The sequence below is a fragment of the Marinomonas foliarum genome (genome assembly GCF_016906065.1).
Taxonomy (GTDB): domain Bacteria; phylum Pseudomonadota; class Gammaproteobacteria; order Pseudomonadales; family Marinomonadaceae; genus Marinomonas; species Marinomonas foliarum.
Window position 1 is genome coordinate 403,698 of the sequence record NZ_CP070273.1, and the last position, 57,671, is coordinate 461,368.

A 57,671-nucleotide genomic window follows, 5' to 3' on the forward strand; every position below is an offset into this window, starting at 1 on the left:
TACTTTTAGCCAAAGACCTACTTCCTTTACTGTTCAAAGATGGTGACATAACAATAGAAGATATTTTAGCCCGCTTACGTCCCGCGAATTTCATCCCTGAAAGTAAACGCCTCAACGTATTACTGAATGACTTTCGTACCAAACGCTACCACATGGCACTGGTTCTCGATGAATATGGCAGCGTGTCAGGCTTAGTTACGATTGAAGACGTTCTTGAGCAAATTGTTGGTGAAATCGAAGATGAAACCGACAAGCTTGACGATGAAGGCATTCAGGTTACAACAGAGTCTGGCGTTTACCTTGTTCCAGCCTTATGTACGGTAGAAGACTTCAACGAGTTCTTTAAAGTAGAACTTAACGAAGAAGAATTCGATACTATTGGCGGGATTCTGGTGCAACAATTCGGTCACGTTCCTTTACGCGACGAAGAGCTATTTTTTAGTGATTTCCACTTTAAAATCGTAAAATCCGATGGACGTAGAATAAAAACGATCCAAGTGTCCAAACCAGCGGCTAATACATTAGACTAATATGACTAGACCCCACCCTGACTTGACAACAACACAAGCGGGGTGGGTTCCTCGTTTAGTGTCAAACATTTCCAAACTTCATCCTATTTTACTTACTCTTATCGGAATTGTGGCTGGCGCCATTGGTGCAACCAGCTTCTCGCCATTTTATTTTTGGCCTAGCTATTTCATTACTCTTATCGTCTTTAGCATTCTGGTCATTACCAGTACTACGGCAAAATCTGCATGCTGGAGAGGCTCATCCGTTGGATTAGGCTTTTTTGGCGCTGGTGTATCTTGGGTATATGTCAGCATCGCAGAGTACGGACAAGTTGGCGTTATTATCGCCACACTGATCACCTTGCTATTTATCTCTGTTCTCTGCGCTTTTTGGTCATTCTCCGCATGGCTAGCATGGCGATTGATCCAACGCTTTACACAAATCCCCGCCAGTCTTTGGATTACCTTGAGCGTCTTATTGGGAGAGTTCTTACGCAGCACTCTATTCACTGGATTTCCTTGGCTACTTCCCGGTTACGCCATCGAAAACACATGGCTATTCGAGCTATTACCCATTGGTGGCATTTGGTTAACAAGCGCCTGTGTCGTACTTACCGCTAGCGTTATCGCTTGTCTCCTACTACAAGAGACCAATCAACTTGGGCCTATTTTTGGCTTATTAGCTGTTTGGTTAGGTGCTGCTTATTTAAACTACTCCCCTGTCTCATGGGTCCAGCAAACAGGCACCTTGAAAACAACACTAGTACAAGGAAATGTTAAGCAGGATGTAAAATGGCTAGGCGAGACAGCCGTAAAATCCTTAGCATATTACCAGCAAGAGACGATTAAACACTTAGACAGTGATCTCGTTGTTTGGCCTGAAACAGCCATCACCTACACTTATCCAAGAATCAAACCTTATTTTGAGTCTTTTGCAAAAGAACTAGCGGACAATAATACGACCCTAATAACAGGCATCCCGGATGTCAGTGAAAACAATCGCGATTACTTCAATGCCATTTGGGCAACTGGCAACGGCTTTGGTCTCTATTACAAACAGAGACTGGTTCCTTTTGGGGAATACATTCCGTTTGCTGAATATATAGGCCCAATCCTAGATGTATTTGGCATGCCCATGTCTAACTTTAAATCTGGCGATGATAACCAACCTGTTCTGCAAGTGGGTGAATGGGGTGTCGCTCCATTCATTTGCTACGAGATTGTTTACGCAGAACAAGTAAGACGCATGGTGAGAGACAGCGACTTCCTTATCACCATTAGCAACGACGGCTGGTTTGGCACTTCTATTGGTCCTTGGCAGCACTTACAAATAGCGCAGTTTAGAGCCAAAGAAGCAGGTCGTTACGTGATTCGCGCCACCAACACAGGCGTTACGGCATTCATCAATGAGAAAGGTAAAGTTGTTGCTCAGGCCCCTCAGTTTGAAAAGACCACGCTAACCGCTGAAGCAAAAGCGTTCAGCGGCATCACACCTTACGTTCAATGGGGCTATTGGCCAACCTTTCTGCTGCTGGGAATTTGTATAGTCTTTTCTTACTTGAATGGTTTAGTGCTCAATCGTAAAAACACTTAACCAATAGACTACCTTATCTAACAAAAATGCGGCTCAACAAATACATTGTTACGCCGCATTTTGATATAAACCAATGCATATTGTCCAAGCATCTATCAATCAAAAGCGAATGACCAATCACTCAGTCTTGTTAATCTGCTCATCATGAGTTGACATCAAACCATAATGACAAATTTCACAGGGCGCCAACGCTTGCTTGGTTTCGATCACATTATCATGACCGCATGACATGCAGCGGTAACTCCCCGGTTCGACCTCAGCACCAACCACATGACACTCTTCAAGCGGCACAGGGTTATTGTTGGCATGATTAATCAACCATAACAATGCGACATCTTCTTTTTCATCAAGCTCATCAACTAACTCATGGCCTTCATCAAGAACATAATGCCAATTTGCATCGACCCATGCTTCGGTATAGCCCATTTTGTCATGCCAATAAGCTGTCATTAAGGCCACATCTTCGAGAAACCAATCCTTTGCTCCAATCAATGTTTTACGAGCTTCTTCGACCAAATTGGAATCGTCAGCCTCTTTTGGTGAATCTTTTTTCATAGAATTCATAACTCCTCCTCTATGCACCTTCTAATTAGGGCTCCATCTCTATAAAATAGCGGATATTTTCAGACTCTGTTGGCTATTGCATCATTATCTTGAGCTATGCCGCTATAATGGCCTCTTTTCATTAAAGAGAATACAGGTCTACCAACCTTTCGTCGATCACGGGATAAGAATACATCATGCAAGAACAATACAATCCGCAGCAAATTGAACAAGCTGCTCAATCTTTTTGGGACGAAAACAAAGTCTTCAAAGCCGTCGCTGATTCCAACAAAGAGAAGTTCTACTGTCTTTCGATGTTTCCTTACCCAAGTGGCCGACTGCACATGGGCCACGTTCGTAACTACACAATCGGCGATGTTATTTCTCGCTACCAGCGCATGCAAGGCAAAAACGTACTACAGCCAATGGGTTGGGATGCTTTTGGTCTGCCTGCCGAAAACGCAGCAATCAAACACAAAACCGCTCCGGCAAAATGGACAACTGAAAACATTGCCTACATGAAAGGCCAACTTAAAGAACTTGGTTTCGGTTACGACTGGGATCGTGAAATCGCTACTTGTACGCCAGAGTACTACAAGTGGGAACAATGGTTCTTCACTCAATTGGTTGAAAAAGGCTTGGCCTACAAAAAAACCGCTGCGGTTAACTGGTGCCCAGAAGACCAAACTGTATTAGCCAATGAGCAAGTTGAAGAAGGCTGCTGCTGGCGCTGTGGTACAACCGTAGAGAAAAAAGAAATCTCACAATGGTTTATCCGCATCACAGATTACGCAGAAGAGTTATTAAACGATCTTGATCAATTGGATGGCTGGCCAGAGAAAGTAAAAGCCATGCAGCGTAACTGGATCGGTCGTTCAGAAGGTCTAGAGTTCAGCTTTGCTGTAGAAGGCAAAGACGAACGCCTATCGGTTTACACAACGCGTCCAGACACTATCATGGGTGTAACTTACGTTGCTGTGGCGACTCAGCACCCGCTTTCTTTGGAAGCCGCAGAGAAAAATGCTGATCTAGCTAACTTTATTGCTGAAAGTAAACTAATGTCGACAACTGAAGCCGATATGGCAACGGTTGAGAAAAAAGGCATGGACACTGGTTTCAAGGCTGTTCACCCAATCACAGGCGATATTGTTCCCGTCTTCGCGGCGAACTTTGTCTTAATGGAATACGGCTCAGGTGCGGTAATGTCAGTGCCTGCTCACGATCAACGCGATTTTGAATTCGCGAAAAAATATGACCTAGCCATCAAACAAGTTGTTCAGCCTGCTGGCGATGAAGTCGTTGATTTAGAAAAAGCCGCTTTCACTGAAAAAGGCGTACTTTGTAACTCTGGCGAATTCGACGGATTGGCATTCAAAGAAGCATTCGATGCGATTGCTGCGTGGATGGTAAAACACGAATTAGGCGAAGTAAAAGTTAACTACCGTCTACGTGATTGGGGCGTTAGCCGTCAACGCTACTGGGGCACACCGATCCCAACTATTAACCTAAAAGACGGTTCTGTTGCTCCAGTCCCAGCGGATCAACTTCCTGTTGAATTGCCAACAGACGTGATCATGGATGGTGTCAATTCACCAATCAAAAACAATCCTGATTTTTCTTCCATTATGTTTAATGGTGAAGAAGCGGAACGCGAAACAGATACCTTCGATACCTTCATGGAATCGTCTTGGTACTTTGCACGCTACTGCTGCCCAGATTCTACTGATGCCATGCTGACAGAAGAAGCGAACTACTGGCTTCCTGTTGACCAATACGTAGGCGGCGTAGAACACGCTATCCTTCACCTATTGTACTCACGCTTCTTCCATAAGTTGCTTCGCGATGCCGGTCTTGTGAACTCTGATGAACCATTCAAACGTCTTTTGACGCAAGGAATGGTAAACAAAGATGGCACTAAAATGTCTAAGTCCAAAGGCAATACAGTCGACCCTCAAGAAATGATTGAGAAATACGGTGCCGACACAGTTCGTTTGTTTATGATGTTCAGTGCGCCACCAGAGCAATCTCTAGAATGGAACGATGCTGGTGTCGATGGTGCATCTCGCTTCTTACGTCGTTTATGGGCGTTGTCCTACCGTCATACCAACGCTGGAAAAGTGGGCGAGCTTAAGATTGCTGAATTGAATGGCGCTCAAAAAGCCTTACGCCGTAAAGCTCATGAAACCATTCAGAAAGTATCGGATGACATCGAACGCCGTCAAACGTTCAACACCGCCATTGCGGCCGTAATGGAGCTTTGCAACGAGATAAGCAAATTCGAAGACACATCTGAATTAGGTCTTGCCGTCGTTCAGGAAGCACTAGAAGCGGCAACGCTATTGCTGTCTCCTATCGTGCCTCACATAGCTCATCAACTATGGGCTGAACTTGGCCATAATGACAACATCGTTAACACACCTTGGCCAACTTTGGACGAAGACGCTTTGGTAAAAGACGAGCTAACGATTGTTGTTCAAGTATTGGGGAAAAAGCGTGCTGAATTGACCGTTTCTGCTAGTGCAGATGCTAAAACAATTGAAGCAGAAGCGTTAGCACACCCAAGTGTTGCGAAATTCCTTGAAGGCAAAACAGTCCGTAAAGTTATTGTCGTTCCAGGCCGCTTGGTAAACATCGTCGCTAACTAATTGAGGCGTTCTAAGGGGTGGCTAAGCCATCCCTTTTCCTTAACCAAAAGACAGGAATCACGGATATGATAGCCGCATTTACACAAACAACTCGCCTACTTATATTGGCACTACTTACTATGAGTCTTGTCGCCTGTGGCTTCCATTTACGCGGACAAGTTGATATTCCAGCTAAATTAACAGTTTTAACGTTAACATCCGAGAGTGGTTCTGAAGACTTTGACCGATCACTACGCATTGCTTTAGCAAGAGCCGGAGTCACCATCATTAATGAAGCTGATGCGACTGAAGCAACATACAACTTAAAAGTAAGCGCAATCAGCTCATCAAATACTGAGTTGGCGCGCAATGCTTCCAACGATGTATCTCAAGTTCAGCGCCGTCTAACTAGTCACTACTTTATTCGTCATGCAGATGGTAAAGCCATCTATGGCCCAAGAACCATCAGCACAACAAGAACATTGACTAACCAAGACGCAGAAGAAAGCGCAAAGCTTACCTACAACCAAACCCAAATGAAAAATATGAGTGAAGATCTAGCGGATAAACTCGTTTACGACTTAGGCTATGCTCCTCTTTAGGCAAATAGAATGAAAGTTCGTGCGGATCAACTAGAACAGCAGCTTAAAAAAAACTTAGCTCCCCTTTATATTATTTCAGGTGACGATGTTTTACTGTGCCAAGAAGCGGCGGACAGCATTCGTAAAGCAGCCCAAAAACACCAAATTGATGAGCGCTTACGATATGTCGCCGATGCACAGTTTGATTGGCAAGATGTTATTAATGAAAATCAGAGTTTGTCACTCTTCTCAACGCGTCGACTGTTTGACATTCAAATAGACAAGATGGGCGAAAAACACAGCAAAGCCCTCGCTCAATTAAGCCAATCACTAAGTGAAGACAACACCATCTTACTCACGCTTCCTAAAATCGATGCGCGAACTCAAAAAGCCAAGTGGTTCACTCAATTGGAATCCCAAGGCGTGTTTGTCCAAATCTGGCCCATTGACGCAAACAGGTTGCCCGCATGGGTTCAACAAAGAGCACAATCGTTAGATCTGTCTCTCAGCCGTGACGCGGCTAGCATCATTTGTGAGCGCGGTGAGGGAAACCTTTTGGCTCTGTCCCAAGAACTGGAGAAGCTAGCATTGCTCCATGGACAAGGCGCTCAAATTGATGCTGAGAAAATTATAGAGTCGGTTGCAGACAGCAGCCGCTACTCTATTTATGACCTTAGCGATCGAATTCTAATGGGCAAAGCCAAAGAAGCCATGCATTGCCTCAATCAATTGCTTGGCGAAGGTGTTGAACCCAGCATTATTCTTTGGCTGTTTAATCGTGAAATCCAAACATTGACGAATTTACTGCAGTCCATGCAATCTTCAAGCTTTAGACAAGCCTGCCAAAGCGAAAAAATATGGGATAAGCGAGTTCCTTTTTACGAAAGCGCTATGTCACGCCACAATAAAGTGACTTTGCCTTACATGCAGAACTATTTGGCATTAATGGACAAAAGCATTAAAGGCCTCGAAGGGCCAGATAACGCTACTGGATTTCGTAACCTAGTCATGATGTTTTGCGGCTACAAGCCCGTCACTACTGAATTAGACATTCCAGCATAGAGATAACAAAAACATTCCAGCTCACCTTTTATGTAGGTATAGAATATGACGGACTCGTCAATCATCGAAGAAATTAATACTTGGACCACGCCGTTATTTGTTACTCAAATGCCAGATCATGACTTCTTAAAAGAAGCATTGTTAGCGGCTGTTTATCAACAGAAAGCCTCCCAAACAACAGCCATTGAAAGCCAAATAGCCCCTAAAGCAAAACACGCTTTACATGAAAGTACTTTGGATTTTTTAGATCTGGCAGATGCCAATGTGATGGAAGCAAAACGCACAATAGAAGAATTAGTCTTAGAGATTGCAGGCTCTGTGAACCAAGCATTCTGGCCAGAAGACATGGAAGCCGATGCTCACATCATTGAGTCTTGGTACCATGTGACCCAAAAGGGTGGCTACCATGATGCACACTCACACCCAAATTGCTCTTGGTGTGGCATTTACTATTTAGAACCAGGTGATGCCAATATTGAGGGCAACGGTGGCCTAAATCGATTTTATGATCCTAGGGTCAATGCAGAACATTACGCAGATCCAGGAACAGCTTATTTAGGCGGCCACGGAGTGTGGGATTTCACCCCAACAGATGGGCAAGTTATTATCTTTCCATCTTATTTAAAACATTCTGCTTTACCTTACTTTGGCGATAAAGACCGAGTAGTCATCGCTTTCAACTGCATTATTGAAGCGTATTAAAAAGAAATTTAATAAGTTTCCACTCAAACATTCACAATAGATCGGTATTTGTAGTAATTTAACAAGACATGTTTTATTAGTACGGGGAAGTCTATGCGTGTCCAGTTTGATCAACTCAGCGCTAACCAGCGCTACCACCTGATCACTCAAACTATTACTCCACGCCCTATTGCGTGGATCTTGACCAAAAATGAGAGTGCAAGTTATAACCTTGCACCATTTTCCTATTTTGCCCCCGTCTCCTCTGACCCTGCTATTTTGATGGTTTCCATAGGTAACAAATCAGCGAGTGTCGCCAAAGATACAAAATACAATCTGCTACGCGAAAAGGAATGTGTCTTGCATATTCCTAGCGAGGAGATCATGAATGCGGTTAACGAAAGCTCTGGAAGTTTTGCTTATGGTGAATCTGAAATCCCCGCCTCAGGTGTAACTTTAGCCGAATTCACTGCTACTCTACCTCGGATTTCTGAGGCAAAAGTCGCCATGCGCTGTAAGTTGTACGATGTACATTCATTAGAAAACGCATCATTTTCTGCCGTTTTTCTAGAAGTACTAGATATTTATATTGATGAGGACCTTGTCACTCAAGAGTCTTCTCGGATTATTGTAGATAACCAAAAGCTCAACCCTCTCGCTCGATTAGGTGGCGATGATTATGCCCTTGTAGGCAAGACAGTGACGATGAAACGTCCTAATTAGGGCATCACAGATTTGAGGTAAACAAATATGGACGTAAAAAAACACATAAAAACTTTCCCTTTTATGGCAGATGTTGAGAGCGACTTAATGTCATCCCTCACAGATTTGGCCAGTTTAAAATCACTAAAGGCGGGTGAAGTTTTAGCAAAACAATTTGAAATAGGTCAGCACATCTATTTTTTACTAGAAGGCGAAGTATCCATTTCGGTTCCATTGCAAGATACCGGAAAGTCTTACAATGTGGGAGTAATCAATAATTTTCTCTCTCCCATCGGTTGGTCGGCCTTCCGCCACCCGTCACGTTACGCGACAACCTTTACCGCCACAAAATCCACTAAATTAATTGTGTGGCCCCTTGTAGAACTGCAGAAAATACTCGATTCAAACTTAGTATTTGCATCGCGTTTTTTGCAATTTGTCTACCAAGAATCTTTACCTGTTCTGACCAATGTCCAAAACCAAACACGACCATTCTTTTCCAATGAAACATTAGCGTTTGAAGAAACACGTCCGCTGCTCGACTCTGAAACACAAGTTCATGCGTTAAAAGATGCTATTAGTCTGCTCAATTATGCGCCATTTTGTGAAACCTTCACTCAAGTAGAGATACACGCACTCGCTAAAAAATCCTCTATTTTATTAGCTCATCAAGGTGACATATTAAGCCAACAAGACCAACCTGCAGATGGCTTATACCTTCTAATAAAAGGCAAAGTCGTTGTGAGTTATCAAACTGAGTCGGGAGACATTATTACAACCCGTACCATTTCTCGTCCGGGTACCGTACTTGCGTGGTCAACACAAGATGCTGAAATGAAAAACCGAGCATCCATCATCTCATCCAGAGACAGTAGCGTTCTGTTTATCGCGAGGGACGATTTACTAGAAATATTCGAAGCCAATCCTAAATTTTCGGTGAAATATTTATACCGTTTAATATGGTTAATTGGAGCTCATTTGTTAGCGGCTCGAATGCGCTACTTATCTCAAATAGCAAACGACGAAGTGCTCGCGGTTAGCAACGTTATTGAGCAAAATGCCGCCTTACTGCCTGTCAGCTCTCCACTCTATAAAGTCAGTGAGCTTCTCAAAAGCGCCGTCACAACAGATGAAGCATTTGGTGTACTTTATAAATGCCTGCATTTTGGCTGCGTATTAGAGCGCACTATTTCTGGCATGTGCTTAGATATTTTAAAAGATCTACAACGAGAAAATGCGTTTTATCGCCATCTACAAAATGTTTATGACACCATTAATAGCTTACCCAAAGACACACCTGCGCTTGACGCAAGACGCCTAGGCACAGAACTATTCAAACAAGCCTTTCAGCAAGTCCCCTATGTCATCAAAGGCTTGGAAAATCTGCCTAAAAAAGCCGGTTCATTGTTTATTTATAATCACTTGTTAGGCTCCCCAACCAACCGCCTACCTAATGGCTTTCGATTCTCTATGGACGCGCAGTTTATTAGTGCCATGGTTATTGATAATGAGTATGGTATATCTGGGCAGCGAGTGGTTCGCCGTAGTAAAGAAAGTGAATTCTGGCGTGATGATTTTTACGGTCGATTTGGTAATGTGTTTATTAATAGTTGGGAAGATCTGTCTAAAGACACACCAGAATACGATGCTTTTATTAAACAATCCCAAGAAACGTTACGCCAAAATTTCCCATTAATGATTTCGCCAGAAGGGCAAAGTTTCAGCACTCATCAATCACCTGGCACCCTATTGCCCCATGCTTTTGAACTCGCTGGATCGATGGACAGTGATGAGCCATGGATTGTACCTATCGTAGTGGCAAACTTTGACAAACGTGCTGACCACAATCTATATACCGTTATCATTAAACCAGCATTTAAACTCTCGAGTAAAGTCGATTACAAAGACAAAAAAGCATTAAACAAATTTTTGTTATCGTACCAAGAAGAATACAAAGGTTACGTGGATGAAGCCGTAGAACTATCAAGAGAAATTCGACAATACCCCATTTTTAGTGGAAAAAACGGCTATCGCTCCAATGTCATGAGCCTAAACCAGATTGACGTCGAATTTGAGTCGGATGTCCGAGAACTTGAATTTCACTTGGCTTATCAGGTTTACAAAGATCGACCTGTTGCTTTTTACGGCTCTTCAACTATGCGCTTATGGAGTGATTTTGCGCATAATTTCCGTGAAAAAGATGGGATTAACCTAGGGTTTGGCGGCGCAACCCTAGAGGCTTGCGTTTATTACTTTGAACGCATTATTCTCCCTCATAACCCGCGCTCCATGGTGATCTATGCTGGCGACAATGACATAGGCAACCATTGCGACAGCAACAAAGTAGTTGAGCTATATATCGAACTATTGCAAAAAATTGACCGACACTTACCAGGTATTCCGGTGACCTTAGTTAGCATTAAGTGTAGCCCTGCGCGCTTGAAGATGCGTAACACCATCGAAAAAGCCAACCAACAGTTAGCGCGCTTGGCTAAAACTCGGCCCAATACACAATACATAGATTTATTCTCTACCCTGTTAGATAAAGACGGAGAAATAAAAGACACCTTTTTTGAAGGTGATAGACTTCATCTAAATGAAAAAGCATATGAGCTATGGACCAAGAAACTGCTTGAAAAAGAAAGCTTTATCTTTCAGAAATAGCTAAAAACATCCCCTAACATTTTCACTATGTTAGGGGATTGTATTTAAAACCAGACAGCCTAGCGCTCCAATCCATGCATTCTTTCTTTGTGAAAATGAATACCTGGAGGACGACACTAAAAAGCTGAGAAAATAAAAAATGCTTGCCTGTATTGACCTTTTTTAAAAAAAAGGCCAGCATACAACTACAAATTATGTAACAGAACAAAGAGTTCTATAACTTTATGAATAACCAGATCTTAAATAAACACAACGGCGATAAACGTAAGGCTAAGAAGCTTTGCGGCGCTGACGTGTGGAAGTAAGATTTATAACAACTCACCGGCAGCATTCTCGCTGACGGTTTAATACTCTTCTCAGCAGAATGTATACCGGCCTAACAGAGGCAAAAGTATGTTCTACGGCGCAATCACAGCACTAATCACTCCTTTTCGTAATGGCCAATTAGATGAAGACGCTCTACGTAAAATCGTTCGCTGGCAAATAGATCAAGGTGTTAATGGCTTGGTTCCTGTCGGAACAACAGGAGAGTCGCCAACCTTAAGCGAACATGAACATAAGCGTGTTATTGAGATTACCGTACAAGAAGCCAATAAAGCCGTCCCTGTACTTGCAGGTGCAGGTTCAAACAACCCCGTTGAAGCAGTAAACTATTCTGAATTCGCTTATCAAGCTGGTGCTGATGCGACCTTACATGTAGCAGGTTATTATAATCGTCCAAATCAAACAGGTTTGTATGAACACTTCAAATATGTACACGACAACAGCAAACTCCCTATCATTCTTTACAACATTCCACCACGCGCCGTTGTTGGTCTAGAAGTGGCCACCTTATCCCGTCTTGCTGAATTACCAAGAATCATTGGCGTAAAAGACGCAACAGGAGACCTAACTCGACCTGTGCGGGAACGAGCGCTAATAAACAAACCATTTAGTTTTCTGAGCGGTGACGACGTAACAACAGTTGCATATAACGTTGGCGGTGGTAATGGCTGTATTTCTGTTACATCAAACGTTGCACCAAAACACGTTGTCGAGTTACAGCGCTTATGTCGTGAAGGGAATTATGTTGAAGCAGCACAATTACAGGACAAGTTATTTGCCCTACATAGTGCTTTGTTTATCGAACCAAACCCAGCTGGCCCAAAATACGCAATGTCCTTACTTGGTCTATGCACTGAAGAATGTCGTTTGCCTATGGTGCCACTGCAAGACAGCACCAAAGCCACCATTCGCCGCATCATGGAAGAACTGGAACTTATCTAAGCTTGATCATCATACTATTGCTCATAAAAAAGCCCGCATCTAAAAGCGGGCTGATTTATGAGAAACCTTCATAAAACTAAGATTTGGCAAGCCGCACAACATAAAGCAGAATAATAGCACCCACTGTTGCAGTAACCAGTGACCCTAAAAAACTTCCTGAATATAGACCAAGGAGTTGGAATGTAAAACCACCGACAAAAGAACCCACAACACCAATAACGATATTACCAACTAAACCAAAGCCACCACCTTTCACTAGCTGACCAGCCAACCAACCGGCTAATGCCCCGATAAACAAAAAAGCTAATAGTTCCATACAAACGATCCTTATGATGTTTAGTGTGTAGCTTGGTAGACTAGCACCTATTCTTTAAAGCGCCTATAAAAGTCACCAAATCCCCGTTATTACTAACCCATTTATTCTTTTTCTGTTACTTTGTCATGAAAGTGCCAAGCTTTTTTAATAAATATTGATCCGTTCTGTTTTGCAAAAATGTATTTTCTAACAACCCCCTCAACAAGGCTAAGTTAGGCCTTATAAGGAAATCTAAATGGGTAAAGTTCATTTTGTCGGTGGAGAAAAAGGTGGCGTCGGAAAATCTATGACGGCACGTGTTTTAGCTCAATATTACATAGATAACAATCAGCCATTTTTAGGGTTTGATTGTGATGCCTCACACAGTACTTTTTCACGTTTTTACAGCGAGTTTTCATCGCCTGTTTTAATAGGTGAAGAAGACAGTCTAGATGGCATGCTCGCCGCTATTGAAGAATACCCAGATCGAGATTTAATTATCGACCTTGCCGCTCAAGCCGCTCAGCCGCTAGGAAAATGGATTGAAGAAACCGACGTCTTTGGCCTTTTAGATGAAATGGGTTACCAAGTTTGTCTTTGGCATGTGATGGATGATGGCGCTGATTCAGTCTCATTATTGGATACGCTACTAGAACGCTATCAGCAACCTTCAGTCGACTTCGTTATTGTTCAAAATTTAGGTCGTGGTAGCGACTTTACTCGATTCAAAAAATCGGACACCATGAAAAAAGCACTTGAGCGAGATGCTCTAATTATCGAGTTACCTAAACTACAAAGCAAACTGACACAAAAAATTGACTTCAACAACAGCAGTTTTTGGGCTGTGGCGAATGATAAGGGCATTATGAACATTGCTGAGCGCCAACGCATGAAAGTCTGGCTACGCAACACTTACGCACAACTTGCTCAGCTGGGATAAGAGTTCGTTCAAATGCAAAAATTAAAAAGGGCCAATATGATATTGGCCCTTTACGTTTTAATAATGCGATAGAAGAACAGGCACTTTACGATTTATACATTTAACTCAGAGGAAGAGTTGAACGAAAACATTCGCACTTCGTCTCTTGCAAACCACCCCATTGACTCATAAAAAGTTTGGGCTGCCTTATTGTCTGCATGAACAAACAAATGTGTTTTGGCGATACCTTGCTTCGCAAGTCCATCAATTACTGCGTTGACCAATTGTTTCCCTAGCCCTTCTCCACGAGAAGCTGCATTAACAGCCAAATGTTGCAAATAACCTCGACGACCATCAGTGCCCGCCAATACCGCTCCGACCAGCAAACCTTGCTTTTCTACTACAAAGCTTAGTCCTGGATTTTTCTTTAAATAAAGAGTGATGTTTTCTTCAGAATCGGCACCACGCAAGCTCATGGACTCAGTATTTCCCCACAAAGCCGTCACTTGATCATAATCGGAAATTAGCATCTTACGCAGCACTAACAACTCCTTCGCCTTAGCATTCTGTACATTGAACAGATTTCTGAATTATTCCTGAACATCCATATACTTGTTTGCCCAAACGCGGTTTTCTTCCAAAGTGGAATAACGCGTAGATAACTCAGAAGCGTTCAAAGTGCCTTCAGCAATACCTCGTTGCTCACGCAAACAATCGTATGTCGCTTTGATCGCAGCAAAGTAGGCTGCGTGCCCATTAACAACAATACGCACACCATTCGCAGCAAGGCGTTCACGATCACGCAATTCTGGATTATCGTAAGCCACAAGCATGATTGGAATAGTAATATGCTGACTTATCTCTTCTAGATGAGCAAAGTCACGAATACCAACCATGCAAATACCATCAACCCCAACAGCTTGGTAAGCCTTAACTCGGGAAATGGTTTCTTCGGTCGATAATTGACCCGCATTAGTACGAGCAATAATACTCATAATAGGGTCGATACGTGCTTCTAAAGCCGCTTTTAATTTACCTACAGCCTCTTCTACTGGAATCAAATCAGTAGATTTATGACCGTACTTTGCTGGCAATAAAGTATCTTCTATCGTTAACGCTGCAACACCAGCTCGTTCAAGCTCAACAATGGTACGCATCACATTCAATGCATTACCGTAACCGTGGTCGGCATCGGCAATTATAGGCAAACGCGCTACACGACCAATTCGAGTCGCTTGCTCAGTAAATTCACTTAACGTAATCAAAGCAAAATCTGGAGCTGCCAATACCTGCAAAGACGCAACAGAGCCTCCTAAAATCCCGACTTCAAAACCAAGATCTGCAGCAATACGAGCCGACATAGGATCGAATGTAGAAGCAGTGTAATAACATTTACCGCTTGCTAATAATGCTCGAAAATCATTACGCAAATCGTGCTGGGAAGGTGTTGCCATGAATATACTCCTAAAAGACGTCACTAAATTTCATATAGTGTAAATGCCGCGGATTATACTCCGCTTACGTCTTTGCTTCATCTAATTCAAACCAACTGGTTAAGTTTTGTAAGTAAATGACACTCAAAAAAGCTTGAGTCTTAGCGAAATGAAAGGGATTTACAAACTATGAAAAAATCGGGGATATTGTTCAGGTCAATTTAAAACGGCACATTAGCTATTAAAAATTGGAGGCAGTAAAAAGGCTTACTCACTTTCATAGGCAAGCCTCTCTATAGCAATCAAAACATTACATGCTTTGAGGAACCTCACAAGCAAAGCTCTTCGCACTTTCTACATCACCTTTGCCATCATAGGTTGCGACGCCAATTCGCTCATGCCTTACTAAACAATGCCCTTCAACCTCATTAACACCTAGTTTAAGCATTCCTTTAGCCACGGTTTCAACTGAGTCAATCACGGTATTGTTTGCCGTTAATAGAGATGAAAATCCCTTACAACTCTTGGCTAAGGCAGAAGGTTTTGCCTCACTCAATTGTGGAATTGACACTGCAGTAGCAGCATTCGCTAGACCACTATAAGCAACACAACTACCAATGGTGAAGGCAAGTAAACTAGGTTTGTATAAAAATTAGCGCATTATCGACTTCCTTGTTTTGTTTTTATTAATAACTGTTATCCATCACAACAGAATAAAAGAGATAAACAAAAAAGGTGAATAATTTTTTCGCTCAGCCTATTCGAAAAATGCACAGCAATACGCTAAATGGTTGTAATTTTCCTACATAAAAAACCAAAAGAGCGAAAAAAGACCCTCTTATGAAAGAAACTTTCTTGTTTTTTAAAAAAAACTGCACTTAAGGGCTGTTTTTTGTACAGTGAAGCAGTGACAGAGGCAAATTCTAGGGATAACATACTGTCCCAGCATCCCCCATGCACCCTTTTATAACTCTCACTCTTACTGATAAATGTTAAGGTTCTCGAATGAACGCTTGGTATCTCATCTGTTTTCTTTCGGCATTAGCGGTTTTCATCGCTTTTACCAATCAATACATACTAAAAATGCAAACTACGATCGCCATCACAACTGGATCTGTCGTAATTTCATTACTTCTGATTCTTGCTGTTAAAATGCTTGGCGACGAAACCGCACTTTTCATTACACAAGTTGTTTCCGGTATAGACTTTAATCAGCTTTTGTTAAAAGGCATGTTAGGTTTTTTATTATTTGCTGGCGCATTAGAAATTGACCTAAATGCATTAAAAAGGCAACGCTGGGAAATCACCATACTGGTGCTTTTTTCTACCTTAGTTTCTACCTTTATCGTTGGTTACTTAAGCTACTTTGCATTTTCACTATTCAGCTTCCCTATCCCTTTCATTTATTGCTTATTATTTGGCGCCTTAATCAGTCCTACTGACCCGATTGCAGTACTAGCAATCATAAAGCAAATGAGCGCACCACAAGGTATTTCGATCCAAGTCGAAGGTGAATCCTTGTTTAATGATGGTGTAGGCTTGGTTATTTTTACGACCATTTTTGCTGTCGCATTTTATGGTACAGAAGCAAATTTTGCCGAAGTAGCAGAGCTCTTTTTAGTCGACGCTATTGGTGGAATCGTATTTGGTCTTGTTATTGCTCTAGTTGGTCACTTTGTCATCATCAACTGTAAAGACATCAATACTCGCTTACTAGTGACGTTGACCATCCCTTCCGCTGGTTTTGCACTAGCAAATATCTGGGAAATCTCAGGTGCGCTCGCGATGGTTACCAGCGGTATACTTCTAGGTAACATTACGCGAGCAACGGCATCAAAAAGACGCGGGCCTGATGGAACACGTTATGTAAAAGATTTTTGGCATGCGACAGACAGCTTCTTAAACGCCTTACTCTTCCTAATTATCGGCATGCTGATTGTTACCATCCCTCTAACATGGCAGATCATCGGTCTTGGCTTAGTTATGGTACCTATTGTGTTGTTGGCGCGTTTTATTAGTGTTGGCAGCCCTTACTTATTATTCAAAAGATTCCGTGAGTACGATAAGCACTCGGTAAAAATCCTTACATGGGGTGGCTTACGCGGTGGGTTGGCGTTGGCTATGGCGGCAGCCATTCCTAAAAATCAAATGATGATTGAAGGTTTAGACCTACACGACATCATGGTTATTATCACCTATGTAGTGGTTATTTTTTCCATTATCATACAAGGTTTGACCATATCCCCGTTGATTCAGAAAAGCATTCAAGCTGCGAAAGAAAAATCGAAATAAATTCAACGCTAGATTTAGATCATAAAAAGGGCCAACAGCAAGTTGGCCTTTTTTGTGACAAGATTAATCAGCTTCATTTTTCACTCACTTCACAAAACTTGCCATAGATCAGTAAAATAATAACGCTAACATCATAAAATACTTTTATAGGAACAGACGCCCAGAATTCACTTAGCACGAGAGAGCGCAACCGTGACACAAACGCTGCAAAGCAAACCTAATCAATCAACAGATATCACCAAGCGCAATAATGTAAATATATCAGGCAAAGGCACTCAAACCATTCTGCTTGCTCACGGTTTCGGCTGTAACCAAAATATGTGGCGCTTTATGGTGCCACAGCTTGAAAAGCATTTTCAGGTTGTTATGTTTGACTATGTCGGCTGCGGAAACTCCGACTTCTCAGCCTATCAAGAAAGTCGCTATCAACATTTAGAAGGCTATGCCTTAGACATTATCGAAATTTGTGATGACTTAAATATGCAAGATATCGTCTTTGTTGGTCACTCAATCAGCAGCACTATTGGCTGGATTGTCGCAGATCAGCGCCCCGAACTATTCTCCCATATGATCTCCGTCTGCCCTTCGCCCTGCTTTATAAATTGTGATCAAGAATATCAAGGTGGCTTTGAGCGAAGTGATCTTGACGGTTTAATTCAGCTAATGGACAAAGATTATATTGGTTGGGGAAATTATTTAGCCCCCATGGTAGTCGGAAATAATTTATCGCAGATTGAAGCAAACGCAGATGAAAACGACAGTTTAATAAATGAGCTACTGACTAGTTTCTGCTCGACTGATGTCATCTACTCTAAGCCATTTGCCCAAGCGACATTTCTCTCTGACTACCGAGAGTTATTGCCTCAAATAACCCATCCCTGTTTATTATTACAAAGTTCAAATGATTCATTAGTTGACGTCTCTGTGGGAAAATACACACAACAAAAATTACAAAGTTCAGAGCTAAAAATAATCGAAGCAAATGGCCATTGCCTTCATATGACTCACCCTATGCATGTTTTTAATAACATTCAATCTTTTATAGCAAACGACTGAGCAATCTCTTTTGCCATAGGATCAATCACTTGATTAAACCAACTAGCGGATAAGGTTCGCACCATGGTCGAGTAGCCATCTGCTTTTAACTCTCTTTTTACATAAAAAGTATTAGATGCAGAGAGCTCACCTGTCGCCGAGATAATCTGCCAACGCCCAGAAATATGCACAATACCATCTAAATCCGCGTAAAAATCATCCACTTCGATATTCAGCAATGCAATAGCATAAGAAGGTAATCTCTGACCACCAAACCAAGTAATATCTGGCAACGTCTTTTCTAAACGCTGCTGTGTTAAACGAGTGAGCTGTGGTGATAACGTCTCTGCCCATAAATTGCTTTGAGAACGATGTACAGCCCCATTATTCGTCACTAGTACTATTTCGTTACTTGCTAAATAATTCGCCACAACCACCGGCATTAACTGTACCGAAGTACTGTTTGTCGAAAGGGCATGTACATCTTTCAACCCTGTGTCCATTAATAAATATTCACTGCTTTGCACTGCCGTTGTTGAGCAACCAACAGCAGCCCAACTCACTATCAACAACAAGATTACCCGAAAACCTACCTTTACCATTGTTCTTTCCTTGTACTATTTCGCGGCTTTAGGCTGCACATCACTACGTGGCTTACTGTCAAAAATTAGGGTACTTGGTTTTTCCCTCAGTTGACGAAGTAAAGGCTGTAATTCATTTAATGCACGCCCCAAAGACACCATATTTTCTCTTAACGGACGTCCTATTTGGCCATTCGCTTGATACGTTTCTAATGTCAAATTCAACTCATTTATCGTCGCTGCCAACTCGGCGGGTAGCTGCTGAGTATCTGGCGAATTGAGCAACTGCGTTACGCTTTTACTAACAAGTTGCAACTGACGTAAGGTTTCACTTGCCTCATTCATTGTTTCAGAAACCTGCTCCAACGTACTATTTAAAGGCACTTGAGACAAGTTATCTAAAATACTACCCACCTTGCTTTCTATATTAGCAAAGGCATCAGGAGCTGTTGGAAAGACTTTAAAACCAGCAAACTCTTTCCACTTCACAGGAGGAGGGTTACCAACATAATCGATATTAATCACTTTGGCAGCGTTTAAATAGTTGCCAATTTTCAGCGATGCTCGCAAACCATTATCAATCCTTTCTTCTATATAAGCATGCCATTCAGCTAAGGACATGCCATCTTCAGGATTCAAAGAATTTAAACGTTGTGGTTCAATACGAGCCCGAACAGGAATCAAAGGCGTATCTAGTCCTGTTAGAGTTTGCATTGGAATACCACTAAACGGCACCTCTAAAACAGTACCAATTCTTACTCCTCGAAATTCCACAGCAGCGCCTGGCGTAAGCCCACTCACGTTGCTATCAAACATAAACACGTAATTTATAAATTCGCTGTACATGTTGTTTGTGGCACTATCTCTCGACGAGTACAAGCGAAAAGAAGTCATATCCGATACAGGCAGACCTGCCGTACGCCCTGTAGGGAGACCAAACGAAATACCACCAGCAAAAAAGGTTTCTAGAGAATCAAGACGCACTTCAAAACCGCTCGCAGAACTTTTAAATGACAGGCCAGGAGTCAACCAAAACTGCGACTCACTATTCACCAAAGCATCATAAGGTGAGCGGATCACCACATGATAAGTTATAGCGCCTTTGTCAGTATCGAAGCCAACTTTCTCAACATAGCCAACTTCGTAGCCTCGAAAATGCACAGAGGCACCAACATCAAGTTTGGCACCATCCATACTGGACAAAACAAGACGAACCCCTTCATTTTCAGTTGAAAGAGGTGGCTGACTTAGCAGTGTAAAATCTGTCTGTAATCGGCCCTTGGCGCCTGGTGTCATGTCAATATAGGCACCTGATAATAACGTTCCTAAGCCACTCACTCCTTCTTTACCAATTCTAGGTTTAACCACCCAAAACCTAGCATCGTCGCGAAGCATCTGCTCTGTACCATGCTGCATTCGTACCTTAATAATTGCTTTTTCAAAATCATCACTAAGACGAATACCAATAACCCTTCCCACATCTACATTACGCGATTTAAGTTTGGTTTTACCCACCTCAAGTCCGTCTGCATTAGACGCTATCAAAGTAATAACAGGGCCTTTGCTAGCCCAATTTTCATACAACATCCAGCCAGCTACTATTAAGGCAATCAAAGGTACTAGCCATATTGAATTGAATCGGACTTGTCGCATATTTTCGACTTGCTTGTTCGGATCACTCACTCTTTACCCCTTTCCAAAGCAGAAACACTAGATCCACCCTCTTTGTCCCATAACAACCTTGGATCAAAGGTCATGGCTGCCAGCATGGTCAATACAATAACAGCGGTAAATGACAAGACTGCAGGCCCAGGTAAAATTGACATAAAATTTCCCATTTGTACCAAACTGGTCAAAATAGCCACAACAAACACATCAATCATCGACCAACGTCCAACAAACTCAGTAATACGATATAGTTTAATTTTTTGTCCTGTCTGCTGATTGCTCGGAAAATAAGCCTGCCAGCATAACCAAGTCAAAGCCAATACTTTTGCAAGCGGTATCACCACACTCGCGATCAAGATAATCAGCGCGACAGGATAGGAACCTAACGACCAAAGCAATAATACACCTCCCATAATGGTGGAAGGGTCCGTAGTACCCAAAAATGTAGTTTGCATGATAGGAAACACATTAGCAGGAATATACATAACCAAAGAAGCAACGAGTAACGCGGCCGTAGTGCTTATACTTCTTGGTCGTCGGCTATAAACAGAATGGCCACAACGATCACAGTGCTTGGTATGAATAGCTTGGGTTGCGCCACAAAAATGACAACCAAGCAATCCCTGCCGCTTAGCCGTTACCTCAAGCACAGTAAAATTGGCTGACTTGCTAGAAATTTGATTCCAAAGCCAACGCTTATCGACTAAAACGACTGTTTTAAGCAACAATACTACGTAGCCACAAAAAGCCCAAAACGACAGTTCAAAAGAAATATCGGCCAAGCTGCTCATTTTCACCAACGCCACTAACACACCAACAAGAAAGACATCGACCATCAACCAAGGCTGAATCACCGTCACCCAACGCAGGCTATGACGTTGAATAACTCGCAATTTATGCTCCTGCGGTTGACGAAAAGACCAAACTAAAAATAATACAGACAACAAATAAATAATTGGAAATACAAACAAGGTGAGACTGATAATTGCACCTAGCACTAAGTAACCCTGACTCAGCAACAAATGGAGAGTAGTAAATAAAGAAACACTTCGTTCGATGCCATTAGTAGAGAAACCTAAAAAGGGAAAGCTCATAGCTAACGCAAGCATCAATAAAGAAGATAAACCAGCCCCCATAATTCTTGCTGATACAAGTTTATGGGCACTGACTAAAACATGGTTACAATGCTGACAGCGGTAGCGTTCACCAGCTTGTAGTGGCGGGATACGATTAACAAAATCGCATTCATCACAAATCGTGATAGTTTCATCAAATAGCAAATTACTCATAATAAAACCACGATCTAAACACCTCTTTAACTGAAAGCCACAGACCTATCTAACACGAGGTCTATGACAATAATCAAGCTATCTAAGATATTTTTAGCAAATAGTAAACCGCTACACTTACCATTACTGCATATTGTGAATATGATCGGCTTAACTTCATAAGTTAACGTTCGTTATAAAGCAAAGTGCGAGTTCGCAACATTCCTTATTAGAAACAAAGCTAAAAAAACATATCTAGCTTTTTAGGCATCGATAGAGCACCGGAATAATCAACAGGTACATCAAAGTCCCCCAGCACAGGCAAATTGATCACCACAGCCCCTTTCACAACATATTTCAGGCCATTTTTATCAGGCAATCCCCCAACACTTTCGAGAATTTGATCAAACATCAATGTCACAGGAAGGCGCATACTATTGCTGCCTTCGGCAGGCAAAGATAAATTCACATCAGGCTGATTTATCTTCACGACTTTGTGTTCATTTAGCAATAAATCCAAATCGACACCCGCCGTTTTAAGGTCAAAAGAATTAGGGTTATTTACTTTAACCTCCACCAGCAATGTCATGGATTTTGTCGACACACTTTTCACCGAAACACCCGTTACCGATGCTGTTGGTTTACGAACATCCATCGTATCCTTTAAGGCGCTACAGCCAGACAACAATACAATCAGCGCAATACCTATAAAACGAAAAAACATATCTATGCCTTCTTAATCACTGGAAGGTAGACTTGTATACGTTCAGGCAGTCTTTGCACAAAAACAGATCGAGCAGTATGCCAATAAAAAGACAACAGCAGTAAAGATGCTCCTACCACAACTCCTGTCACTGCAAAGCTATAACCCACACCACCATAATGATCAAACAAGCTAACCAAAGCGTAAATCACATAGACCAGCGACGATACCATAAAAGCGCGACGGTCAATCGAGATAGACACCACCGTCATCAACAAGTACAAAAGAACAATCAGCAGCATATTGCTCAAACTTTCATTGCCATCTAAGATGCCCAAATTTGAAAAAATAGGATGAATAATTAATGGGGCCGCTAGTAAATGCAACCAAAAAGCCACATCCGACTTACGTGTAGTTCGGCTGGTATCTCCAGCATCCCAATACATAGCTAAAGCAAACGCCACACACCCACACAAAAACAAAGTTGCCAGCAGAAACCCTGCGCTTTGAGGGAAAAAGCTCATCACACTGGAACCCAATAACGCCAAGGCCGTTCCTGTACCAACAGCGACTGTAATAGGCACCTTAAAACGACGCCAATGAAGATAAGCTGCCAACGTAGACACTGCGGTCGAAAAAATCACCGCATAGCTAGACTGATCACCTAATAAAGACCCTGCAAAATTAAACGCTCCACCAACAAAAGTCAGTAGCAACACAATCGCAGGTAGCGCCATTTTTCGACGCTTCACAAAGACTTCAGCTAGCCCCCAAGACAAGGCAGCAAACACAAAATACGCCAAGCTTTCATTAATGGACATCAACACCCAAAGCGATGAAAACAACAGCAAAGCACAAGCAATCACGATAAAAATATCGTTAAATCCACCTACCAAGCGGAAGTTCTCTTCATCTACCGACGATGAGCCATGCGAAGACGATACAAGCTGACGGAACTCCTCTACTGAATGTGCTGAAAAGACGCCCTTCTTCACGGCTAAATTTAAATCTTCGTCTGTGTACATAACTATCCTTAATTCGTATTCACTATGACATTGAAATCAGGCCATCACGACTGGTTGGCTTTTAAACAACCTAATCCCATATAAAGGCACCATTATGAATCAAGATTCAAGCCCAGCACACTACTTTGCATCGATTAAGCAGCTTTAGACAACGCCTTCCACAAAGTTTACCTAAAAGCATAATCTTACTGACCTAATGAAAATAGCGCTTTACTTGCCCAACAATAGGAACATACTCAGCAAGCTACGTAATCTCTTTCACGGCGTCTATACCAACCGTGCGTGGCAACAGCCCTAACCTAGGCAAGAGCCTACGAAGGTTATACAGTTATGACTAATGGTGAATATCATGAGTAAGGGTCAAAACAGTAAGAAAGATTCAAAGAAGAAACCGCTTTTAACAGCAAAAGAAAAGAAAGCAGCGAAGGTGTCTAAAAAGTCGACCACCAACACTATATTAGGAAAATAACCTCGCCTGCTAGCCACTAAATCTCATGGTGGTACCACATTCGAGCCATCTAAGCCCTAACTCATCATTAGGGCTTTTTATTACCATTAACAACAAACCGCTATGGACGAGTGCCTCGACCTTTTACAGGACGTTTACCTTTAGGAACTGGCTTACCGTTACCTTTTGGTGCCCCACTTGGTTTACCTGTCGGACGTTTACCTCCACCAGCACCATTACCCGCGGGCTTCTTACCATCACCAAAAGGACGACGATCTTTTCCTTTCGAACCCGCCGGCTTTCTAGAATCATCTTTAGGGTGCTTAGTATTACCTTTCGTCGCCGCGCCTGGTTTTGTTGAAGCTTTCGGTTTTGACGCACCATCAGAACGCGTATTTTTACGCGGCGCATTGCGAGACTTCTTCGCTGGGGCACTGGCTTCGGAAGAAGAATCTTCAATCGACTTCAGCAACACAGACAGTTCTTTCTGTGTTAAATCTCGCCACTCACCAACTGGAACACCTTTTAGACTGACATTCATAATTCGCGTGCGTTCAAGCTTCATGACTTCGTAGCCAAAATGCTCACACATACGACGAATTTGACGGTTCAAGCCTTGTACTAGAGTGATGTTAAACACATTCGCAGTGACCTTTTTTACCGGACACTTCTTCGTCATCGTCCCTAATATCGGCACACCACCTGCCAACCCCGCAATAAAGTCATCTGTAATCGGCTTATTCACCGTCACTAGATATTCTTTCTCGTGGTTATTCCCGGCACGCAATACCTTGTTGACCAGATCGCCATTATTGGTCAAAAAGATCAACCCCTGAGAATCTTTATCCAAACGACCGATAGGGAAAATACGCACCCCATGGCTAACAAAATCGACAATGTTATTTTTCTCGGAGCTTTCCGTGGTACTCACAATGCCAACAGGCTTATTCAACACAATAAAAACAAAATCATCCGCATCTTGCGGCTCGATAATTTGCCCATTCACTCGCACCGTATCGCCAGCAACCACTTGATCGCCCACCGAAGCACGCTTGCCATTGATGAACACATTACCTTGTTCAATAAAGCGGTCAGCGTCCCTTCGAGAGCAGATACCACTTTCGCTGATGTATTTATTTAAACGAGTAGAAGAAGCATTAAACATAAAGTGCCGTTTTACCTAATAAAAAGCCTTCCTAACAATGAAAAGCCTAAACTGAATGAATCGTCAACAACGAGATGGCGCACATTATATAGGAAATACGACAGGCATTTTAGTGCTGCATACAAACGCCTTATATTATAAGGAATGAATTTTGGGCGATTACTAGAAACGGGATTTGTCACAGCGCTGAAACTCCAGGAGAAAACCAAAGTCACGCAACAGAGAGGACTACTGATGCGTTTCTAAATAATACTTTTCCTGCTCAAGAATACGATCTGTATTAAGAGACGCGATGCTCACTTCATGGGAATTAGGCAACATACCGATGGTCTGCAAATGCAGATAACGCATCGCACACACTCGGAGAAAAGACGTGAAATTATCCAAATTATGGCCTGCATCCAAGGCTTCATGATTCAGCTTGGCGATCATCTGCGCCAAAGACAACTTGTCGCGCTGCGCAATTTCTTCCAGCGTAAACCAAAAGAAACTTTCCAATCGAATACTGGTGACCATGCCATCAATACGCAAAGAACGAGTGACATTTTCCCATAGACTAGGATCTGAATTCACGAAGAGCTTACACATTGTATTTTTCCTATTGAATGACGTTTTTTATTATTGGAATGAAATAACTCAATGCAAACAGTCTAGCTGATGAAAAGGAAAAATAGTCGGACGAATTTAACTTTTACTGCCTCATGACAAAATCAAATCCGTCCCAATGTACTCATCAACTCTCAGCTTGTTATTTATCTAGCAAAACATAAAACTGAGCAAGCCAAGCAGGATGGGCAGGCCACGCTGGTGCTGTTACCAAATTACCATCGGTCACCGCTTGATCCACGGGAATATCCATAAACTCCCCTTTCGCAAGCTCCACCTCAGGCTGACACGCAGGATAAGCAGAACACTTCCTGCCTTCCAACACACCCGCCGCAGCCAACAACTGCGCACCATGACACACCGCCGCCACCGGCTTATTGCTATCAAAGAAATGCTTAACCATAGCAACCACAGCTTTATTCAAACGAAGATACTCAGGCGCTCGGCCACCAGGAATCACCAAAGCATCATAATCTTCTACCTTGATATCGGCAAAAGTCGCATTCAACGCAAATCGGTGCCCCGGTTTTTCCGTGTACGTTTGATCACCTTCAAAATCATGAATCGCCGTCGCCACCGTATCGCCAGACTTCTTATCTGGACACACAGCATGCACCGTATGACCGACACTCATCAACGCCTGAAACGGCACCATAGTTTCGTAATCTTCCGTGAAATCACCCGTGATCATTAAGATTTTTTTATTCGACATGACACCTTCTCCTGTTTTGTTTAAAACGTCCTATGTTGTAACAGCTAGAGAAAGAAAAAAGGTATTAAAGGGTTATTACATTAAGTTCCTTCCGCTTTTGGAACCAAAAAACCTAGGTCTGATGAGACGAGGAACGAGGCGTAATCTGACACTGAAAGCGAAGCTTTCATTTTGTAATTCGCGCCTTTAGGCCGACACAGAACGAAGCGAGACGCTCATTTTTTGTTGAGGTAAGGCTGGCTAATCTTCTTACGCTGAACCATAACTTGCTGCCAGAGCATGCATTGAAACAAACGATAAATACATAATTGCATGAGTGACAACTAGACCGACTGCCCAAACTTTGGATTGTGTTGCGCCACGAATAAATAGCACCAAAGAGACAACCACCGAAACAAGTGATAGCAGAATAAACACAGCGCCAAGCAAAAGCTCAATGATGTCTGATATCCCGTACGGTTCGCCTGGCGCGATATACATGTCTGCGTATATAAAAGCACGAAAATAAAGCATGTATAAAAACAACACTATAGAAAGTACTGCTAATACAACGACAGCTTTACTTCCTTTAGTAAGATTCAACATTAAAAACGCCTAATGCTAAGTTGAGTAGCCAGAACTGAGGCTATACTTAAAGGTTGAGCTATCTGGGTAATAGCTCTAATCAAGGCGATCCAATAGATATTCATTTCCATGAGCCGCTAACGATAATAATTGAACTATTGTTCTTAACATCAGCACTCAATGAGAGGGTCAACGCTTCAATCAAGCGCCGCTTTAGCGGTCGATTGCATTGACTTGTTCAAATTCGATCGCTCCAAAACTTTGCGGATTTGATTGATTATTTCAGGTGATGGAATATCTGGTGTATCTAAAACCATTAATGCAAAATTGTCTGCCAGTATTTCCTCGGGATGGATAATGTAATTTGTGTTCTTCCCGACTTGCTCGAAATACCCTTTGACCTCTAAAAGGCCTACAATCCTTGGATTGTTAGGGGAGTAGACATCGATGCCTTTATCATCTTTCAAAACTAGCAATTTCAATACGAGGTAGTTAAAGAATTCACCTCCCTTATCTGTCATGTATCGAGGTGTTGAAGAGAATAAAATTGGAGCAACCCACATTTGAGAATTGTGGATGGTAACCTTTATTGCGTAGTTATTTAATGGAGCATCAGGATTCGTAATCTTACGATCTTTTAAACCAAGAGGAAATTCAACCTCTGGTATTGAATAAAATCCAATCACCCTATAAAGAGCATCTTTTTGAGAGGGATTATTACGAGTATATATGTGAAATATCTCATGTGCCATGAGCCTTGTCAGCTCTATTTCTGACCACAGCTTTTCACGCTGTAATATTATTGCGTTTCCTCGAGTATAAGCAGCATTTCCTTCTTCCTTTCCAGAGGTAAGTATTACTTGAATTACAGCGGGCAATTCAACATTCAGCCTTTCAAGTTGATTAGTGATACCTCTGAATGCTTGTGTAACTCTTAGGGTTTCATTGTCGCGCCAATTAAGCGCGCTATCTGAGACAAATTTTAGGAATTCTTCCTTACTTACATCTTGATCCGTTTTCATTCTTGAAGACATATCAAAAATGCTAAGTCTAGATATAAAATCATCTTCAGCTGTCAGAATTTCCTTGGCTTCCTTTTGAGATAAAAACTGAAGATTAGTCTGACTGTGACTCAGGCCGGAATAGCTAATAATTGTGATTAGCCATAAATATTTTAAATTACACACGATAACCCTTAGAGTTTGAACGCCTCAAGAAGAGGCACCGGTAACGGTGTCCTTCTTGCTTGATTTGTTAGCACTTAACTCCCCATGTTCTTCAAGGTGAGCTCGTGCCTTTGCCAGTTTTTGGTCATGCTCAAAACTTTTACCAACACTTACCCTAAAAAACTCATATTGTTGCTCGAGAAGATATTGGGACATATTACTACCAACACCTCCGTACTCTGCCATGGCCGCTCTTAGTAAGCCAGCAGAATCAAATAGAGACTTAACGTTTTCAATTAAAGAGTTAATTTGCTTGGCATCAATAAGTTTGAAAAGCTTTTTATTAGCCAGCGCAACCTTGAACATCTTAAAGGAGGCGACTGTTGATTTAAGATAATGCTCGTAGCGCTGATAGTGCATTACAGTATTTTTGGGTAATTTTGCCTGATCTTCATTAGACAGATACGTGTTTGAAAAACCATCCATCATTTGATCAATTAGTTTTTCAATAGATTCGACATGCTCAAAAAACTCTTCGTCAATATTTTTGAGTGCATCCTCTAAATATACTGATGCAGCATGCTCGATTTCAAATTCACCCTCTGGCAGCGGCTCATCTAGTTGTTCCAGAGCTTTTTCTAAAAAGCTACGTATCCATATTTGAATTGCAGGGTACTGGCTAAGTTGAACCACATAAACGTAGGCCAGCTTCTGCTCCTGATCTTTCTTATCCTTTTCTATTAGCGACAACCTGATCCGATAATTAAAGTAAGCAGCTATTGATGCGCCTATAAGACCGCTTAAAATAGATATAAATAAAGTAGACATATATTCCATGCTCTATCCGAGTGCTAACGCCGCATTAAGCGGTTTTAAATTGTTGGCTATAATGTTGAACGAAGTGAAAACAGCCAACTGTTTAAAATCCGTTTAAAAAATAATTAGGGGCAGAGTTAAATTAATCTCAAACCACTTCAGTTGCAACAGCCATACACCGATACTCTACTTTGTTGTCGCCTCGTACGGTGACTTTGTCTATGCTCCAGTTGCCTTTCATTTCCGGTGGGAAGGTGTCGTTTAGGGTGAGGATGCCTTCTGCGACGAGTTTGGGGTTGCCTGGTAAGTCGAGTGTGACGCTGGAGCCTTGGCGTTGGCTTTTGATGAGGTCGTCTTGGCAGGCTTGTTGGGCGGTGGTTGGGTTGGCGTAGTTTTTTGGGATCAATAAAGATTAAGTGCCATTTTCATCTGCCCCCAAATTCTGTTGGTTTGTAACTGAAAACTTTGATGGTATATCGCTCCAAATCAAAGTTACCATCCTCATTAACAAATTCATCTGAATGATATATGTAGTCGGTGTATTCTGGGTCAGGAGATAGATAATCAAGTCTTTCCAAAATTTCCGTTTCTCTTACCTCATCTGGAACAGCCAACAACTCTGAAACAAGAAATTTAAATTCATCTTGAATGTTCATGAGATACTCTTTTTTTGCTATTTTTCATCTGACTCCAAACTCTGCTTAACGCCTCAATAACCGGCGCAGCTTTGCTGCGTCCGGCGCCGTAGGCGCGAAGTTGATTGACTTGTTAGGCAACGAGTTATAAGCACTGAGCAATGGCATTTATTCGCTTTTGGCTCATAAAATGAGCGCCGCCACTAACGATGACTGCTGACATTGCTTGATTAAAATCATCCCACGATTTTATAAATCCATGATCTCTCATTGCCTGAATAGCGTAGCAATCAGCGTTTCTTTCTTGAGACGGAGACATTAAACCGACACCCATGGGTAATGCCACATGAGCGCATTCGTGGTAAACGACAAATATTGCTCCCAAGAATGGCAAGCTATTCATTAACTGTGGATCAAGTGCAATTGTAAAACCATATTGTGGAGTAAAGTCTGCTCTTGCACCCCCCAACTGTTTCGCCGCTTGTGCAGCACCTGGGTGATCGTAGAAAAGTACGGTCTGGCCATTAGATGCCGTACAACTTAGAGGTACACCATGAACATATATTTGTGGATATTCAGCATAAACCTTGGAACTTATTAACACTGATAAAAATAGTGTTGCTACTTTCATGTTCATTATCATCTCCTTTTTGATTTTGCCTAACATTTTAATAGTGCGCATGCGCGTTTACACCTTTTTAATTTCACTCAAAAATCCTTTTAACTTTCTGAAGAATAATACTTTTTAATTGGTATCCACAAAAATCAAAAGAGGAAAAACGAGCATGCGCGTTATTCCATTTATCCACAGCGCGTTATTTCTGCTCTGTGAATCCTTATTCATTGATATTAGGAGACTTTCTTTATTCCTGCTAGTACAAAGCGCGCACTATTGATTTATTTAAAATGGCTAAACGCGCAAAGATGCTTTTATTTCAAAAATAGACTGTATATACAGTCATAATCAGCTGATTGTCGGCCTAAAGGCGCGACCTACATGTGAAAACTTCACTTTCACCGGCGCTCTTATATTACAGAAAGCGGTCGTACCTCCCTCATCCGCCCTACGATAATCGGCCTTTATGATGAAGTCAGTTCGACGCGACGAAGTTGCGCGCCCCTATGGCGTTTAAGCAACGGAAAAAAGTTACCCATTCAGCTTTTTGCTGAGCGAAAGAGTTTAGTCTTTCTTAAGGTACCGCCCTCGCGGTTCATCGCTTTCATGCAATACCATTTCAGAGTGCAGAAATTCGGCAGCAGCAGCGGAGTCTTTCACTTTTACGGCACTGCGCTCTAACATTTCGGCTTCGTATGCTGTTAGCACGCTTTCTCGTATGCCTTTCTCGCGCCAACCAGACAAAGCCCAGCATCCTTTGGTAATTTCTCTTGCCAAGACCAGTGCGTCTAATAAGGCTTGGTTCGCGCCTTGGCCTTTGAATGGGCTCATTGGGTGAGCGGCATCACCAATCAAGGTGGCTTTTCCGCCTTTGGCTAAATCCTCGGATGTTAGTAAGTCGCGATCATACACAGGATAACCGGACACCATAGAAGCTTTGGTGGCGGATAAAATCTGAGGAATGGGGTCGTGCCATTGAGTCCTTCGGCAGGCTTCTTCTTTAAGGGCTTGTGGCCCTTGGGCGTTTAATTCCTTGGCATCATCTTCTGACATAGGAAAGCTCAACTGCCACATCACAGAATCTGCGGCATAAGGCATAATGTAGATTCGTTCGTTACCGTTGGCGGTTTGAAAAACGGTCGCGGAATCCAATAAGTCGCTTTCAATACTATCAAGATCACTCAATGGGCAAATACCTAGAATCACGATACAACCAAGATAGCGCAGTGGACTAGCTTCATCGCCGATCAATTGCTTACGTACAGCGCTGCGAATACCGTCGGCACCAACAATCAGATCCGCTTTGCAGTGTTTCAGCTCATCACCCACTTGAAAGGTTAGGTCAACCACATCATCCGTCTCTGTAAATTCAATTAGCTGATGATTCCACTGCACTGCACTACTTTCACCGAGTTGATCGAGTAAGGCTAAACGCAGTGATTGGCGAGCGATATGGACATTGGTGCGTTTTACCGCACTTGACTGTTCAGACAATGCCAGCCATTTTCTCATGCCCCATTCAGCAACCACTTTACCTTGTGTAGTGTGAACAAGATGACGAGTGGAAATAACACCTTCTTTTAAGGCAAAAATCCCCAAGCCTTCAATTGCCTTACTCGCCTGTTGCAGGGTTAGACCATAACCTTGGGAGCGCTCATTAAAGCTACTGTCGCGTTCGTATAATGTGAAAGGAATTCCTCTATGCAAGCAGGCGACAGCCAAAGCAACGCCACCAATCCCACCGCCAATGATGGCGATATTAGGATAGTTTTCTGTGTCTACAGGTGGGAACTCATCAGACGGTATGACACCTGCACCAGAGCATGGTGAACAAGATTCAAGATGTCCTTTGGGACGAATAGGTTCTACGCCTTCACCATTGTTTTTAACAAAGGCATCCCATTCCTTCTGGTAAGTTAAACGCACTTTTTTTCGTAGTCTTCGGCTTTTCTTGCCACGCCCCTGACATTCTGGACATACCGTCCAACAACATCCATTGATTTCGTTTACCACAAGGTTATTAACCCCCCAACCCAATTCGACATTGTAAACTCTTTAATACAGCATTATGAATCAAAAATGTTGAAATGTAGACTTTCAATTTATTTTTTAGGCGGATTTATGCTTTGTTTAGGGAAGATTTTCGTACGTCTTTACACTATACTAATCTTACGTTGAAATTATCCATAGATTTTAGATAACACTATCCATTAGCAGCACTGAATGAAATATTATTTTATTACCTCAACAGAAGGCTTTAAAATACAAACTAGAGATTTATCTATCTAGCATTTCCTATCAATCTACAAAAAGGATCGGTAATGAAAAAAATAATTCTAAGCACTTCAATAATTTTATCTTTTAATGCTTTATCAGAAGTTTCTAACTATGAATACAATCATTTAATAGACGATTACAACTCTCTATCAAATGAATATAACTCTCTATTAAATGATTCCCAGTCTTTATCAAATGATTACGAATCACTATTAGATAAATACAATTCTTTATCTAATAGACACAACAAACTTGTTGATAGTTACAATGAACTTATTTTCAATAAAATCATGTCTAAAATTAAAAAAATCCAACTAGATGAAGAAATTAGTGATGTTATTGTTGTAGGCGAAAGGCCCTCACATGGGTATGGCAATCGATGCCTGCTAGGCTCCACTATATACACCGATAATGGGAAGGAGTATTCAATATCGTTTGATTTTGAAAAAGGAATAGGATGGTCAAAGCCATCTATATATCGTGACAGTATCAAAATTGACGGTAGCACTCCAGGCGTTACTGCCATAGCTCGTCCTGAAGATGAAATAAAAGAACTCCAAAGGTTGTTTATAGAAGAGAGTAATGTAAGAGAAGAACTCGCAAATATGTTTAGACAACTGCACAAAACATGTTATACCAATTAAAATAAACAGTGTCAGCTAGAGTACTAAAAGCGATCGTTTCTGGATTTTTTTAAAATGTATAGCACGGTTAAAAAGATTATGTTCAATCAAAAAACCATTATTTTTTTTATTTTACTGCCTTTCGTTAACGCTACACTTGCCACTGGGTTAGATCACCAACGTTTTGGTGATATTTATTTTGGCACGGAGCTGTCGTCGTCTCAGTTAACGTATAAGGCTATAAGTCAAAAAATTGAAGGGTGTCACTATATAGTGTTTGATCAATACCCTACCGTTTCAGTGATGATTATTGATGATGTTATTCAGCGAATTGAAACATCAGATTTTGGGTTTATTAACAGCAACAACCCTTTTTATGAAGTAATCACTAATGGGAAACCATTTAATAAGTTGAACATGGATCGCCAAGATATAGACATCGAAGAACACGAATATGAGTATGGTTTTTACTTTCGTTGGTACAACAATGCTAAAACACGAGCTATCATAATTGATTATGTGGATGGTAAGGTAGATATCATTAAAGCTGGATTATTACCTGCTGCAATGTGGATTGAAGGTTGTGCTTAAATAATACAGTCACTAAACACACGTTTTTCCATCAATCAATTGTTACTTTCATGCTTTCCAGCTCCTGTACAACTTGTAAATACAAATCTCTCAAGTGTTGGTTTGGTTTCTGATCATTGCATTGGTAGATAAAATGTTCCCACATCAGCTGAGTTTGACCAAGACTTTCTTTTAGGTAGCTCCGTTTTGACTCTAAACTTATTAGTGAGCCCGTTGTTTTAACTTGAGTAAGTTTACGGCTGATATTTAAAAGCTGCATTGCACTATAACCATTCTCTTTATCGCAGCCTGAAAACATACCGTCAAAAGCCCCTCCCCCTCTTAAAACCGCTAGATCAATGCCACCGGAAGAAAACGGGGTTGACCACTCATCAGAGTTATCATCCACTATAAGGCTACCAATATCCATTTGTGTATAAAAACCGTCTTGGAACCCGCTAACAACATAATTTGCCTGCATAGACAAACTCGAATACACATGAATTGTTGTTGTTTTTGCCATATTTGCAGGCATCAGAATTTCTGGCTTTAAATAGGTATTAGGCTGCAACACAAAGTATCCAGCCTTATTAGACAAAGCTACATTATTGTCTTCTGAAGGAGACTGAGTATCACCATAGGAAATTTTAGCATTGGCTACAGGCATTAAATCTGACAAACGAACAATACGGCCACTAACCTCAGGGCCATTGTAACGCTCACTAATTGTCGGGACGCAACCACCCAAGAATATTACCAACAGAATAGTCCCAAAAAAGAGAGTTTTCCGCGGCTTCACCAATTTACTTTTCGCTGTATGATGCAAGGTCAAAGCCGGAAGCCCTCTTTAACTATCATAAGGTCTCAAACTACTTATCACTATTGGCGTACAGCTACCATTCGTAATCCGGCGTAGTTTAAGCTGAAAATATTGCCCTACTTGTGCGGTGGGCACTAGCCGCGCTGGATCAATTTCGAACACCTCACCATTTTCGGTTTGCACCTCTGCAGGATTAGCAAGTTTTCTAAGTTGAACAATTTCTGCACTATCCAAGTATTGGCAGCTACCACCAACAGGAGTACACGCGCTTATTAATATAAATACCGCGATCAACGCACCGTATTTAATATATTTTGAAATGCGTTCATCCATCATCTTAATCACTCAATATAGCGCAAAAAAAGCTTAACCTAAAAATCAAATTTGGATCACGTTTTTAGTATAGATACCTACTCCCCGATATGCCAACCATTGGTAATCGGGTAACGACGATCTCGTCCAAAGCCGCGAGCGGTAATACGAACACCGGTTGGGGCTTGGCGACGCTTGTATTCGTTGACGTCAACAAGACGAAGTACGCGATACACTGTGTCGCGGTCGAATTTCTTGGTCGCTAGGATAGCGTCTGCACTTTGATCTTCTTCGATGTACATGCGTAAGATCTCATCGAGGATGTCGTAGCTTGGTAAGGAGTCTTCGTCTTTTTGGTCTGGCGCCAGTTCCGCGGAAGGTGGACGCGTGATGACGCGTTCAGGAATCACGTAGCCCAAGGTATTACGGTATCGGCAAAGTTTGAAAACGAGCGTTTTGAAGACGTCTTTTAAAACGGAATAACCACCAACCATGTCGCCATACAATGTGGCGTAGCCTACGGCCATTTCGCTCTTGTTGCCTGTGGTTAGCACCATGTAGCCTTTCTTGTTAGAAATCGCCATTAGGGTCACGCCACGAGTACGGGCTTGAAGGTTTTCTTCTGTGGTGTCTTTGCCATAGCCTTCGAATTCTGGCGCTAACACGTCGGTGAAGGCGGAAACCATGGATTCAATGGGTAAAACGCTGTATTTCACGCCTAACAAATTGGCTTCTTCTTCGGCGTCGTGCAAGCTGATAGACGAGGTGTAAGTGTAAGGCATCATGATGGCTTGAACACGGTCTGCGCCGATGGCATCAACAGCAACAGCGAGAGACAAGGCCGAGTCGATACCGCCACTCAAACCCAGCACAATGCCTTTAAAACGGTTCTTGGTGATGTAGTCACGCAAGCCAAGCACCATGGCTTGGTAAACGCTGGCTTCAACGTCCAATGTTGGCGCGATAACGCCAGCGACTGGCTCAACTTTGTTAGGTTGGCTTTCATCGACGATCATGTCGATACAGTACAGACCGGCTTCAAACCAAGGCGCTTGCATAATTTTCTCGCCTTTGGCGTTAACCACAAACGAGCCGCCTTCGTAGACCAATTCGTCCTGTGCACCCATGTAGTTCACATAGACAATGGGTAATGTCGATTCAGTGGCACGCTGGTGAAGCAATTCTTCGCGCTCGCCCATTTTTTCAATGTGGTAAGGCGAGGCGTTCAAGTTAAGAATCAGTTCTGCCCCGGCCGCTTTGGCTTGAGCAATAGGCTCAGGATGCCAAATATCTTCGCAGATACTTAAGCCAACAGTAACACCTTTGATATCCACAAGGCCCGCTTCGCGGCCTTCGCTGAAGTAACGCTTGTCATCAAATACGAGGAAGTTAGGCAGTTTCTGCTTGGCGTATTCCACTAACAAGTCACCTTGATAAATCACGCCAGCGCAGTTAAACAGTTCACCATCGATTCGACGAGGATAACCAATGACCACATAGATATCGCGAATCTCGGCTAATAACTTTGCCAAGGCAGATTCGATACGCTGATCCAAACTGGAACGTAGCAGTAAGTCTTCTGGTGGGTAACCAGTTAAAGTCAATTCTGGGAAAACCACCACATCTGCGCGCTCTTCATCACGGGCTTTGTTCGCCGCTTCGATGACAGATTGTGTGTTTTTTGTAATGTCGCCGACCAGCATATCCAGCTGGGCCATTGCAATTCGTAATGTCATACAGTTGCTATCTCGTGAACTCTGTTAGAATATGCCCGTTATTGTCTGGAATAACCTAAGCTAGGTAAAGTATATGATCGTACGTTTGATCGTTTTTGTTGCTATTTTCTTTATTGGTTGGTGGTTATATCGCCAATTTATCATTTTTAAACGCGGCCAATCGCCGCAGGAAACCAAAACAAAAGATTCATCTAAAAAAGACGAGTCTCAAGAAAGCATGGTTCGTTGTGAAGAATGCCAAACATTCACGCCTCGCTCTCATGCTATTCATGACCAAGAAGCACGTCCATTTTGCAGTGCGGAACATTTAAAAGCCTTCAATCAGAAGCACTAACCCAGCCACTTGAAACTTGCCTTTTCTCTCGCCACCACCAGCAGCGATATCGTTGCTGGTTTTGTGTGGCGCAGAGTCGATGAAAAACCTGACTATGATCAGATTCATCCGGTAAAGATTGGTAGCTCTCCCAGCGATAACCAAGAGACAAACCCTCTTTGTTATACCAAGTACTTTCCAAACTATTGTTTTTCAGCTCACAAAAACCGAAACAGCTACTTGCCTTTGCCGAAGTAAAATTTGGAGACACAATCCACGTCTGTTGGAAGTCTTTCCAGATTTGCTGATTAACTTCCACTTCATTCAACTGTCCACGCCACTGGTATGAAGCCTGCACCCTCTCTTGGTAATGCACAGACACTGTCGCAACCATTAATAGTAACGCTATAATGGGCAACGACACCCATCCTCGCTGGCTTCTTAACAAAGAAAAGTCCATTTTCTAAGCTCCCCGCACTCAAATCTCTAGCCGTATGTTTACCTACTCACCTTTTAGAGAGTAACTAAAAGCAAAAAAATTAAAGCACTATTATTTGATTACCCACTCCCTGACAAGGAGAAAAATAACGCCAGGTTTCGCCTCTCAAAGACTGATATGGCTGTTGAAATTCCATTTTACCTGCCTGCTTGCAATCACTTAATTGGTAAAGATATTCCACCCACAAACCTTTTATGCTTGTTAGCGAAAAGTTCCCATAGCGAGTTTCTAACGTATCCACAAAACCATTGCTGCTGTTATCCACTAGAGGATATATCGCAATCCGCTCAACCCCATTCCACAACTCTAACGAATTGCCACTTTCCTCTGGTGTACGCCATAGTGCGTTTAAGCCGTCCTTCCCTGTTGAAACATACCAATAAAAACCATCTTGGCTTTCGATGATGCCAGACTGACCTAGAGTGACATCCACGCCAAAATCGATAACACTTTTTCTCGTAGTCACATTTAAAACCTGACCATGATAATAAGATTCACAAGATGAAAATGTGACCCTGTCTCCCGCTTTCCAGTGACAGTCCATCGCCGTTTCTATGGGGTTTTCATCAAGTGTTATCGAACGTCGGCACAAGCCATAATCCACGCCTTTCAACCAATCTGAATCCTTACTCACCTCACGTGATGCTAAGCGAAGAGGAGGCAAAGCCCCCGATCCAATTGTTAAAAATAACGCCTCATCCATGCGGCAACTAGCAGACAACAGCCGCGACCATTGCGCTTTAATATTGGCATCAATGGCCGCTTTTATGATGTGCTGATCTTGATAGGTTTGCGCCAATAGTTGACGTTCTTGCATTCGAGCAATGGCGGTAACTAAGAGAGGTAAAAACAAGGCGATTAAAGCGCACACCACTAGCAACTCGACCAACAAACTGCCTTTCAAGTGACTTCGCAGATTCATTATTCACCCTCTTGTTTTGAAGTGATAACAGCCGATTCTGGCAAGTGGTGTAATGAAGCCTGAAACCAACGCTTTAAATCGCTTCCTGAACATCGCTGGCAATCTGGGTAAGTTTGATTGAGAGGTTTTTGTATATTTCCGAGCCAGTTAACCGAACCAGTCAACTGCGCCATGGACGCTTGTTTTTGTTCATTTTCGGTGTGTTTGAGCTGTTCATTAGCCTGCTGAGTAGATTGCCATTGTGCTGCGTTTTGGCGTTGTGCAACATACAGCACAACAGAAAATAGCGCCAAACAGAGAATCACTTCAAGCATGATCCAGCCTCTTTGCTTTTGTCTAAGATGTGTTTTATAAGTTATGCCAGATTGATTCATCCGCACTGCCCTGCAGTCATTTTTTGTGGATCAGATAGATAAAATCGTCCGCTTTGGTTTAACACCAAGTCTGCTTGCCAAGCTCCTAGGCAAAAAGAAAAAGTGCCGTTCTGATAGCCAGACAAGCCATTAGACTGGAACTCTATTTGTTGTTTTCTAATCGGAAAGCCATGCCAAAACACAGTGACGGAATGATCAAAAGTAATTTGCCTAAACTCATGCTTTTCGCCACTTCTGGATTCAATTTGATAGAGCAAAAAACCCATAGACCAGCCACCAACACATTTGACACCGCCACAGACATAGCTGGTTTGGCCACTTGAAACAGCCAATTGACGAGCTTGAATAAGTGCCTCAGCTAGACGTTTCATCTCTGTCTTGAGCGTGTTTTGATCTTGGGCTTGCTGACTAACACTGAGAAAATGCACTGAACCCACATGGGCCAAGATGCTTAAAATAACCAGAACGCAGAGCAGTTCTAGTAGAGAGAAACCGTTTTGTCGGCTCATTGAAAACCTCCTTGTTTTCAAGTCATTGCTTGTCATGAGATTAAATAGCTAACGGGCATCCTGCCCTTTTTCAATCATTATGAATGACTCACACGTACTTAATCTTAATTATCTATCCTTGATAGCAAACCATTTATTAATATGGTTCGCTAGCTGCCTTGGTTTTTGGAAAGGCAATGAATGGTCACAAGCGCTCATGGTTTTATGCTGCCAAGCCGCGTTCCTCTCACTTAACAGATCATAGTGTTGGCGCAAGGCTTCATGGCTTAATTCACCCGAGAACAAGAAGACTTGCTCAGAAGAATCTATCATAGCCTGACGAATATGCGGCTGATTCGCCATGATTTCTACCTGGTCTGTCACCGCATCCAAGGCATACGCAAAGCCAAACGGCCGATGAGCAAGGCGTGACTGCGTCGTGGCTTCAGCCACTGGGTGCTTACGCCGATTAGGCGATACGCCGTCCATAAAACTCGCTACACCCAACTCCACATCGCCCGTATCACGGATCAATTTCGACGCATGTCGATACTTTTGGCGAACATCCATCAGGGTAGATAAATCTTCCCTATCCAACGAGGCTGGCTCGAACAAGGCCATTTTGGCGTTCATTTTACCTTGTACGCTGCGTTGATAGTTCAGATTCAACGCCACCAAACCGCCTAGAGAATAAGCAACCACGTCAAAATCGTCCCATTCAACATGGGATAATAAGGCTTCAACTTCGTCGGTCAACTCAGCAATCGACACAGCTCCCTCTTCGCCATGATGATGAAAGGAGTCGCCCATGCCTTTTAGATCTGGTACCAGCATCCATCGCCACTGGGTGAAATATGGCATCATCGGCGAGAAGGTAATTTCACCTGCGACTCCTGCACCATGCAATAACAGGCACACACGGTCGCTTTCTGCTTGTGGATTCTCATAAAGGCGGTACGCGATACGCGCATTGGGTAAAGAAAGAAAAAAAATGTCAGACACTTGTAATTAACCTGTGAGGAGCCTTATTAAAAGAATACAATGCTGTGATTAGCAAAACGAATACATTGAGACCTTGCACACTATGTTGCGAGGTTGCGAGCGAAATCAAGACTAGTCTATTTTTAACTGAGTTTTGATAAGCGCAGTTCTCATATTACTAGGTATTAAAATAAATGTCAGAAATCAAACAGGTAAATCTCCCTTATCAAGCGTCGTTACTGTCTTTCTTTTCTGCTGTACGAGACTTACCTTACCCTGCTTTACTCGACAGTAACCACGAACATTTTCCTGATACAAATTACGATATTTTAGTCGCCAAGCCTATCGCACGGGTTCACCCTACACAAAAAAGCCAAGCTATCACTTGGTACGATAAACCACTTTACGAGCTAAGTCATACGGACAACCCGATGACTTTACTGAACGAATTGATGAGTTTAATTTGCCAAGAACCGTGGGCACAGTCTGCCCCAAAGGACCTACCCTTTATTGGCGGTTTATTGGGCTTTTATGGCTACGAAAGCGGCCACTTTGTTGAGCAACTACCCGATACTGTCAAACACGACATCCAGCTAGATACTCTAAGCATCGGGCTTTACGGCTGGGCTGTGGTTACCAATCATCAAGAAAAAACAACTCAGCTAATCACCTCACCTTGGTGCCATTCTGAAGATGTGGCCGATCTAATCAATCGCTTCACCAGCGCATGCGATGACGTATTGGTAAAACACGATCTAAACGAAGCGCGACCTTTTACACTACAAACGCCCTTTTCCTCTAATATGACCGAAGCGGAATATGCGCAAAAATTTTCAGCGGTGCAAGATTACATTCAGTCTGGGGATTGTTATCAGGTCAACTTAGCACAACGGTTTTCAGCACAATATCAAGGTGACACCTTCACCGCATACCACACATTAAGAGAGGTTTGCCCTACGCCTTTTTCGGCGTATATGGAGTTTTCGCCAGAGCAAAGTATCTTGAGCCATTCTCCAGAACGCTTCCTATTGTGTGATCAAGGTAGAGTCGAATCCAAGCCAATCAAAGGCACAATCGCTCGTGGTAAAACGCCTGAAGAAGACAAAGCAAATGCAGCCTGGCTATTAGCTTCCGAGAAAGACAGAGCCGAGAATCTGATGATTGTCGACTTGCTGCGCAACGACTTAGGTCGTACTTGTTTAACGGGTAGTATCAAGGTGCCTAAGCTTTTTGATTTAGAAAGTTACGCCAATGTGCATCACTTGGTTTCCACCGTAGAAGGTAGAATCGATCAAGCTGACCAAGCAATTCGTGTTTTCCATCAGAGTTTTCCCGGTGGTTCTATTACTGGGGCACCCAAAATTCGCTCTATGGAAATAATCGATGAACTAGAACCTGATGAGCGTTCCGCCTACTGCGGCTCTATCGCCTATTTCAGTGCAAACGGTCAAATGGATTCCAGTATAACCATTCGCACCTTGGTAGCAGACAATGGCAATTTACATTGTTGGGCAGGCGGCGGATTAGTTGCTGATTCAAAATGCCAAGAAGAATATCAAGAAACCTTTACCAAAGTAGGCAAATTAACCCATACTCTAGAACAAGACTTTTTGAAATAGGCCGTATCATGTCTGACATAGAGCAGTTTTTAAGTGCTCCTCCCATTGACCTGAGTTTGGATGATATTCGCGCAGCATTAGATAAAGAACCCTACGCGCAGCAAATCCATAACCCTGATGAGGAAATGTTCCCAAAGGGGTACGATTTGCAATATCGGTCTGCCGCTGTGCTTATTCCCATTTGGCGGGAACCTGAGAATGGAGAGCTTTATGTTCTCCTAACTCAACGTGCTCTTCATATGCGCAATCACCCAGGGCAGATTGCTTTCCCGGGTGGCAAACATGACCCAGACGATGCCAGCATTCAATACACGGCATTAAGAGAAACATTAGAAGAAGTCGGACTGTCGCCAGACTGTTTTGACCTACTAGGCGAACTAGGCGAGTACTGCACCATCTCAGGTTTTTGCATCAAACCGATCGTCGCTGAAATGACACGCCGAAGTGAATTAAGTCTCTGTGAAGACGAAGTAAAATCTGTCCACTGGGTGCCATTGCGTCACCTGCTTACTCCGCAGAATTATCGTTTTAGACACAAAAAACTTGATACCATAGAGCGTGGTTACTTTGAAATTGACTATGAAGAAATCCGTATATGGGGCGTTACCGCGGGTATTTTATACGGTTTATATCAAACGCTGGCCAAACACATTCGCTAACAACACTTTCAACTATTATAAGGTTAGTGTTCTTTCGTCTTTTGCTTCATCGACACAAATTGTTATGGTACCGATAACGTAACTTAGATCAGGGTAAATTATCCTATGTCAGCATTCGATTTAGCGTCTTTTATTGCCAACAATAAAGAAGACGAAGCACAAAAAATTATTCATAACGCGATGCAACAATTCGACAATATCGCCATTTCTTTTAGTGGTGCAGAAGACGTTGTTCTTATTGATATGGCTGTAAAGGCAAAAAAAGACATCCACGTATTTTCTCTAGATACAGGTCGTCTTCATGCCGAAACCTACCGTTTCATGGAGCAAGTACGCAAACACTATAATATTCAGATCGATATCCTTTCTCCTGATCGTGAAGCACTCGAAAACTTCACTCGAGAAAAAGGCTTGTTTAGCTTTTTTGAAGATGGACACAAAGAGTGCTGTGGCATCCGCAAAGTACAGCCTCTTAAACGTAAGCTGGCAACGTTAGATGCGTGGATAACCGGACAGCGTAAAGATCAAAGCCCAGGAACACGCAATGTTTTGGCGTTTGCTGAAAAAGATGCTGCGTTTAGCACGGATGAAAAAGACTTATTTAAATTCAATCCATTGGCTAATTGGTCTTCTGAAGACGTGTGGAACTACATCAAAATGTTTGACGTGCCATACAATGAATTGCACTTGAAAGGTTTTACCAGCATTGGTTGCGAGCCATGTACACGCCCTATTTTGCCGAATCAACACGAACGTGAAGGTCGTTGGTGGTGGGAAGAATCTGAACACAAAGAATGCGGCTTACACGTCGCGAACCTAATACCAACTGCTCAGCAGTAAGCATCTGCTGATCAATAACACAGTCAACCCAGAACATGCTTGATAACATCAGGCATGTTCAACTGTTTCAACATCTTCTGAAAAATGACGTGCGAGATGATTCTCCCAAGACGTTATAAAACCTTCATAGCACACTTCAAGCTCTTGTATATGCTCCAATAAGATCCTGCCTGCTGGTGTCATCTCCGTTGTTCGTCCATGTCGAATAAGCAGCGCCTCGCCTAAGTCTCGCTCTAATTTTTGAATATGCTGACTCACCGCAGGCTGAGTTAACCCTAACTGCTTTGCAGTATTCGTAAAACTCCCTGTTTGAACCAGCGCCTTAAAAGTAATGAGATGTTGTGTATTAAGCATAAAGATTCCTTATAGTTGGTTACATTATGCCCAATGCTTTTTTTACGAACATTGACCTATATCGTGTTTTCGTGAAAGACTGAATATTATTAACCCTATGGATTAACAAAATGACAACCACACAAGATGTGATGTTACCTTGGTACGAAAGACAATCCGGTCACCAAGAATCCCGCGACAATGATTACCGCACACCTTATCAGCGCGACCGAGCCAGAATCATACATAGCGCCGCATTTCGTCGGCTGCAATCAAAAACTCAGATCCTCGCCATTAGACAAAACGACTACAGCCGCACACGCCTAACTCATTCCTTAGAAGTGGCTCAAATTGGCAACGGCATCGTTCACCAACTCAAACACAGCTCTCCAGCAGACGCCGACTTTCAGCCTTGGCTTGCCGATGACGCGTTAATTGAAACTATTTGCCTCAGCCATGATATTGGTCACCCACCTTTTGGCCATGGAGGTGAAATTGCACTTAACTACATGATGCAAAATTATGGCGGTTTTGAAGGTAATGCGCAGTCTTTGAGAATTCTAGGAAAGCGCGGTTCATACTCACCCGTTTACGGCATGGATGTTACCCGTCGAACCTTGTTAGGCGTATTAAAGTACCCGGTTTTGTATTCGACGGTTGTTGCTAATTACCCAGAAAAAACCGCTAACTTCCGTCAATTTAAAGCCTCCAATTGGGCGCCACCAAAATGCGTCTATCAAGAAGAGCACGACCTGCTCAATTGGATTGTTGAACCCTTTAGCCAAGCTGACAGAACCTTATTACAAGAAGTGCAACAGACAGAGCCAGAAGGCCACGCTAAAGCCAAACACGCCAGTTTCGACACTAGTATCATGGACCTGGCTGACGACATTGCCTATGGCGTTCACGACCTAGAAGACGCTATCGTACTCGGCATGGTTACCAAAGACATGTGGTTAGAGCATTTAGAGCCAAAACTTGCCGCCTTAGCATCGCCCTTTTTAGCAGAAAACCTAAACGACATTCGTACCCAACTATTTAGCCGCCAAAGCCATCTTCGTAAAGAAGCAATTGGCAGCCTAGTAAGCTGGTTTATCACTTCCTGCCGAGTAATTGAAAAAGCACAATTTGAACACCCATTACTGCGCTTTCAAGTCGGCCTACCAGAAGGTCAACGCCAAGCCTTAAACTTATTAAAGCAATTTGAGATGCAACACATCATCCAACGTCCAGAAGTACAAATGCTCGTCTATAAAGGCCAGCAGATGCTATTGGAAATGTTTGAAGCTTATTCAGCCGACCCCAGTAGATTACTGCCACGAGAAATCGCCAGCGAATGGCAAAAAAGCCAAGATCGTGGGGAGAATGGACTTCGTATTATCTGCGATTACATGGCCTCTATGACCGACGATTACGCCAGCCGTATGTACAACAAGCTGTTTGTTCCAAGTTTAGGGTCAGTTTTTGAGCCAATGTAATAGATACAATAAGGCCTTGCTTCAAAACAAGGCCTTATTGTTGAAATTAGTCTAATTTTTACTGAGCATCGTTTTGAATTACTTCATAGTCCAGAAAGCTCAGTATTAAGCAAGGTGCAAAATCGAAATGAAACGCGAATTAAGACAAAATAAGAAGAACGTAAAAGGATATTTATAAGAAGGTAGTAAATTTAGAAATGGTTGCGGGAGCAGGATTCGAACCTACGACCTTCGGGTTATGAGCCCGACGAGCTACCAGACTGCTCCATCCCGCGACAGATTAAACTATTGATATAGTTTATATGCAGATATGAAAGATAAAAACATAGCCAAAACACTAAGTGTATTTGGTTGCGGGAGCAGGATTCGAACCTACGACCTTCGGGTTATGAGCCCGACGAGCTACCAGACTGCTCCATCCCGCGCCATGCTAAACGATAAATCTCGTTTAGGTTTTATCTTTTCTTAATTAAGAAATTGGTGACTAAGTTAATGGTTGCGGGAGCAGGATTCGAACCTACGACCTTCGGGTTATGAGCCCGACGAGCTACCAGACTGCTCCATCCCGCGACAAATTAACTTTCTTTACATCACTAACAACTTCATTTGATTAGCTTTTATTTTAAATCGATTTCAGGAGCACTTTACTGGAATTAAAAGTAAACCTAAGACCTATTATTTTAAAATGGTTGCGGGAGCCGGATTCGAACCAACGACCTTCGGGTTATGAGCCCGACGAGCTACCAGACTGCTCCATCCCGCGACTAATCATCGTTAACAACAAACATCCATCAATGCTTGTTGGTTAAGCTAATTCGCTCAACCCTTGCCAACGAGGTGCGTATTATAGGTAGATTAATCTAAGAGTCAAGCGCTACAAGAGAACTAGATAGGATTAGTTGAAAAAAACTCTTTCTGCCTCATTATCTACCTATACCAAACAGACTCAGCCTCTTATTAGATATAGAGAGGCTTAAATACTTGTATCCTACGCTACCACAAGGTAAAAGGTAGCCATCCAATATTTTCGACCAATAGGTTAGGAGCCAATCATGCCCAGCAATATTGAAGCCATTCTTAAAAAATCAGCAATCCCTACTGAAGCCGATGCCCTACCCGGTAGAAGCACGCCTTTAACAATTTCAGGTATACACGCTGTCAACAATGAACCGTTTGTCCGCGACGAAAATCCCAGTGAATCCGAAGTCATTCTAGGAATGGGTTGTTTCTGGGGGGCCGAACGCAAGCTATGGAATACTCCCGGCGTTATCGTCACTTCTGTTGGTTATGCTGGCGGCTTTACACCCAACCCAACTTATGAAGAAGTTTGCTCAGGACAAACAGGACATAGCGAAGTCGTACAGGTTGTGTTTGATACCTCTATTATCTCGCTAGAGGGCGTGCTTAAGGTTTTCTGGGAAAACCACGATCCAACTCAAGGCATGCGCCAAGGCAACGACATAGGCAGCCAATATCGCTCTGTTATCTATACAACCAGTGATAAAGATATGCCAATTATTGAAGCTAGTAAGGCTGCATTCCAAAAAGAATTACTTGATGCAGGTCACGGCATGATCACCACCGAGATTGAACCACTCGATACCTACTACTTTGCTGAAGAGTATCACCAGCAGTATCTTCACAAAAATCCGAATGGTTATTGCGGGATAGCCGGTACTGGCGTGAGCTGCCCTATCGGCTTAGGCATATAGTTTTTAAGTAATTGAAATAATCACTTTCTAAATTGAATAAGTGACAGAAACGAAAAGGCCGAATCGCAAAACGATTCGGCCTTTTTAGTAGCGTCTATTTCAAAGAAAAGTTAGCCATCAATGTTGATACTGTACTCTTCGTTGTTATAGATAACTTTAATAGAGTCGCTTGAACTAAAGTTAGATTCTTCACCAAAGTTGGCAACATCTTCACTATCTACTTTGACACTGCCATCCGTCACTTTTACATGTTCAGATAAGAATGCCGTAACTGCGTCAACATCTGCATCTTTATCAGGACTGCCCTCTATACCAACCAACAAATCAGTCAAATCAAGTGCATCTTCCGCCACATTAAAATCAGTTATCGTATCTATATTTGAACTATTTGTTACGTCACTCAATATAAAGATATCGTTACCTGCCCCACCTGTCAGGATATCAGAGGCTTCATCATCGCCACCAAACAATACATCATCACCCGAGCCGCCTAATAATGTATCTTCACCTGAAGCACCCTCTAGATAATCATCATTGATACCGCCAACAATAACATCCTCATCTGACGTCCCTACTAGCTTGTCATGCTGTCCATCGGTATTAATTGAAGCTGTTAACTCAAACTCTTCAATATCACTTTCTGATTTACTGACAACGGTTAGATCATCGATAGCAGTTGCTCCATTAGCTACTTGAACAGTATAACTACCGTCTTGATTCACCTGAATATCCTGACCTGACTGAAGTAATTTGGCACCTTCAGGAACACCAAAGATATCTACGGTAGATATCACTTCCGAATCAGAAAGATTCTCAACACTCACTTGAACTTTAAAGTATGGAGCAGAGCCATTATTGGTTGAATCAAATGCTGAACTATCACCTATTACTGAGCCGTCAGAAAATTTGATGTTCTCAAAGTTAACAAAACGCGATCTAATTCCATCTTTATTCCAATAGTAATCAGACATCGAATAGGATTGAAACCATACAGAGTCAGAACCCTGTCCGCCATCGACCCATGCTGAACTTGATACTGCTCCACCAACCACTAATAGGTCATTACCAGAACCAAGATTGATCGAAACGTTTGCAGCAATATCACCACCAATCTTTAGCGTATCATTACCACTACCTAACTGTATGTCTGCGTCATACCTAACATCATCACCAATCGAGACAAAATCATCGCCGGAGCCTGAATGCACAGTAGAGTATTTGTTGACATCATCTTCGATGATCAGCTTATTATCACCATCGCCTAGATTAATATGCGCACCTGCTGAATCATTGCCTAGATCGTTGCCGATCTGAACTCGATCGTTCCCTTCACCAGTTTGTATAGTGCTGTGTACATTATCTTTGACAAAGATATCATCATTACCACTACCTGTTTTGATACCTGCTTCACCATTTCTATTTACATCGTCTCCAACATAAATCGAGTTATTCCCATCTCCTGCATCCAGCCATTTTTCAACATCATTATCAATAACAATTTGGTCATTACCTGAACCAAACTGCTGCCATTGATCATAATTGTAATCGTGGTAAGTTGCAGAATCTATGACATCAGATTTAGACCCAAAACCCTCCCAGTTCGACTTAACCTCAGTAATATTTACCATAACATTTGCAGCGTCACTCGCTGCATTTACAGCAATTGTAGCAGTGGCAGTATCATAACCCCCCTGACCGTCCGTAATTGTGTAATCAAATGAAGCACTACCCATAAATCCAGCTTTTGGTGTGAATACGATATCACCGTTAGAGTTAATGTAAGCATAGCCATTCTGAGCATTACTTACGCTCGTTACAGTCAAAGTATCACCATCAGCGTCTGTATCGTTTGCAAGTAAACTATCCGTACTTATCACCAGACCTTGCTCTTCTGAAGTAGTTAATCCAGCCTCACCTGTAGAACTCAACATTGAAGAATCAAGAACAAAATACGTTGCTCCGCCGTCAGAGCTCAAGGTTGGCTGGAATACATAATCTCCACCTTGATCCCACCAAACCATATCAATAGCATGATAGCCAGACTCGCCAATAGTGAAAGCCTGATGAGTAGTAGTATTAGACGTTTGATTATTATCAATAGTCGCTACCGCTTCTCCGTCAATATTTATCTGATAACCATCATCAGCAATTACTTTAAAGTTATACGTTCCAGCGGCTAAATACACATATCCTTTGAGGTAAATACCACCATCCGTATTGTTACCAGGATCTGCACTTAATGTACTTGAATCTGATCCCAAGAAAGTTTGCAAATTAGAGCCTTTGGCGACATCACCTGAACCAGGACCGTAGTTGACATTTGAAGCTTTAAACGTAGCGTCTGGTTCTTTGCTATCAATAAGCGCTTTAAAATCACTGATATTATTAATCTGTGAATCAGTACCGTAATACTCACCAACAAGACCAGCAAACAGAGCACCAGAAGAACCATCGTCCTGAGCTTGAGGCGCTGTATTAGTGCCTACACTGATAGTTAAACTAGCAGAGGAGCTACTACCATCAGAGTCTTGTATCATGTATGAGAATGTCTCAGTAGCACCACTTGGAATACTAGAAACATCAGCTGTCACTTTGTAGACATAGCTGCCATCATCATTTAATACCAAGTCTCCATACTGCCCATGAATACTTTGACCCACATTAGTATCCGTTAAAGTAACCGTATCACCAGGAGCAACACCAACGACAGTTACCGAACCATCTTCACTAAGCTCATCAGCCCCTAATCCATTGTCATCAAGAACATTACCTGTTGTTTCTGGCAAACTATAACCAGCGCCTTCAACAACACGAACAACCAACTCATAGCTTGTTGCAGCATTTTCAGCCGTATGAATAGAGGTCACCACTGGACTATCAGGATCGCTCGCATCCTTAAAGCCAACAACTTGCAAGGTATAAACCTCGCCTTCCCACTCAAACGTCACAAAGGTATTTCGAACAGTTACAATGTCTTTTGAAGCTTCTGCATCATTGGTATTTGGCGTCTCATTATGATCAAAATTCACCGTTAAACTAACAGGCTCTGTGACACCTTTATTATCAGTCACAGAAAAATCGACAACCATTGATGCTTCACTGATCGCACCACCCTCATAAACTGGATAGTTGTAATGAGTAAAGGTACCAATGACAATGTCTTCGTTAAGATCAAACTGACCATTTAATCCAGCATCGTTATCAATAAAACCATAACCAGACTGAAGGTTTGAACTATCTGCCGAACTACCCCAACGAATTTGATCCTTACCTAAATCATTATCTAATCCTCCAAGCTGAGAAGTCCCATCAAAAGTCTTAACATCCGAACCGTTCTGATAGCTTACCCAGTTTGCTTCAATGTCAGTAACTTCAAACGTCTCACGTTGAACAATAATGCTATCTTCATCATTAATCGCAACAGGCGCAGAATCTTCAACATCAACCTTAATTGTAAATGTCCGGCCATCATCAAGTGTCACTGTCACACTATCTTGATCAGAAACATTATCACCATGATCACGAACAGGTGCTTCATATTCGTAATCACCATTTTCTTTCAGTGTTATAGTAGCGCCAAAATCCGTTGTGACTTGAGTAACACCATCAGGGAAGCGGAACCCTTCAGGAAGATCTGTCAGCACCACACTCTGACCTTCATCAGCAGACAAAGTCACCTCGGCTGACAAGTCAACAACATGAGTAGAAACACCAACACTCTCAACTGTATTACCAGCATCATCTCTTGATGTGACAACTACTTGGAACTCAGTATCAGCCGCCAAATCACTGCCAGCGACAGCAAGTACCCAAACACCACCAGTGGCAACTGTTGTTGAATATTCCTTATTATTGATGGTCATCTTAACCACATCACCAACAGAAATATCACCACCTGTTGCAGTACCGGAAACGGTAACTGTTTGACCTAACTCAACACCATCAATTTTATCATCAGAAGTAATTGGGTTAATGGCCACCGTACCCGCATTCGCTTCCAGATCGACCGAATGAGTTGAAGTCGCTTTGCTCTCGACTGTGTTTCCAGCCGCGTCTGAAGACATCACGACAACCTCGAACTCGGTGTCCGCCGCAAGGTCTGCACCCGCAACATTCACTGTCCAGTTACCATTCGCATCGACGGTGGTGTCGTACTCTGTACCGTTGATCGTCATGGTCACAACATCGCCTTCTGCGATATCGCCACCCAATGCTTTACCACTAATTGAAATCGTATCAGCAGCAGCCTCAGTAGCATTAATCACATCATCACTAGTAATTGGATCTATAGTTACAGAATTCACATTAACAGTAACGGTTGAAGTATCAGTGCCGCCTTTACCATCACTGATTGAGTAATTGATAGTCGCTGGCCCGCTAAAGCCTTCAGCAGGAGTGAATACCAATTTATTATCAACAATAGATACTGAACCATTTGAAGGAACAGTCACAGAAGCCCCAGTAATAGACAAAGAGTCACCATCAACATCGTTGTCATTAGCCAAAGCATCAATCGTAACCACATTACTAGAAGAAGTGCTAACGATATCCGCTGTAGCCACAGGGTCATCGTTTGTACCAGTCACAGAGATGGTGATCGTTTGTTTTGCTGACCCACCGTCTTCATCACTTACAAGAATATCGACTGTAATATCCTGTTTAACACCCAATGCCAAAGAGTCATAAGCCTCATTTTTAGGATCAAAAGACCATGCTCCATCTGTATTTAAAGTAAATCCTGCAGGGACTGAACCAATTACGCTGAAGGACAATACATCACTATCAACATCACTAGCATCAACCGAGCCAGTAAGTAGGTCTCCTCCTTCCACAACAGCCTTACTAATAGCCCCTTCTACTGTAGGAACATCATTGGAACCATTAATATTCACAACAAGCTCATAGTTTGTACCATCACTAGCAGTAACAGTAATTTTCTCCTGAACAGACTCACCGTCATTTAAATACTGTACTTTAGAGGTATCTAACTGGTACTCCCACGTACTACTCCCAGTTGTCGATGTGTCCGCAATAACAAAAACACCGAATGAGCCGCTGATAGATCCAGCTGGGAAAGAAGGATTTTCGCCATTATCAATGTCGCTAATTTCAAGTGGCAAAGGAAGAGTAAGGGTTTCATCTTCACTAATACTTAACGTATTTACAGTGTCGTCAGAAATTACTGAAACATCATCAACACCACCAACTCTAACAACAATTTCCTCACTGCTACCATCGGTTGCATACACAGTGAATCTTTCGACAAGTTCATCCCCTTGAGCCAAAGTCTGTAATTTGTCGTTATCGACCTTATAAGACCAAGTACCATCAGCAGCAATAGTTAGACTACCAATCGCGCCATCTGAAGATTCAACACGACTAGGATCAAATGTAGGGTTATCCTCCAAATCAACATCAGTAATTGTCAACTTACCACCAGTAGAAATAACACCATCCGATAAACTCGTTTCATCATCCTCGAGCAAGTTAGCAGTCGTATCACCACTGATAACCGCCGCATCGTTCGTGCCCGTCACTGTGATGGTGATCGTTTGGGTGTCTGTGCCACCGTTGCCATCGTCAACTAGGACTGTCACTTCAACGTCTGTCGTGTCGCCTACCGCTAGGGAGTCGTAAGCCGCATTCGTTGGATCGAACGTCCAAGCATTTCCTGTCAACGTGAAGCCTGCTGGCGTTTCACCAGACACGCTGTAAGTCAGAGCATCGCCATCCACATCGGTCGCCGTCACGGTGCCGCTGATCACATCGCCACCTTCGGTCGCGCCTGTCTCAACATCCGCCGCCGCAACTGGCGCATCGTTCGTGCCCGTCACTGTGATGGTGATCGTTTGGGTGTCTGTGCCACCGTTGCCATCGTCAACTAGGACTGTCACTTCAACGTCTGTCGTGTCGCCTACCGCTAGGGAGTCGTAAGCCGCATTCGTTGGATCGAACGTCCAAGCATTTCCTGTCAACGTGAAGCCTGCTGGCGTTTCACCAGACACGCTGTAAGTCAGAGCATCGCCATCCACATCGGTCGCCGTCACGGTGCCGCTGATCACATCGCCACCTTCGGTCGCGCCTGTCTCAACATCCGCCGCCGCAACTGGCGCATCGTTCGTGCCCGTCACTGTGATGGTGATCGTTTGGGTGTCTGTGCCACCGTTGCCATCGTCAACTAGGACTGTCACTTCAACGTCTGTCGTGTCGCCTACCGCTAGGGAGTCGTAAGCCGCATTCGTTGGATCGAACGTCCAAGCATTTCCTGTCAACGTGAAGCCTGCTGGCGTTTCACCAGACACGCTGTAAGTCAGAGCATCGCCATCCACATCGGTCGCCGTCACGGTGCCGCTGATCACATCGCCACCTTCGGTCGCGCCTGTCTCAACATCCGCCGCCGCAACTGGCGCATCGTTCGTGCCCGTCACTGTGATGGTGATCGTTTGGGTGTCTGTGCCACCGTTGCCATCGTCAACTAGGACTGTCACTTCAACGTCTGTCGTGTCGCCTACCGCTAGGGAGTCGTAAGCCGCATTCGTTGGATCGAACGTCCAAGCATTTCCTGTCAACGTGAAGCCTGCTGGCGTTTCACCAGACACGCTGTAAGTCAGAGCATCGCCATCCACATCGGTCGCCGTCACGGTGCCGCTGATCACATCGCCACCTTCGGTCGCGCCTGTCTCAACATCCGCCGCCGCAACTGGCGCATCGTTCGTGCCCGTCACTGTGATGGTGATCGTTTGGGTGTCTGTGCCACCGTTGCCATCGTCAACTAGGACTGTCACTTCAACGTCTGTCGTGTCGCCTACCGCTAGGGAGTCGTAAGCCGCATTCGTTGGATCGAACGTCCAAGCATTTCCTGTCAACGTGAAGCCTGCTGGCGTTTCACCAGACACGCTGTAAGTCAGAGCATCGCCATCCACATCGGTCGCCGTCACGGTGCCGCTGATCACATCGCCACCTTCGGTCGCGCCTGTCTCAACATCCGCCGCCGCAACTGGCGCATCGTTCGTGCCCGTCACTGTGATGGTGATCGTTTGGGTGTCTGTGCCACCGTTGCCATCGTCAACTAGGACTGTCACTTCAACGTCTGTCGTGTCGCCTACCGCTAGGGAGTCGTAAGCCGCATTCGTTGGATCGAACGTCCAAGCATTTCCTGTCAACGTGAAGCCTGCTGGCGTTTCACCAGACACGCTGTAAGTCAGAGCATCGCCATCCACATCGGTCGCCGTCACGGTGCCGCTGATCACATCGCCACCTTCGGTCGCGCCTGTCTCAACATCCGCCGCCGCAACTGGCGCATCGTTCGTGCCCGTCACTGTGATGGTGATCGTTTGGGTGTCTGTGCCACCGTTGCCATCGTCAACTAGGACTGTCACTTCAACGTCTGTCGTGTCGCCTACCGCTAGGGAGTCGTAAGCCGCATTCGTTGGATCGAACGTCCAAGCATTTCCTGTCAACGTGAAGCCTGCTGGCGTTTCACCAGACACGCTGTAAGTCAGAGCATCGCCATCCACATCGGTCGCCGTCACGGTGCCGCTGATCACATCGCCACCTTCGGTCGCGCCTGTCTCAACATCCGCCGCCGCAACTGGCGCATCGTTCGTGCCCGTCACTGTGATGGTGATCGTTTGGGTGTCTGTGCCACCGTTGCCATCGTCAACTAGGACTGTCACTTCAACGTCTGTCGTGTCGCCTACCGCTAGGGAGTCGTAAGCCGCATTCGTTGGATCGAACGTCCAAGCATTTCCTGTCAACGTGAAGCCTGCTGGCGTTTCACCAGACACGCTGTAAGTCAGAGCATCGCCATCCACATCGGTCGCCGTCACGGTGCCGCTGATCACATCGCCACCTTCGGTCGCGCCTGTCTCAACATCCGCCGCCGCAACTGGCGCATCGTTCGTGCCCGTCACTGTGATGGTGATCGTTTGGGTGTCTGTGCCACCGTTGCCATCGTCAACTAGGACTGTCACTTCAACGTCTGTCGTGTCGCCTACCGCTAGGGAGTCGTAAGCCGCATTCGTTGGATCGAACGTCCAAGCATTTCCTGTCAACGTGAAGCCTGCTGGCGTTTCACCAGACACGCTGTAAGTCAGAGCATCGCCATCCACATCGGTCGCCGTCACGGTGCCGCTGATCACATCGCCACCTTCGGTCGCGCCTGTCTCAACATCCGCCGCCGCAACTGGCGCATCGTTCGTGCCCGTCACTGTGATGGTGATCGTTTGGGTGTCTGTGCCACCGTTGCCATCGTCAACTAGGACTGTCACTTCAACGTCTGTCGTGTCGCCTACCGCTAGGGAGTCGTAAGCCGCATTCGTTGGATCGAACGTCCAAGCATTTCCTGTCAACGTGAAGCCTGCTGGCGTTTCACCAGACACGCTGTAAGTCAGAGCATCGCCATCCACATCGGTCGCCGTCACGGTGCCGCTGATCACATCGCCACCTTCGGTCGCGCCTGTCTCAACATCCGCCGCCGCAACTGGCGCATCGTTCGTGCCCGTCACTGTGATGGTGATCGTTTGGGTGTCTGTGCCACCGTTGCCATCGTCAACTAGGACTGTCACTTCAACGTCTGTCGTGTCGCCTACCGCTAGGGAGTCGTAAGCCGCATTCGTTGGATCGAACGTCCAAGCATTTCCTGTCAACGTGAAGCCTGCTGGCGTTTCACCAGACACGCTGTAAGTCAGAGCATCGCCATCCACATCGGTCGCCGTCACGGTGCCGCTGATCACATCGCCACCTTCGGTCGCGCCTGTCTCAACATCCGCCGCCGCAACTGGCGCATCGTTCGTGCCCGTCACTGTGATGGTGATCGTTTGGGTGTCTGTGCCACCGTTGCCATCGTCAACTAGGACTGTCACTTCAACGTCTGTCGTGTCGCCTACCGCTAGGGAGTCGTAAGCCGCATTCGTTGGATCGAACGTCCAAGCATTTCCTGTCAACGTGAAGCCTGCTGGCGTTTCACCAGACACGCTGTAAGTCAGAGCATCGCCATCCACATCGGTCGCCGTCACGGTGCCGCTGATCACATCGCCACCTTCGGTCGCGCCTGTCTCAACATCCGCCGCCGCAACTGGCGCATCGTTCGTGCCCGTCACTGTGATGGTGATCGTTTGGGTGTCTGTGCCACCGTTGCCATCGTCAACTAGGACTGTCACTTCAACGTCTGTCGTGTCGCCTACCGCTAGGGAGTCGTAAGCCGCATTCGTTGGATCGAACGTCCAAGCATTTCCTGTCAACGTGAAGCCTGCTGGCGTTTCACCAGACACGCTGTAAGTCAGAGCATCGCCATCCACATCGGTCGCCGTCACGGTGCCGCTGATCACATCGCCACCTTCGGTCGCGCCTGTCTCAACATCCGCCGCCGCAACTGGCGCATCGTTCGTGCCCGTCACTGTGATGGTGATCGTTTGGGTGTCTGTGCCACCGTTGCCATCGTCAACTAGGACTGTCACTTCAACGTCTGTCGTGTCGCCTACCGCTAGGGAGTCGTAAGCCGCATTCGTTGGATCGAACGTCCAAGCATTTCCTGTCAACGTGAAGCCTGCTGGCGTTTCACCAGACACGCTGTAAGTCAGAGCATCGCCATCCACATCGGTCGCCGTCACGGTGCCGCTGATCACATCGCCACCTTCGGTCGCGCCTGTCTCAACATCCGCCGCCGCAACTGGCGCATCGTTCGTGCCCGTCACTGTGATGGTGATCGTTTGGGTGTCTGTGCCACCGTTGCCATCGTCAACTAGGACTGTCACTTCAACGTCTGTCGTGTCGCCTACCGCTAGGGAGTCGTAAGCCGCATTCGTTGGATCGAACGTCCAAGCATTTCCTGTCAACGTGAAGCCTGCTGGCGTTTCACCAGACACGCTGTAAGTCAGAGCATCGCCATCCACATCGGTCGCCGTCACGGTGCCGCTGATCACATCGCCACCTTCGGTCGCGCCTGTCTCAACATCCGCCGCCGCAACTGGCGCATCGTTCGTGCCCGTCACTGTGATGGTGATCGTTTGGGTGTCTGTGCCACCGTTGCCATCGTCAACTAGGACTGTCACTTCAACGTCTGTCGTGTCGCCTACCGCTAGGGAGTCGTAAGCCGCATTCGTTGGATCGAACGTCCAAGCATTTCCTGTCAACGTGAAGCCTGCTGGCGTTTCACCAGACACGCTGTAAGTCAGAGCATCGCCATCCACATCGGTCGCCGTCACGGTGCCGCTGATCACATCGCCACCTTCGGTCGCGCCTGTCTCAACATCCGCCGCCGCAACTGGCGCATCGTTCGTGCCCGTCACTGTGATGGTGATCGTTTGGGTGTCTGTGCCACCGTTGCCATCGTCAACTAGGACTGTCACTTCAACGTCTGTCGTGTCGCCTACCGCTAGGGAGTCGTAAGCCGCATTCGTTGGATCGAACGTCCAAGCATTTCCTGTCAACGTGAAGCCTGCTGGCGTTTCACCAGACACGCTGTAAGTCAGAGCATCGCCATCCACATCGGTCGCCGTCACGGTGCCGCTGATCACATCGCCACCTTCGGTCGCGCCTGTCTCAACATCCGCCGCCGCAACTGGCGCATCGTTCGTGCCCGTCACTGTGATGGTGATCGTTTGGGTGTCTGTGCCACCGTTGCCATCGTCAACTAGGACTGTCACTTCAACGTCTGTCGTGTCGCCTACCGCTAGGGAGTCGTAAGCCGCATTCGTTGGATCGAACGTCCAAGCATTTCCTGTCAACGTGAAGCCTGCTGGCGTTTCACCAGACACGCTGTAAGTCAGAGCATCGCCATCCACATCGGTCGCCGTCACGGTGCCGCTGATCACATCGCCACCTTCGGTCGCGCCTGTCTCAACATCCGCCGCCGCAACTGGCGCATCGTTCGTGCCCGTCACTGTGATGGTGATCGTTTGGGTGTCTGTGCCACCGTTGCCATCGTCAACTAGGACTGTCA

General features: G+C 43.9%; 50 protein-coding genes and 4 tRNA genes (2 of these 54 cut by a window edge). 20 read left to right on the forward strand and 34 right to left on the reverse strand.

Features of this window, described 5'->3' with window-relative positions; genetic code table 11:
- Both JSY38_RS01955 and lnt read left to right on the forward strand, forming a co-directional pair.
- Positions 1 to 530 carry the 3' portion of an HlyC/CorC family transporter gene (locus tag JSY38_RS01955; RefSeq protein ID WP_205114996.1) on the forward strand. The gene continues 337 nt to the left of window position 1, outside the view, so only the last 530 of its 867 coding nucleotides appear in the window; the start codon falls outside the window, past its left edge; its stop codon occupies positions 528 to 530.
- Between the two features lies 1 nt (position 531).
- A complete protein-coding gene (gene lnt, locus JSY38_RS01960) occupies positions 532 to 2,103 on the forward strand; it encodes an apolipoprotein N-acyltransferase (protein ID WP_205114997.1) in 1,572 nt (523 codons plus the stop codon).
- A gap of 117 nt (positions 2,104 to 2,220) precedes the next feature.
- Here lnt and JSY38_RS01965 read toward each other — a convergent pair whose 3' ends face one another.
- The gene (locus JSY38_RS01965; protein WP_114413280.1) at positions 2,221 to 2,667 is read right to left on the reverse strand and encodes a hypothetical protein; all 447 of its coding nucleotides are present in this window, start codon (positions 2,665 to 2,667) and stop codon (positions 2,221 to 2,223) included.
- A 176-nt stretch (positions 2,668 to 2,843) separates the two neighbouring features.
- Here JSY38_RS01965 and leuS point away from each other — a divergent pair, with 176 nt between their 5' ends.
- From leuS to dapA, 7 genes are all read left to right on the forward strand, one after another.
- On the forward strand, positions 2,844 to 5,291 hold the full coding sequence (gene leuS, locus JSY38_RS01970; RefSeq protein ID WP_205114998.1) for a leucine--tRNA ligase: 2,448 nt from the start codon (positions 2,844 to 2,846) through the stop codon (positions 5,289 to 5,291).
- Between the two features lie 65 nt (positions 5,292 to 5,356).
- On the forward strand, positions 5,357 to 5,872 hold the full coding sequence (locus tag JSY38_RS01975; RefSeq protein ID WP_205114999.1) for an LPS-assembly lipoprotein LptE: 516 nt from the start codon (positions 5,357 to 5,359) through the stop codon (positions 5,870 to 5,872).
- Between the two features lie 9 nt (positions 5,873 to 5,881).
- Positions 5,882 to 6,913, forward strand: coding sequence for a DNA polymerase III subunit delta (gene holA, locus JSY38_RS01980; RefSeq protein WP_205115000.1), 1,032 nt, complete (start codon positions 5,882 to 5,884; stop codon positions 6,911 to 6,913).
- Between the two features lie 45 nt (positions 6,914 to 6,958).
- The gene (locus JSY38_RS01985) at positions 6,959 to 7,615 is read left to right on the forward strand and encodes a putative 2OG-Fe(II) oxygenase (RefSeq protein ID WP_205115001.1); all 657 of its coding nucleotides are present in this window, start codon (positions 6,959 to 6,961) and stop codon (positions 7,613 to 7,615) included.
- Positions 7,616 to 7,708: 93 nt separating this feature from the next.
- Positions 7,709 to 8,317: a flavin reductase family protein gene (locus tag JSY38_RS01990; RefSeq protein WP_205115002.1), complete on the forward strand. Its 609-nt coding sequence runs from the start codon at positions 7,709 to 7,711 to the stop codon at positions 8,315 to 8,317.
- A 27-nt stretch (positions 8,318 to 8,344) separates the two neighbouring features.
- Entirely contained in the window at positions 8,345 to 10,960 is a 2,616-nt protein-coding gene (locus tag JSY38_RS01995; RefSeq protein ID WP_205115004.1) for a cyclic nucleotide-binding domain-containing protein, read from the forward strand.
- 393 nt (positions 10,961 to 11,353) lie between these two features.
- The gene (gene dapA / locus JSY38_RS02000) at positions 11,354 to 12,226 is read left to right on the forward strand and encodes a 4-hydroxy-tetrahydrodipicolinate synthase (protein ID WP_114413287.1); all 873 of its coding nucleotides are present in this window, start codon (positions 11,354 to 11,356) and stop codon (positions 12,224 to 12,226) included.
- A 76-nt stretch (positions 12,227 to 12,302) separates the two neighbouring features.
- On the opposite strand, the gene JSY38_RS02005 is transcribed toward dapA, so the two are convergent.
- Positions 12,303 to 12,542 carry a GlsB/YeaQ/YmgE family stress response membrane protein gene (locus tag JSY38_RS02005; RefSeq protein WP_114413288.1) on the reverse strand — a complete coding sequence of 80 codons (240 nt, stop codon included), beginning with the start codon at positions 12,540 to 12,542 and terminating at the stop codon, positions 12,303 to 12,305.
- Between the two features lie 235 nt (positions 12,543 to 12,777).
- Here JSY38_RS02005 and JSY38_RS02010 point away from each other — a divergent pair, with 235 nt between their 5' ends.
- Entirely contained in the window at positions 12,778 to 13,461 is a 684-nt protein-coding gene (locus JSY38_RS02010; protein ID WP_205115005.1) for a P-loop NTPase family protein, read from the forward strand.
- A 92-nt stretch (positions 13,462 to 13,553) separates the two neighbouring features.
- Here JSY38_RS02010 and JSY38_RS02015 read toward each other — a convergent pair whose 3' ends face one another.
- From JSY38_RS02015 to JSY38_RS02025, 3 genes are all read right to left on the reverse strand, one after another.
- Complete coding sequence (locus tag JSY38_RS02015) at positions 13,554 to 13,982, reverse strand: GNAT family N-acetyltransferase (protein WP_239544164.1); 429 nt, start codon at positions 13,980 to 13,982, stop codon at positions 13,554 to 13,556.
- Between the two features lie 48 nt (positions 13,983 to 14,030).
- On the reverse strand, positions 14,031 to 14,894 hold the full coding sequence (locus JSY38_RS02020; RefSeq protein ID WP_114413291.1) for an isocitrate lyase/PEP mutase family protein: 864 nt from the start codon (positions 14,892 to 14,894) through the stop codon (positions 14,031 to 14,033).
- A 289-nt stretch (positions 14,895 to 15,183) separates the two neighbouring features.
- Positions 15,184 to 15,444 (reverse strand): hypothetical protein, encoded by a 261-nt coding sequence (locus JSY38_RS02025; protein WP_205115006.1) that lies wholly within the window; start codon positions 15,442 to 15,444, stop codon positions 15,184 to 15,186.
- A 434-nt stretch (positions 15,445 to 15,878) separates the two neighbouring features.
- Here JSY38_RS02025 and JSY38_RS02030 point away from each other — a divergent pair, with 434 nt between their 5' ends.
- Both JSY38_RS02030 and JSY38_RS02035 read left to right on the forward strand, forming a co-directional pair.
- Positions 15,879 to 17,165, forward strand: a complete 1,287-nt coding sequence (locus JSY38_RS02030) for a cation:proton antiporter (RefSeq protein ID WP_114413293.1) — start codon at positions 15,879 to 15,881, stop codon at positions 17,163 to 17,165.
- A 192-nt stretch (positions 17,166 to 17,357) separates the two neighbouring features.
- Complete coding sequence (locus JSY38_RS02035) at positions 17,358 to 18,221, forward strand: alpha/beta fold hydrolase (protein ID WP_205115007.1); 864 nt, start codon at positions 17,358 to 17,360, stop codon at positions 18,219 to 18,221.
- Here the strand turns inward: JSY38_RS02035 and JSY38_RS02040 are convergent.
- From JSY38_RS02040 to JSY38_RS02110, 15 genes are all read right to left on the reverse strand, one after another.
- A complete protein-coding gene (locus tag JSY38_RS02040; protein WP_205115008.1) occupies positions 18,197 to 18,802 on the reverse strand; it encodes a PqiC family protein in 606 nt (201 codons plus the stop codon). The genes JSY38_RS02035 and JSY38_RS02040 overlap by 25 nt on opposite strands.
- Before the next feature lie 15 nt (positions 18,803 to 18,817).
- The gene (gene pqiB / locus JSY38_RS02045; protein ID WP_205115009.1) at positions 18,818 to 20,464 is read right to left on the reverse strand and encodes an intermembrane transport protein PqiB; all 1,647 of its coding nucleotides are present in this window, start codon (positions 20,462 to 20,464) and stop codon (positions 18,818 to 18,820) included.
- Positions 20,461 to 21,738 (reverse strand): paraquat-inducible protein A, encoded by a 1,278-nt coding sequence (locus JSY38_RS02050; RefSeq protein WP_205115011.1) that lies wholly within the window; start codon positions 21,736 to 21,738, stop codon positions 20,461 to 20,463. The genes pqiB and JSY38_RS02050 overlap by 4 nt, the downstream gene beginning before the upstream one ends.
- A 220-nt stretch (positions 21,739 to 21,958) precedes the next feature.
- Positions 21,959 to 22,441, reverse strand: a complete 483-nt coding sequence (locus tag JSY38_RS02055; protein WP_205115012.1) for an LEA/WHy family protein — start codon at positions 22,439 to 22,441, stop codon at positions 21,959 to 21,961.
- A 2-nt stretch (positions 22,442 to 22,443) separates the two neighbouring features.
- Positions 22,444 to 23,445 (reverse strand): hypothetical protein, encoded by a 1,002-nt coding sequence (locus tag JSY38_RS02060; RefSeq protein ID WP_205115013.1) that lies wholly within the window; start codon positions 23,443 to 23,445, stop codon positions 22,444 to 22,446.
- Between the two features lie 569 nt (positions 23,446 to 24,014).
- Positions 24,015 to 25,058 (reverse strand): 23S rRNA pseudouridine(2604) synthase RluF, encoded by a 1,044-nt coding sequence (gene rluF / locus JSY38_RS02065; protein WP_205115014.1) that lies wholly within the window; start codon positions 25,056 to 25,058, stop codon positions 24,015 to 24,017.
- Positions 25,059 to 25,286: 228 nt separating this feature from the next.
- Positions 25,287 to 25,646 (reverse strand): ribbon-helix-helix domain-containing protein, encoded by a 360-nt coding sequence (locus JSY38_RS02070; RefSeq protein WP_205115015.1) that lies wholly within the window; start codon positions 25,644 to 25,646, stop codon positions 25,287 to 25,289.
- 160 nt (positions 25,647 to 25,806) lie between these two features.
- Positions 25,807 to 26,376 (reverse strand): DJ-1/PfpI family protein, encoded by a 570-nt coding sequence (locus JSY38_RS02075; RefSeq protein ID WP_205115016.1) that lies wholly within the window; start codon positions 26,374 to 26,376, stop codon positions 25,807 to 25,809.
- A gap of 249 nt (positions 26,377 to 26,625) precedes the next feature.
- On the reverse strand, positions 26,626 to 26,961 hold the full coding sequence (locus JSY38_RS02080; protein ID WP_114413303.1) for a hypothetical protein: 336 nt from the start codon (positions 26,959 to 26,961) through the stop codon (positions 26,626 to 26,628).
- Positions 26,962 to 27,137: 176 nt separating this feature from the next.
- On the reverse strand, positions 27,138 to 28,127 hold the full coding sequence (locus tag JSY38_RS02085; protein WP_205115017.1) for a hypothetical protein: 990 nt from the start codon (positions 28,125 to 28,127) through the stop codon (positions 27,138 to 27,140).
- 24 nt (positions 28,128 to 28,151) lie between these two features.
- Positions 28,152 to 28,943 (reverse strand): hypothetical protein, encoded by a 792-nt coding sequence (locus JSY38_RS02090; protein WP_147270566.1) that lies wholly within the window; start codon positions 28,941 to 28,943, stop codon positions 28,152 to 28,154.
- Between the two features lie 127 nt (positions 28,944 to 29,070).
- Positions 29,071 to 29,328, reverse strand: a complete 258-nt coding sequence (locus tag JSY38_RS02095; RefSeq protein WP_239544172.1) for a hypothetical protein — start codon at positions 29,326 to 29,328, stop codon at positions 29,071 to 29,073.
- Between the two features lie 19 nt (positions 29,329 to 29,347).
- Positions 29,348 to 29,578: a hypothetical protein gene (locus JSY38_RS02100; RefSeq protein WP_114413307.1), complete on the reverse strand. Its 231-nt coding sequence runs from the start codon at positions 29,576 to 29,578 to the stop codon at positions 29,348 to 29,350.
- A gap of 124 nt (positions 29,579 to 29,702) precedes the next feature.
- Positions 29,703 to 30,194 carry a hypothetical protein gene (locus tag JSY38_RS02105; RefSeq protein WP_205115018.1) on the reverse strand — a complete coding sequence of 164 codons (492 nt, stop codon included), beginning with the start codon at positions 30,192 to 30,194 and terminating at the stop codon, positions 29,703 to 29,705.
- A 543-nt stretch (positions 30,195 to 30,737) separates the two neighbouring features.
- Complete coding sequence (locus JSY38_RS02110) at positions 30,738 to 32,099, reverse strand: FAD-dependent oxidoreductase (RefSeq protein WP_239544191.1); 1,362 nt, start codon at positions 32,097 to 32,099, stop codon at positions 30,738 to 30,740.
- A gap of 395 nt (positions 32,100 to 32,494) precedes the next feature.
- On the opposite strand from JSY38_RS02110, the gene JSY38_RS02115 reads away from it, so the two are divergent.
- Together JSY38_RS02115 and JSY38_RS02120 are read left to right on the forward strand one after the other, a co-directional pair.
- Positions 32,495 to 33,094: a hypothetical protein gene (locus tag JSY38_RS02115; protein ID WP_205115020.1), complete on the forward strand. Its 600-nt coding sequence runs from the start codon at positions 32,495 to 32,497 to the stop codon at positions 33,092 to 33,094.
- A gap of 54 nt (positions 33,095 to 33,148) precedes the next feature.
- The gene (locus tag JSY38_RS02120; protein WP_205115021.1) at positions 33,149 to 33,664 is read left to right on the forward strand and encodes a hypothetical protein; all 516 of its coding nucleotides are present in this window, start codon (positions 33,149 to 33,151) and stop codon (positions 33,662 to 33,664) included.
- A 31-nt stretch (positions 33,665 to 33,695) separates the two neighbouring features.
- On the opposite strand, the gene JSY38_RS02125 is transcribed toward JSY38_RS02120, so the two are convergent.
- The 3 genes from JSY38_RS02125 to JSY38_RS02135 all read right to left on the reverse strand — a co-directional run bounded on the left by JSY38_RS02125 (position 33,696) and on the right by JSY38_RS02135 (position 36,511).
- Positions 33,696 to 34,475, reverse strand: coding sequence for a hypothetical protein (locus JSY38_RS02125; protein WP_205115023.1), 780 nt, complete (start codon positions 34,473 to 34,475; stop codon positions 33,696 to 33,698).
- 15 nt (positions 34,476 to 34,490) lie between these two features.
- Positions 34,491 to 34,799, reverse strand: coding sequence for a hypothetical protein (locus tag JSY38_RS02130; protein WP_114410791.1), 309 nt, complete (start codon positions 34,797 to 34,799; stop codon positions 34,491 to 34,493).
- Positions 34,800 to 34,873: 74 nt separating this feature from the next.
- Positions 34,874 to 36,511, reverse strand: coding sequence for an NAD+ synthase (locus tag JSY38_RS02135; protein WP_205115025.1), 1,638 nt, complete (start codon positions 36,509 to 36,511; stop codon positions 34,874 to 34,876).
- 73 nt (positions 36,512 to 36,584) lie between these two features.
- Here JSY38_RS02135 and JSY38_RS02140 point away from each other — a divergent pair, with 73 nt between their 5' ends.
- A complete protein-coding gene (locus JSY38_RS02140) occupies positions 36,585 to 36,845 on the forward strand; it encodes a PP0621 family protein (RefSeq protein WP_205115027.1) in 261 nt (86 codons plus the stop codon).
- Here JSY38_RS02140 and JSY38_RS02145 read toward each other — a convergent pair.
- The 5 genes from JSY38_RS02145 to JSY38_RS02165 form a co-directional block, all read right to left on the reverse strand.
- A complete protein-coding gene (locus tag JSY38_RS02145) occupies positions 36,829 to 37,284 on the reverse strand; it encodes a hypothetical protein (RefSeq protein ID WP_205115028.1) in 456 nt (151 codons plus the stop codon). The two genes, JSY38_RS02140 and JSY38_RS02145, sit on opposite strands and share 17 nt — an antisense overlap.
- Positions 37,285 to 37,363: 79 nt before the next feature.
- The gene (locus JSY38_RS02150) at positions 37,364 to 38,245 is read right to left on the reverse strand and encodes a type II secretion system protein (RefSeq protein WP_205115029.1); all 882 of its coding nucleotides are present in this window, start codon (positions 38,243 to 38,245) and stop codon (positions 37,364 to 37,366) included.
- Positions 38,245 to 38,619 carry a type II secretion system protein gene (locus JSY38_RS02155; RefSeq protein WP_205115030.1) on the reverse strand — a complete coding sequence of 125 codons (375 nt, stop codon included), beginning with the start codon at positions 38,617 to 38,619 and terminating at the stop codon, positions 38,245 to 38,247. The genes JSY38_RS02150 and JSY38_RS02155 overlap by 1 nt, the downstream gene beginning before the upstream one ends.
- Positions 38,616 to 39,128 carry a GspH/FimT family pseudopilin gene (locus tag JSY38_RS02160; RefSeq protein ID WP_114410797.1) on the reverse strand — a complete coding sequence of 171 codons (513 nt, stop codon included), beginning with the start codon at positions 39,126 to 39,128 and terminating at the stop codon, positions 38,616 to 38,618. Before JSY38_RS02160 ends, JSY38_RS02155 begins: the two co-directional genes overlap by 4 nt.
- A gap of 108 nt (positions 39,129 to 39,236) precedes the next feature.
- Positions 39,237 to 40,109 (reverse strand): alpha/beta fold hydrolase, encoded by an 873-nt coding sequence (locus tag JSY38_RS02165; protein ID WP_205115031.1) that lies wholly within the window; start codon positions 40,107 to 40,109, stop codon positions 39,237 to 39,239.
- Between the two features lie 173 nt (positions 40,110 to 40,282).
- Between JSY38_RS02165 and pabB the strand changes: the two genes are divergently transcribed.
- The 3 genes from pabB (at position 40,283) to JSY38_RS02180 (ending at position 43,206) form a co-directional block, all read left to right on the forward strand.
- Positions 40,283 to 41,707: an aminodeoxychorismate synthase component I gene (gene pabB, locus JSY38_RS02170; protein ID WP_205115032.1), complete on the forward strand. Its 1,425-nt coding sequence runs from the start codon at positions 40,283 to 40,285 to the stop codon at positions 41,705 to 41,707.
- Positions 41,708 to 41,715: 8 nt separating this feature from the next.
- Complete coding sequence (locus JSY38_RS02175) at positions 41,716 to 42,366, forward strand: NUDIX hydrolase (protein WP_114410800.1); 651 nt, start codon at positions 41,716 to 41,718, stop codon at positions 42,364 to 42,366.
- Between the two features lie 105 nt (positions 42,367 to 42,471).
- Positions 42,472 to 43,206, forward strand: a complete 735-nt coding sequence (locus tag JSY38_RS02180; RefSeq protein WP_205115033.1) for a phosphoadenylyl-sulfate reductase — start codon at positions 42,472 to 42,474, stop codon at positions 43,204 to 43,206.
- Positions 43,207 to 43,254: 48 nt separating this feature from the next.
- Here the strand turns inward: JSY38_RS02180 and JSY38_RS02185 are convergent, their stop codons facing one another.
- Positions 43,255 to 43,560 carry a LysR family transcriptional regulator gene (locus tag JSY38_RS02185; RefSeq protein WP_114410802.1) on the reverse strand — a complete coding sequence of 102 codons (306 nt, stop codon included), beginning with the start codon at positions 43,558 to 43,560 and terminating at the stop codon, positions 43,255 to 43,257.
- Between the two features lie 110 nt (positions 43,561 to 43,670).
- Here JSY38_RS02185 and JSY38_RS02190 point away from each other — a divergent pair, with 110 nt between their 5' ends.
- The gene (locus JSY38_RS02190; protein WP_205115034.1) at positions 43,671 to 45,017 is read left to right on the forward strand and encodes an anti-phage deoxyguanosine triphosphatase; all 1,347 of its coding nucleotides are present in this window, start codon (positions 43,671 to 43,673) and stop codon (positions 45,015 to 45,017) included.
- Between the two features lie 198 nt (positions 45,018 to 45,215).
- Here JSY38_RS02190 and JSY38_RS02195 read toward each other — a convergent pair.
- The 4 genes from JSY38_RS02195 to JSY38_RS02210 form a co-directional block, all read right to left on the reverse strand.
- Positions 45,216 to 45,292: transfer RNA gene (locus JSY38_RS02195), tRNA-Met, on the reverse strand.
- Between the two features lie 73 nt (positions 45,293 to 45,365).
- A tRNA-Met gene (locus tag JSY38_RS02200) sits at positions 45,366 to 45,442 on the reverse strand.
- A 68-nt stretch (positions 45,443 to 45,510) separates the two neighbouring features.
- Positions 45,511 to 45,587: transfer RNA gene (locus tag JSY38_RS02205), tRNA-Met, on the reverse strand.
- Positions 45,588 to 45,703: 116 nt separating this feature from the next.
- A tRNA-Met gene (locus JSY38_RS02210) sits at positions 45,704 to 45,780 on the reverse strand.
- A 289-nt stretch (positions 45,781 to 46,069) separates the two neighbouring features.
- Here JSY38_RS02210 and msrA point away from each other — a divergent pair.
- Entirely contained in the window at positions 46,070 to 46,729 is a 660-nt protein-coding gene (gene msrA / locus JSY38_RS02215) for a peptide-methionine (S)-S-oxide reductase MsrA (RefSeq protein ID WP_205115036.1), read from the forward strand.
- 110 nt (positions 46,730 to 46,839) lie between these two features.
- On the opposite strand, the gene JSY38_RS02220 is transcribed toward msrA, so the two are convergent.
- Positions 46,840 to 57,671, reverse strand: partial view of an Ig-like domain-containing protein gene (locus JSY38_RS02220; protein WP_205115038.1) — the 3' portion only. The gene runs 12,955 nt beyond the window's last position; 10,832 of the gene's 23,787 nt are visible here — the last part of the coding sequence; its start codon lies off the right edge, out of view; it ends in the stop codon at positions 46,840 to 46,842.

Bases quoted from the DNA above. Each gene is read 5' to 3' on its own strand.
- JSY38_RS02120 (WP_205115021.1), top strand. From the start codon at position 33,149: ATGTATAGCACGGTTAAAAAGATTATGTTCAATCAAAAAACCATTATT.
- JSY38_RS01990 (WP_205115002.1), top strand. From the start codon at position 7,709: ATGCGTGTCCAGTTTGATCAACTCAGCGCTAACCAGCGCTACCACCTG.
- JSY38_RS02160 (WP_114410797.1), bottom strand. From the start codon at position 39,128: ATGAGCCGACAAAACGGTTTCTCTCTACTAGAACTGCTCTGCGTTCTG.
- JSY38_RS02145 (WP_205115028.1), bottom strand. From the start codon at position 37,284: ATGGACTTTTCTTTGTTAAGAAGCCAGCGAGGATGGGTGTCGTTGCCC.
- JSY38_RS01975 (WP_205114999.1), top strand. From the start codon at position 5,357: ATGATAGCCGCATTTACACAAACAACTCGCCTACTTATATTGGCACTA.
- JSY38_RS02130 (WP_114410791.1), bottom strand. From the start codon at position 34,799: ATGATGGATGAACGCATTTCAAAATATATTAAATACGGTGCGTTGATC.
- JSY38_RS02150 (WP_205115029.1), bottom strand. From the start codon at position 38,245: ATGAATCTGCGAAGTCACTTGAAAGGCAGTTTGTTGGTCGAGTTGCTA.
- rluF (WP_205115014.1), bottom strand. From the start codon at position 25,058: ATGTTTAATGCTTCTTCTACTCGTTTAAATAAATACATCAGCGAAAGT.
- leuS (WP_205114998.1), top strand. From the start codon at position 2,844: ATGCAAGAACAATACAATCCGCAGCAAATTGAACAAGCTGCTCAATCT.
- holA (WP_205115000.1), top strand. From the start codon at position 5,882: ATGAAAGTTCGTGCGGATCAACTAGAACAGCAGCTTAAAAAAAACTTA.
- JSY38_RS02135 (WP_205115025.1), bottom strand. From the start codon at position 36,511: ATGACATTACGAATTGCAATGGCCCAGCTGGATATGCTGGTCGGCGAC.
- JSY38_RS02180 (WP_205115033.1), top strand. From the start codon at position 42,472: ATGTCAGCATTCGATTTAGCGTCTTTTATTGCCAACAATAAAGAAGAC.
- JSY38_RS02075 (WP_205115016.1), bottom strand. From the start codon at position 26,376: ATGTCGAATAAAAAAATCTTAATGATCACGGGTGATTTCACGGAAGAT.
- JSY38_RS02175 (WP_114410800.1), top strand. From the start codon at position 41,716: ATGTCTGACATAGAGCAGTTTTTAAGTGCTCCTCCCATTGACCTGAGT.
- JSY38_RS02005 (WP_114413288.1), bottom strand. From the start codon at position 12,542: ATGGAACTATTAGCTTTTTTGTTTATCGGGGCATTAGCCGGTTGGTTG.
- JSY38_RS02020 (WP_114413291.1), bottom strand. From the start codon at position 14,894: ATGGCAACACCTTCCCAGCACGATTTGCGTAATGATTTTCGAGCATTA.
- JSY38_RS01985 (WP_205115001.1), top strand. From the start codon at position 6,959: ATGACGGACTCGTCAATCATCGAAGAAATTAATACTTGGACCACGCCG.
- JSY38_RS02060 (WP_205115013.1), bottom strand. From the start codon at position 23,445: ATGTACACAGACGAAGATTTAAATTTAGCCGTGAAGAAGGGCGTCTTT.
- pabB (WP_205115032.1), top strand. From the start codon at position 40,283: ATGTCAGAAATCAAACAGGTAAATCTCCCTTATCAAGCGTCGTTACTG.
- JSY38_RS02185 (WP_114410802.1), bottom strand. From the start codon at position 43,560: ATGCTTAATACACAACATCTCATTACTTTTAAGGCGCTGGTTCAAACA.
- JSY38_RS02105 (WP_205115018.1), bottom strand. From the start codon at position 30,194: ATGAACATGAAAGTAGCAACACTATTTTTATCAGTGTTAATAAGTTCC.
- JSY38_RS02070 (WP_205115015.1), bottom strand. From the start codon at position 25,646: ATGTGTAAGCTCTTCGTGAATTCAGATCCTAGTCTATGGGAAAATGTC.
- JSY38_RS02100 (WP_114413307.1), bottom strand. From the start codon at position 29,578: ATGAACATTCAAGATGAATTTAAATTTCTTGTTTCAGAGTTGTTGGCT.
- lnt (WP_205114997.1), top strand. From the start codon at position 532: ATGACTAGACCCCACCCTGACTTGACAACAACACAAGCGGGGTGGGTT.
- JSY38_RS02115 (WP_205115020.1), top strand. From the start codon at position 32,495: ATGAAAAAAATAATTCTAAGCACTTCAATAATTTTATCTTTTAATGCT.
- JSY38_RS02030 (WP_114413293.1), top strand. From the start codon at position 15,879: ATGAACGCTTGGTATCTCATCTGTTTTCTTTCGGCATTAGCGGTTTTC.
- JSY38_RS02010 (WP_205115005.1), top strand. From the start codon at position 12,778: ATGGGTAAAGTTCATTTTGTCGGTGGAGAAAAAGGTGGCGTCGGAAAA.
- JSY38_RS02050 (WP_205115011.1), bottom strand. From the start codon at position 21,738: ATGAGTAATTTGCTATTTGATGAAACTATCACGATTTGTGATGAATGC.
- dapA (WP_114413287.1), top strand. From the start codon at position 11,354: ATGTTCTACGGCGCAATCACAGCACTAATCACTCCTTTTCGTAATGGC.
- JSY38_RS02155 (WP_205115030.1), bottom strand. From the start codon at position 38,619: ATGAATCAATCTGGCATAACTTATAAAACACATCTTAGACAAAAGCAA.
- JSY38_RS01965 (WP_114413280.1), bottom strand. From the start codon at position 2,667: ATGAATTCTATGAAAAAAGATTCACCAAAAGAGGCTGACGATTCCAAT.
- JSY38_RS02140 (WP_205115027.1), top strand. From the start codon at position 36,585: ATGATCGTACGTTTGATCGTTTTTGTTGCTATTTTCTTTATTGGTTGG.
- JSY38_RS02040 (WP_205115008.1), bottom strand. From the start codon at position 18,802: ATGGTAAAGGTAGGTTTTCGGGTAATCTTGTTGTTGATAGTGAGTTGG.
- JSY38_RS02190 (WP_205115034.1), top strand. From the start codon at position 43,671: ATGACAACCACACAAGATGTGATGTTACCTTGGTACGAAAGACAATCC.
- JSY38_RS01995 (WP_205115004.1), top strand. From the start codon at position 8,345: ATGGACGTAAAAAAACACATAAAAACTTTCCCTTTTATGGCAGATGTT.
- msrA (WP_205115036.1), top strand. From the start codon at position 46,070: ATGCCCAGCAATATTGAAGCCATTCTTAAAAAATCAGCAATCCCTACT.
- JSY38_RS02055 (WP_205115012.1), bottom strand. From the start codon at position 22,441: ATGTTTTTTCGTTTTATAGGTATTGCGCTGATTGTATTGTTGTCTGGC.
- JSY38_RS02090 (WP_147270566.1), bottom strand. From the start codon at position 28,943: ATGGAATATATGTCTACTTTATTTATATCTATTTTAAGCGGTCTTATA.
- JSY38_RS02080 (WP_114413303.1), bottom strand. From the start codon at position 26,961: ATGTTGAATCTTACTAAAGGAAGTAAAGCTGTCGTTGTATTAGCAGTA.